Origin of the sequence: Pseudomonas laurylsulfatiphila, assembly GCF_002934665.1 — a bacterium.
Taxonomy (GTDB): Bacteria; Pseudomonadota; Gammaproteobacteria; order Pseudomonadales; family Pseudomonadaceae; genus Aquipseudomonas; species Aquipseudomonas laurylsulfatiphila.
The window spans coordinates 1-55,857 of record NZ_NIRS01000002.1; the positions used below are offsets into that span (position 1 = coordinate 1).

The 55,857-nt window shown below is 57.3% G+C and carries 55 protein-coding genes and 2 pseudogenes (1 of these 57 only partly in view); 31 read left to right on the forward strand and 26 right to left on the reverse strand.

The annotated features are described in order from the left end of the window. Nucleotides 1-236: 236 nt before the first annotated feature. Nucleotides 237-1,454, reverse strand: coding sequence for a DUF3422 domain-containing protein (locus CD175_RS05855; protein WP_104448084.1), 1,218 nt, complete (start codon nt 1,452-1,454; stop codon nt 237-239). 156 nt (nt 1,455-1,610) lie between these two features. Continuing rightward, nucleotides 1,611-2,219: a TetR/AcrR family transcriptional regulator gene (locus CD175_RS05860; protein ID WP_104448085.1), complete on the reverse strand. Its 609-nt coding sequence runs from the start codon at nt 2,217-2,219 to the stop codon at nt 1,611-1,613. A 166-nt stretch (nt 2,220-2,385) separates the two neighbouring features. Between CD175_RS05860 and CD175_RS05865 the strand changes: the two genes are divergently transcribed. The 4 genes from CD175_RS05865 (at nt 2,386) to CD175_RS05880 (ending at nt 6,375) form a co-directional block, all read left to right on the forward strand. Further along, entirely contained in the window at nt 2,386-3,486 is a 1,101-nt protein-coding gene (locus tag CD175_RS05865; RefSeq protein WP_104448086.1) for an alkene reductase, read from the forward strand. A gap of 52 nt (nt 3,487-3,538) precedes the next feature. Further along, nucleotides 3,539-4,327, forward strand: coding sequence for an SDR family NAD(P)-dependent oxidoreductase (locus CD175_RS05870; protein ID WP_104448087.1), 789 nt, complete (start codon nt 3,539-3,541; stop codon nt 4,325-4,327). A gap of 103 nt (nt 4,328-4,430) precedes the next feature. After that, nucleotides 4,431-5,300 (forward strand): alpha/beta fold hydrolase, encoded by an 870-nt coding sequence (locus tag CD175_RS05875; RefSeq protein WP_104448088.1) that lies wholly within the window; start codon nt 4,431-4,433, stop codon nt 5,298-5,300. Between the two features lie 76 nt (nt 5,301-5,376). Further along, nucleotides 5,377-6,375 (forward strand): NADP-dependent oxidoreductase, encoded by a 999-nt coding sequence (locus tag CD175_RS05880; RefSeq protein ID WP_104448089.1) that lies wholly within the window; start codon nt 5,377-5,379, stop codon nt 6,373-6,375. Nucleotides 6,376-6,590: 215 nt separating this feature from the next. Here CD175_RS05880 and CD175_RS32045 read toward each other — a convergent pair. From CD175_RS32045 to CD175_RS05895, 3 genes and pseudogenes are all read right to left on the reverse strand, one after another. Then, nucleotides 6,591-6,842 (reverse strand): annotated as a pseudogene (locus CD175_RS32045) (ParA family protein); the annotation flags it as partial. After that, nucleotides 6,835-7,743, reverse strand: coding sequence for a carbohydrate kinase family protein (locus CD175_RS05890; RefSeq protein WP_104448091.1), 909 nt, complete (start codon nt 7,741-7,743; stop codon nt 6,835-6,837). The pseudogene CD175_RS32045 and the gene CD175_RS05890, both read right to left, overlap by 8 nt. A 153-nt stretch (nt 7,744-7,896) precedes the next feature. Then, entirely contained in the window at nt 7,897-9,462 is a 1,566-nt protein-coding gene (locus CD175_RS05895) for a carbohydrate porin (protein ID WP_104448092.1), read from the reverse strand. A 167-nt stretch (nt 9,463-9,629) separates the two neighbouring features. Between CD175_RS05895 and CD175_RS05900 the strand changes: the two genes are divergently transcribed. The 6 genes from CD175_RS05900 to CD175_RS05925 all read left to right on the forward strand — a co-directional run bounded on the left by CD175_RS05900 (nt 9,630) and on the right by CD175_RS05925 (nt 16,483). Then, nucleotides 9,630-10,904, forward strand: a complete 1,275-nt coding sequence (locus tag CD175_RS05900) for an ABC transporter substrate-binding protein (RefSeq protein WP_104448093.1) — start codon at nt 9,630-9,632, stop codon at nt 10,902-10,904. 21 nt (nt 10,905-10,925) lie between these two features. After that, nucleotides 10,926-11,888: a carbohydrate ABC transporter permease gene (locus CD175_RS05905; protein WP_104448094.1), complete on the forward strand. Its 963-nt coding sequence runs from the start codon at nt 10,926-10,928 to the stop codon at nt 11,886-11,888. Continuing rightward, complete coding sequence (locus CD175_RS05910; protein ID WP_104448095.1) at nt 11,885-12,727, forward strand: carbohydrate ABC transporter permease; 843 nt, start codon at nt 11,885-11,887, stop codon at nt 12,725-12,727. The genes CD175_RS05905 and CD175_RS05910 overlap by 4 nt, the downstream gene beginning before the upstream one ends. Before the next feature lie 27 nt (nt 12,728-12,754). After that, nucleotides 12,755-13,900, forward strand: coding sequence for an ABC transporter ATP-binding protein (locus tag CD175_RS05915; RefSeq protein ID WP_104448096.1), 1,146 nt, complete (start codon nt 12,755-12,757; stop codon nt 13,898-13,900). Then, nucleotides 13,897-15,399, forward strand: a complete 1,503-nt coding sequence (locus CD175_RS05920; protein WP_104448097.1) for a glycoside hydrolase family 32 protein — start codon at nt 13,897-13,899, stop codon at nt 15,397-15,399. Before CD175_RS05915 ends, CD175_RS05920 begins: the two co-directional genes overlap by 4 nt. Before the next feature lie 91 nt (nt 15,400-15,490). Continuing rightward, nucleotides 15,491-16,483, forward strand: coding sequence for a LacI family DNA-binding transcriptional regulator (locus CD175_RS05925; protein WP_104448098.1), 993 nt, complete (start codon nt 15,491-15,493; stop codon nt 16,481-16,483). A 233-nt stretch (nt 16,484-16,716) separates the two neighbouring features. Here the strand turns inward: CD175_RS05925 and CD175_RS31590 are convergent. From CD175_RS31590 to CD175_RS05945, 4 genes and pseudogenes are all read right to left on the reverse strand, one after another. After that, a pseudogene (locus CD175_RS31590) lies at nt 16,717-16,884 on the reverse strand (hypothetical protein); the annotation flags it as partial. 3 nt (nt 16,885-16,887) lie between these two features. Then, nucleotides 16,888-17,268: a nuclear transport factor 2 family protein gene (locus CD175_RS05935; RefSeq protein WP_104448099.1), complete on the reverse strand. Its 381-nt coding sequence runs from the start codon at nt 17,266-17,268 to the stop codon at nt 16,888-16,890. Nucleotides 17,269-17,368: 100 nt separating this feature from the next. Then, nucleotides 17,369-18,628, reverse strand: coding sequence for a cation:dicarboxylate symporter family transporter (locus tag CD175_RS05940; protein WP_104448100.1), 1,260 nt, complete (start codon nt 18,626-18,628; stop codon nt 17,369-17,371). 113 nt (nt 18,629-18,741) lie between these two features. Further along, nucleotides 18,742-19,167, reverse strand: coding sequence for a VOC family protein (locus tag CD175_RS05945; RefSeq protein ID WP_104448101.1), 426 nt, complete (start codon nt 19,165-19,167; stop codon nt 18,742-18,744). A gap of 207 nt (nt 19,168-19,374) precedes the next feature. On the opposite strand from CD175_RS05945, the gene CD175_RS05950 reads away from it, so the two are divergent. Further along, nucleotides 19,375-20,253, forward strand: a complete 879-nt coding sequence (locus tag CD175_RS05950; RefSeq protein ID WP_104448102.1) for a LysR family transcriptional regulator — start codon at nt 19,375-19,377, stop codon at nt 20,251-20,253. A 64-nt stretch (nt 20,254-20,317) separates the two neighbouring features. On the opposite strand, the gene CD175_RS05955 is transcribed toward CD175_RS05950, so the two are convergent. The 8 genes from CD175_RS05955 to CD175_RS05990 form a co-directional block, all read right to left on the reverse strand. Beyond that, on the reverse strand, nt 20,318-21,736 hold the full coding sequence (locus CD175_RS05955; protein WP_104448103.1) for an aldehyde dehydrogenase family protein: 1,419 nt from the start codon (nt 21,734-21,736) through the stop codon (nt 20,318-20,320). A gap of 12 nt (nt 21,737-21,748) precedes the next feature. Beyond that, the gene (locus tag CD175_RS05960; protein ID WP_104448104.1) at nt 21,749-22,789 is read right to left on the reverse strand and encodes a homoserine dehydrogenase; all 1,041 of its coding nucleotides are present in this window, start codon (nt 22,787-22,789) and stop codon (nt 21,749-21,751) included. A gap of 115 nt (nt 22,790-22,904) precedes the next feature. Continuing rightward, nucleotides 22,905-23,342 (reverse strand): Lrp/AsnC family transcriptional regulator, encoded by a 438-nt coding sequence (locus CD175_RS05965; protein ID WP_104448105.1) that lies wholly within the window; start codon nt 23,340-23,342, stop codon nt 22,905-22,907. Beyond that, complete coding sequence (gene thrC, locus CD175_RS05970) at nt 23,339-24,727, reverse strand: threonine synthase (protein WP_104448106.1); 1,389 nt, start codon at nt 24,725-24,727, stop codon at nt 23,339-23,341. Before thrC ends, CD175_RS05965 begins: the two co-directional genes overlap by 4 nt. 18 nt (nt 24,728-24,745) lie before the next feature. Further along, on the reverse strand, nt 24,746-25,636 hold the full coding sequence (locus tag CD175_RS05975) for a LysR substrate-binding domain-containing protein (protein ID WP_104448107.1): 891 nt from the start codon (nt 25,634-25,636) through the stop codon (nt 24,746-24,748). Nucleotides 25,637-25,687: 51 nt separating this feature from the next. Continuing rightward, on the reverse strand, nt 25,688-27,124 hold the full coding sequence (locus tag CD175_RS05980; RefSeq protein ID WP_104448108.1) for an amino acid permease: 1,437 nt from the start codon (nt 27,122-27,124) through the stop codon (nt 25,688-25,690). Between the two features lie 136 nt (nt 27,125-27,260). Continuing rightward, on the reverse strand, nt 27,261-28,529 hold the full coding sequence (locus CD175_RS05985; protein ID WP_104448820.1) for a cystathionine gamma-synthase family protein: 1,269 nt from the start codon (nt 28,527-28,529) through the stop codon (nt 27,261-27,263). A 293-nt stretch (nt 28,530-28,822) separates the two neighbouring features. Then, a complete protein-coding gene (locus CD175_RS05990) occupies nt 28,823-29,323 on the reverse strand; it encodes an Lrp/AsnC family transcriptional regulator (protein ID WP_007974741.1) in 501 nt (166 codons plus the stop codon). A gap of 119 nt (nt 29,324-29,442) precedes the next feature. On the opposite strand from CD175_RS05990, the gene CD175_RS05995 reads away from it, so the two are divergent. From CD175_RS05995 to CD175_RS06005, 3 genes are all read left to right on the forward strand, one after another. Further along, nucleotides 29,443-30,477 carry a histone deacetylase family protein gene (locus CD175_RS05995; RefSeq protein ID WP_104448109.1) on the forward strand — a complete coding sequence of 345 codons (1,035 nt, stop codon included), beginning with the start codon at nt 29,443-29,445 and terminating at the stop codon, nt 30,475-30,477. 50 nt (nt 30,478-30,527) lie between these two features. Beyond that, nucleotides 30,528-31,583, forward strand: a complete 1,056-nt coding sequence (locus tag CD175_RS06000) for an ornithine cyclodeaminase (RefSeq protein ID WP_104448110.1) — start codon at nt 30,528-30,530, stop codon at nt 31,581-31,583. Nucleotides 31,584-31,747: 164 nt separating this feature from the next. Then, nucleotides 31,748-33,163 carry an amino acid permease gene (locus CD175_RS06005; protein ID WP_104448111.1) on the forward strand — a complete coding sequence of 472 codons (1,416 nt, stop codon included), beginning with the start codon at nt 31,748-31,750 and terminating at the stop codon, nt 33,161-33,163. Nucleotides 33,164-33,390: 227 nt separating this feature from the next. Here CD175_RS06005 and CD175_RS06010 read toward each other — a convergent pair whose 3' ends face one another. Next, nucleotides 33,391-33,990: a carboxymuconolactone decarboxylase family protein gene (locus tag CD175_RS06010; RefSeq protein WP_104448112.1), complete on the reverse strand. Its 600-nt coding sequence runs from the start codon at nt 33,988-33,990 to the stop codon at nt 33,391-33,393. Nucleotides 33,991-34,002: 12 nt separating this feature from the next. Then, a complete protein-coding gene (locus tag CD175_RS06015) occupies nt 34,003-35,331 on the reverse strand; it encodes an aspartate aminotransferase family protein (protein WP_104448113.1) in 1,329 nt (442 codons plus the stop codon). A gap of 359 nt (nt 35,332-35,690) precedes the next feature. Between CD175_RS06015 and glnH the strand changes: the two genes are divergently transcribed. The 10 genes from glnH to CD175_RS06065 all read left to right on the forward strand — a co-directional run bounded on the left by glnH (nt 35,691) and on the right by CD175_RS06065 (nt 42,774). Further along, on the forward strand, nt 35,691-36,434 hold the full coding sequence (gene glnH / locus CD175_RS06020) for a glutamine ABC transporter substrate-binding protein GlnH (protein ID WP_097085901.1): 744 nt from the start codon (nt 35,691-35,693) through the stop codon (nt 36,432-36,434). A gap of 34 nt (nt 36,435-36,468) precedes the next feature. Beyond that, on the forward strand, nt 36,469-37,125 hold the full coding sequence (glnP, locus tag CD175_RS06025) for a glutamine ABC transporter permease GlnP (RefSeq protein ID WP_104448114.1): 657 nt from the start codon (nt 36,469-36,471) through the stop codon (nt 37,123-37,125). Next, a complete protein-coding gene (glnQ, locus tag CD175_RS06030) occupies nt 37,122-37,841 on the forward strand; it encodes a glutamine ABC transporter ATP-binding protein GlnQ (protein WP_104448115.1) in 720 nt (239 codons plus the stop codon). Before glnP ends, glnQ begins: the two co-directional genes overlap by 4 nt. A 9-nt stretch (nt 37,842-37,850) precedes the next feature. Continuing rightward, on the forward strand, nt 37,851-38,900 hold the full coding sequence (locus tag CD175_RS06035) for a C45 family autoproteolytic acyltransferase/hydrolase (protein ID WP_104448116.1): 1,050 nt from the start codon (nt 37,851-37,853) through the stop codon (nt 38,898-38,900). Between the two features lie 187 nt (nt 38,901-39,087). Then, nucleotides 39,088-39,993 carry a MurR/RpiR family transcriptional regulator gene (locus CD175_RS06040; RefSeq protein ID WP_104448117.1) on the forward strand — a complete coding sequence of 302 codons (906 nt, stop codon included), beginning with the start codon at nt 39,088-39,090 and terminating at the stop codon, nt 39,991-39,993. Nucleotides 39,994-40,220: 227 nt separating this feature from the next. Next, nucleotides 40,221-40,697 carry a PA2171 family ribosome-binding persister protein gene (locus tag CD175_RS06045; RefSeq protein ID WP_102700420.1) on the forward strand — a complete coding sequence of 159 codons (477 nt, stop codon included), beginning with the start codon at nt 40,221-40,223 and terminating at the stop codon, nt 40,695-40,697. A gap of 241 nt (nt 40,698-40,938) precedes the next feature. After that, nucleotides 40,939-41,214: a metal/formaldehyde-sensitive transcriptional repressor gene (locus tag CD175_RS06050; RefSeq protein WP_007974809.1), complete on the forward strand. Its 276-nt coding sequence runs from the start codon at nt 40,939-40,941 to the stop codon at nt 41,212-41,214. A 19-nt stretch (nt 41,215-41,233) separates the two neighbouring features. Next, nucleotides 41,234-42,175: a CDF family Co(II)/Ni(II) efflux transporter DmeF gene (gene dmeF, locus CD175_RS06055; RefSeq protein ID WP_104448118.1), complete on the forward strand. Its 942-nt coding sequence runs from the start codon at nt 41,234-41,236 to the stop codon at nt 42,173-42,175. 42 nt (nt 42,176-42,217) lie between these two features. Further along, entirely contained in the window at nt 42,218-42,589 is a 372-nt protein-coding gene (locus tag CD175_RS06060; RefSeq protein WP_104448119.1) for a hypothetical protein, read from the forward strand. Between the two features lie 2 nt (nt 42,590-42,591). Beyond that, entirely contained in the window at nt 42,592-42,774 is a 183-nt protein-coding gene (locus CD175_RS06065) for a DUF1289 domain-containing protein (protein WP_007974813.1), read from the forward strand. 8 nt (nt 42,775-42,782) lie between these two features. Here CD175_RS06065 and CD175_RS06070 read toward each other — a convergent pair whose 3' ends face one another. Together CD175_RS06070 and CD175_RS06075 are read right to left on the reverse strand one after the other, a co-directional pair. Further along, on the reverse strand, nt 42,783-44,126 hold the full coding sequence (locus CD175_RS06070; protein WP_104448120.1) for a sensor histidine kinase: 1,344 nt from the start codon (nt 44,124-44,126) through the stop codon (nt 42,783-42,785). Then, complete coding sequence (locus CD175_RS06075) at nt 44,123-44,782, reverse strand: response regulator transcription factor (RefSeq protein ID WP_007974816.1); 660 nt, start codon at nt 44,780-44,782, stop codon at nt 44,123-44,125. The genes CD175_RS06070 and CD175_RS06075 overlap by 4 nt, the downstream gene beginning before the upstream one ends. A 132-nt stretch (nt 44,783-44,914) precedes the next feature. On the opposite strand from CD175_RS06075, the gene CD175_RS06080 reads away from it, so the two are divergent. The 5 genes from CD175_RS06080 to CD175_RS06100 all read left to right on the forward strand — a co-directional run bounded on the left by CD175_RS06080 (nt 44,915) and on the right by CD175_RS06100 (nt 49,733). Beyond that, nucleotides 44,915-45,238, forward strand: a complete 324-nt coding sequence (locus CD175_RS06080; RefSeq protein ID WP_104448121.1) for a PepSY domain-containing protein — start codon at nt 44,915-44,917, stop codon at nt 45,236-45,238. 92 nt (nt 45,239-45,330) lie between these two features. Then, nucleotides 45,331-45,801, forward strand: coding sequence for a DUF2271 domain-containing protein (locus CD175_RS06085; RefSeq protein ID WP_104448122.1), 471 nt, complete (start codon nt 45,331-45,333; stop codon nt 45,799-45,801). Nucleotides 45,802-45,826: 25 nt separating this feature from the next. Then, nucleotides 45,827-48,007 (forward strand): PepSY domain-containing protein, encoded by a 2,181-nt coding sequence (locus CD175_RS06090; protein ID WP_104448123.1) that lies wholly within the window; start codon nt 45,827-45,829, stop codon nt 48,005-48,007. Further along, nucleotides 47,991-48,962 carry an FAD:protein FMN transferase gene (locus tag CD175_RS06095; protein ID WP_240628922.1) on the forward strand — a complete coding sequence of 324 codons (972 nt, stop codon included), beginning with the start codon at nt 47,991-47,993 and terminating at the stop codon, nt 48,960-48,962. The genes CD175_RS06090 and CD175_RS06095 overlap by 17 nt, the downstream gene beginning before the upstream one ends. A 69-nt stretch (nt 48,963-49,031) precedes the next feature. Continuing rightward, nucleotides 49,032-49,733: a VIT1/CCC1 transporter family protein gene (locus tag CD175_RS06100; RefSeq protein ID WP_007974824.1), complete on the forward strand. Its 702-nt coding sequence runs from the start codon at nt 49,032-49,034 to the stop codon at nt 49,731-49,733. A gap of 56 nt (nt 49,734-49,789) precedes the next feature. Here the strand turns inward: CD175_RS06100 and CD175_RS06105 are convergent, their stop codons facing one another. Further along, the gene (locus tag CD175_RS06105) at nt 49,790-50,671 is read right to left on the reverse strand and encodes an MliC family protein (protein WP_240628924.1); all 882 of its coding nucleotides are present in this window, start codon (nt 50,669-50,671) and stop codon (nt 49,790-49,792) included. A gap of 185 nt (nt 50,672-50,856) precedes the next feature. On the opposite strand from CD175_RS06105, the gene CD175_RS06110 reads away from it, so the two are divergent. Further along, the gene (locus CD175_RS06110) at nt 50,857-51,630 is read left to right on the forward strand and encodes a substrate-binding periplasmic protein (RefSeq protein ID WP_104448124.1); all 774 of its coding nucleotides are present in this window, start codon (nt 50,857-50,859) and stop codon (nt 51,628-51,630) included. 369 nt (nt 51,631-51,999) lie between these two features. Here CD175_RS06110 and CD175_RS06115 read toward each other — a convergent pair whose 3' ends face one another. Genes CD175_RS06115 through CD175_RS31595 form a run of 4 tightly spaced genes read right to left on the reverse strand, consistent with a single transcriptional unit; the run spans nt 52,000 to nt 55,144 of the window. Beyond that, nucleotides 52,000-53,382 carry an LLM class flavin-dependent oxidoreductase gene (locus tag CD175_RS06115; protein ID WP_104448125.1) on the reverse strand — a complete coding sequence of 461 codons (1,383 nt, stop codon included), beginning with the start codon at nt 53,380-53,382 and terminating at the stop codon, nt 52,000-52,002. 37 nt (nt 53,383-53,419) lie between these two features. After that, nucleotides 53,420-54,265: an amino acid ABC transporter permease gene (locus CD175_RS06120; RefSeq protein ID WP_104448126.1), complete on the reverse strand. Its 846-nt coding sequence runs from the start codon at nt 54,263-54,265 to the stop codon at nt 53,420-53,422. After that, nucleotides 54,262-54,966, reverse strand: coding sequence for a transporter substrate-binding domain-containing protein (locus CD175_RS06125; protein ID WP_240628926.1), 705 nt, complete (start codon nt 54,964-54,966; stop codon nt 54,262-54,264). Before CD175_RS06125 ends, CD175_RS06120 begins: the two co-directional genes overlap by 4 nt. Continuing rightward, a complete protein-coding gene (locus CD175_RS31595) occupies nt 54,932-55,144 on the reverse strand; it encodes a hypothetical protein (RefSeq protein ID WP_240628928.1) in 213 nt (70 codons plus the stop codon). Before CD175_RS31595 ends, CD175_RS06125 begins: the two co-directional genes overlap by 35 nt. A 159-nt stretch (nt 55,145-55,303) precedes the next feature. On the opposite strand from CD175_RS31595, the gene CD175_RS06130 reads away from it, so the two are divergent. Further along, on the forward strand, nt 55,304-55,857 hold the 5' portion of the coding sequence (locus CD175_RS06130) for an acetyltransferase domain-containing protein (protein ID WP_104448128.1). Its footprint extends 619 nt past the window's final position; only the first 554 of its 1,173 coding nucleotides appear in the window; its start codon is at nt 55,304-55,306; its stop codon lies off the right edge, out of view.

The following is a 55,857-nucleotide window of genomic DNA, read 5'->3' on the forward strand; positions in this document are numbered from 1 at the left end:
GCCCGATGCGTCTTCAACCAGGACACTGCTGCTAAGCTTATCCACAATTGCTGGGGCAAAAATCAGCAATCCGCCCTGGGTCAATTTTCAATCGGCAGGGTGGGTCAGTTTTCAATCAGCGCCAACATGCGCGGCAATGTAGGCCATCAAGATATTGGCCGCACAGAGGCACCGATCGCCTCAGATTTGCTGGCAACGAGAAGCCCAACGCTTCATGGACATTGCAGGCCACCACCTCAATGCTCTTTGACTTTCCTGATACGCAGCACGATCAACGCAAGAATACCGATCGCGAGCGGCGCCATGACCAGCATGGCCTCTCGCGGGGCCACCTCAACGCCAAGCAGGTGCACCCCTGAGTAACCCAGCTTGAGCAAACTGAGCAGGTAGTAGGTAATGGCAATAATCGACAACCCCTCCACTGCGCGCTGGATCTTGATCTGGGCATCGGCGCGAGCATTCAGGCTTTTCAGGATTTCCGAGTTCTGTTCCTCCATCTCTACCTGAACCCGTGCTTGTAACAGATCGCCCAGGTTGGCCACGCTTTCGGCCAGGTGCTCCAGGCGCTGTTCGGTGGCGGTGCAGTATCTGACGGTAGGCTTGAAGCGGCGCTCGATAAATACGCCCAGGCGCTGGCAATCACCTACGTGACTTTCGCGCAGCTCACCCAAGCGTTCGAACACCAATTGCGCATAGGCTTGCGTGGCACTGAAGCGGTGCCGGGTTTTCGCAGCGCTGCTCACCACTTGCGCAGAGAGGTTGGAAATATCCGCAAGCAGCGCTTTCGCATTGCTGCCGTGCGGGTCGGCGTTGCGTTCGGACAGGGTGACCAGGGTCTTGTCGAAAACATCGAGCTGCGCGCTCAAGTCCTTGGCCATGGTCAAGGATAACGAGGCCATCATCCTGTAGGTCTCGATTTCCAGCAGGCGGCGTATCATCCGGCCCTGGCGGTAGGCATTCAGGCGCCGGTTGACGAACAACATGTGGTTGTTGCCCTCCTCGCTCAGGCGAAAATCGCTCCAGACCATGGCATCGCCACCGCCCACGCACGAACCGCTCGGATCCTTGAAGCCGTACCGGGACAGATCCAGGCCGGTTTCACCACGCACGACAATCTGCACCGAGTTGATCAGGGCCGGCAAATGCACTTCGACCTTTGACGCCAGCACCTCGGGCAGCGTTGTCCAGGACAAGTCGTCAGAGGATGAAGTGACCACCAGTGTCAGGGTGAAAAACTCGGCATGGCGCTCCCATTTCAGTGCATGGCCATCGAGTTGGGTAATGCCTTGGGCGGCATTCAGGTCGAGGGTGCCAAGGCAGCATTGTTCAAGGAATGCATTGCACGCCTGATCGCTGCCGAGGAAAGCCAGATGAAACACATGGGCCGGCTCATCGAAATACAGTGACGGGCGCGCGTGTAGTTCGTTGTGCAGGCTTTGTCGTAACGGGTGCATGTTGTATGGCCATGTTGGAGTTGTTTTTGCCGCTTGCGATGAATGCCCACCCGAGCCAGGTGCCGAATCTTTCCGGGCATTATCGACCGCTGTTGTTGGTGGGACAGTTTGGCGAACTCATGAGTCACGGCCAGGTGACAAACCAATACCCTTGAATCAGCCCTCGAATCCGCGATCAGCGCCCTGGCTGACTGGCGACAACGGCAATGACGCAATTATTTCAGCGTGGCAAACCTTCAGTATTTCATCAGCCAGAGAAGAATCATCCGGGCAGGCGCGCGACAACATAACCGCACCGATTGCATGCGCCAGCATGTCGATCATTTTTGCCCGCACCCCATCCTGCGGTGCGTCTTGCCTCGCTTTGTACTTTTCTTCGAGCGCTGCCAGCGTGCTTTCTACCCCGCTGGCAAAGGTGGCTTTCAACTCATCTGATTGACGCGCAGCGTCTCCACAAAGGGCCGCCATGGTGCAACCGCTGCCCCTGCCGTCTCGGTGATCCCTCGACACATACAAATCGATGAACTCAGCAACTTCGAGACCTTCGGAACTGGTCAGCGAATGCGAAAGACTGTTCGCTGCCGCTTCAGCCATCAAATCAGCCTTGGAGCCGAAGTGCTTGTAGAAACCGCCTTGCGTAAACCCGGCTGCGGCCATGAGTTCAGCCACCCCCACGCCATCGTAGCCACGCTCGCGAAACAGCTCTGAAGCCGTCTCAACGATGTGAGCTCTATTGGCGAGTGATTGTGCCTTGGTGATCTTCATTTCCTGCGCCTCTGCATCTCAAAGCAATGCCCCATCATACTCTGATGTCGATCATAATCAAAAGCGTTGACAGTATTGAGTACGATCGACATCATAAAAGCGCCAACGCGAATATTCCCTGGCACGGCGCATGTCGCCTCCACTAATCAACGAGTATGGAAACGAAATGAACGATAAGACGTTGTTTGAGCCGTACACGCTCGGTTCGCTGACACTTTCCAACAGAATCGTGATGGCTCCGCTGACGCGTAACCGTGCCGGAGAAGGCCTCGTCCCGAGCGAATTCGCTGCAACCTATTACAGCCAGAGAGCCTCTACAGGCCTGTTGATCTCCGAAGCCTCGCAGATCTCGCAGCAGGGACAGGGCTATCAGGATACGCCCGGTATTTACACGCAGGCGCAGATCGATGGCTGGCGCAAGGTCACCGATGCAGTCCACGCAAAAGGCGGACGAATTTTCCTGCAGTTGTGGCATGTCGGACGCGTATCGCACGTTGACCTTCAGGAGAACGGTGCCGCTCCGGTAGCACCTTCCGCCCTCCGTCCCGCGACCAAGGTGTTCGTCAATAATAGCTTCGTGGACGTTTCAGAGCCGCGAGCGCTTGATCTCAGCGAGATTCCCGGGATCGTCAATGATTTTCGCCAAGCGGCGAAAAACGCCATCGCTGCGGGGTTCGATGGCGTAGAGATCCACGGCGCAAACGGCTATTTGCTGGATCAGTTCCTCAAGGACGGCTCCAACATTCGCACTGATGCCTATGGTGGCTCGATTGAAAATCGTGCTCGCTTGCTGCTCGAAGTCAGTGCTGCAGTGGTGGACGAGATCGGTGCTGATCGAACGGGCGTTCGTATTTCCCCAGTGTCACCTGCCAACGGCGTTTCAAGCAGTGATCCGCAGCAGCAATTTGACTACGTGGTCGATCAGCTCGATGTCTTGGGCCTGGTTTACCTGCATGTGGTTGAAGGTGCCACGGGTGGGCCGCGCGACGTCGCCCCTTTCGATTTTGGCTCCCTGCGCCGACGCTTCAAAAACACCTACATCGCCAACAATGGCTACGACCTGAATCTGGCTACCTCGGCACTGAAAGAAGACAAAGCCGATCTCATTGCTTTCGGGCGTCCGTTTGTTGGCAACCCTGATTTGGCAGAGCGACTCATGGCTGATGCGCCTTTATCCGCATTTGATCCAACGACGCTGTATGGCGGCGGTGCAGCGGGCTACATCGACTATCCGACGCTTGCCGAGTCCAGCTCCGCGCAGGGCTGAACAGTCGTAAAAACTCAATCGCATATCGACAACCATTCAAGAGCATCCAATTATGAGCCTCCCTGAAACCGTACTCATCACCGGCGCCTCGACGGGCATTGGCGCCACTTACGCCGAGCGCTTCGCCCAACGCGGGCACAACCTGGTGTTGGTTGCCCGCGACAAAAGCCGGTTGGACGCACTTTCCTCCCGGCTGCGTGATAAATATGACGTCTCCATTGACGTCATCCAGGCTGACCTGACTCAAACCAGTGATTTGACGACTGTCGAAGCCCGCCTGCGTGATGACGCCAATATCGGCATCCTTGTGAATAATGCCGGAGCCGCCCAATCCGGCAACTTCGTAGAGCAATCCACAGACAGCGTTGCCAACCTGGTCGCGCTCAACACCACCGCACTGGTGCGACTCGCCAGCGCAATCGCTCCACGCCTGGCACAAGCCGGTAATGGCGCGATTATCAACATTGGCTCGGTCGTGGGACTGGCACCGGAGTTCGGGATGAGCGTATACGGCGCGACCAAGGCGTTTGTCCTGTTTCTATCGCAGGGTCTGAGCCTTGAGCTCTCGCCAAAAGGCGTCTACGTGCAAGCTGTTCTCCCAGCGGCCACCCGCACGGAAATCTGGGAACGTGCGGGCATCGATATCAATACCCTGAGCGAAGTGATGGGCGTGGACGAGCTGGTCGATGCTGCACTGGTCGGTTTTGATCGTCGCGAGCCGGTGACCATTCCGCCGTTACAAGACGCTGCCCGTTGGGATGCTCTGCAGGCTGCCCGCCAAGGTTTGCTTTCAGAGATTCGCCAGTCTGTAGTAGCCGAGCGTTATCAAGCGCAGGCGTGATTGTCACGCTGCAAGCGCTGATACGCATTCCTGGATGTAAAGGCGCTTGCTGCAGATTTTCTTGCACTCACTCATCCACCCCTCATCAGGGCACGGTGTGCACATGATCGTTGAAGCCATAAATCGTGACCTTGGATTGCCAGCGCAGTTCGTCTGCGCCGCGAACCAGCGCGTAACTGTCGAAGGAACAGTATTTGCCTACCGGGACTTGGGGCCGAGAGACGGGTTGCCGCTCGTTCTGTTGAATCATTGGGGCGCAGTCCTGGATAACTTCGACCCACGCATCGTCGATGGACTTGCCCGCACCCGGCGAATCATTGCCACTGACTATCGGGGAATCGGCGCCTCTGGTGGAAACGCCCCTTTGACCGTCAGCGAGATGGCGAACGATACCATCGCCATGATCCGCGCCCTGGGATTCGAAAAAGTCGACCTGCTGGGTTTTTCATTGGGTGGGTTCGTCGCACAGGACATTGCGTTGCGAGCCCCAGAGCTGGTGCGCAAACTCATTCTGACCGGCACCGGGCCGGCGGGCGGCCAAGGTATCGACAAGGTGTGGTCAGTATCGTGGCCGTTGATGCTCAAGGGGCTCCTGACATTGCGCGACCCAAAGTTTTACCTGTTCTTCACCGCTACGGCCAATGGGCGAAAAGCTGCCAGGGATTTTTTAGTTCGCCTGAAGGAGCGTGATAAAGACCGAGACAAAAAACCAGCGCCTGGCGCCTTCATGCGGCAACTGAAGGCGATTCACGCCTGGGGCCGGCAACCGCCACAGGATCTCGGCCGTATCCAGATACCCACGCTGGTCGTAAACGGTGATAACGACATCATGGTTCCCACTGTGAACTCTGCGGCGTTGGCAAACCGTATTCCAAATTCACAACTGATCATTTACCAGGATGCGGGTCATGGCGGGATCTTCCAATATCACGCTGATTTCGTGACGAGAGCGACGGCATTCTTGAATGGCTGAGCACCTTCGACTCACCTTAAAGCAGCACGCTGGGTTGCGCATGCTGCCATCCCATTGAAACCATGAGAACTGAATCATGAAAGCTTTCTTGATCGACCGTTACGGCAAGCGTCATGGACGTATTGGCGAGGTAGCGGAACCTGAACCTGGAATCAACGACGTCCTGGTTAAAGTGCATGCCAGTAGCGTCAATGTCCTGGATTCGAAGATTGCCAAAGGTGAATTCAAGCTGATCCTGCCGTACTCATTCCCGTTGATTATGGGTAATGACCTGGCTGGCGTTGTGGTTCGCGTGGGGTCGGGCGTACACCACTTCAAGCCGGGTGACGAAGTCTATGCACGCCCACCTGAATCGCGCATTGGCACCTTCGCCGAGCTGATTGCGGTGGAGCAAAGTGCCCTCGCGCTCAAACCCAAAAATCTCACTATGGAGCAAGCTGCTTCTCTTCCCTTGGTTGCGTTGACCGCCTGGCAGGTGCTGGTTGAAACAGCCCGGTTGAAACAGGGGCAAAAAGTCTTTATTCACGCGGGTTCAGGTGGTGTCGGCACAATTGCCATCCAGCTTGCAAAGCATCTGGGGGCGTTCGTTGCCACGACGACCAGCACAAGTAACGTGGATTGGGTCAAGGCGTTAGGAGCCGACGTCGTCATCGACTACAAACAGCAAAATTTCGAAAACGTCTTGCGCGACTACGATGCCGTGTTGAACAGCCTCGGCCCTGTAGAGCTGGAAAAATCACTCAGCATTCTCAAGCCTGGTGGCCAGCTTATCTCCATCTCTGGGCCACCAACGGCAGAGTTCGCAAAAGAACAAAAGCTGTTCTGGGGACTGGGTTGGGTAATGCGTCTGTTAAGCAGCGGCATACGCAGAAAAGCCCGCAAAAAGGACGTCAGATATGCGTTCGTGTTCATGCGTGCGAGCGGTGCTCAATTGGAGAAAATCGCTGCGCTTGTCGAGTCCGGAGTTATCACGCCTGTGATCGACCGAGCTTTCCCTTTCGAGTCAACGGCTGAGGCATTGAGCCATGTCGAACGGGGCAGAGCCAAAGGCAAGGTGGTCATCAAGCTCATATGACTACAACTGACACTCGATAACTGGAACTCGGGACGTGAATCGCCCCTGATTTCGTAGACACGTGATCGGCTATATTGGGTCGATTGCTGTCTATCCGCAAAGAGACGAAGCACCGGCAGCCCTTCCGCGATAAGCTCCTCGACCAGTTTTTGGTGGAAGCCAGTGACGCTCGAATAGTGATTGATGACAATCCCTTCGTCGACTAGCGACTTGTTCTGGTAGGTCTTGAGATCTGCCACTTGTGTCCGCACCTGGTTAAGAGCATGGCGAGCCAAGATATCGCAATCGAATAGAATCAAAACCGCATCCGCCGCGATCATTGCACTGAACGCATAGAAATTCATTGCCGCAGGCGTATCGATGCACCACCGGTCGGAGTCTGGTGCCACTTCGTCGAGCAGCCGGCGCAGTTTATTTATCTTGAATTTGGCTCCCGGCTTGCAGCGCCGGCAACCACGGTCAGGTATGTATTAGCTGCTTCAGTAAACCTTCTACATCAGCTAGCGCAGGAGCATGGGCTCCGGCATGGCGGCACGATATGGATGCGCAAGCTGCTGAAAATCGCAGGCGTTCTCTCAAGTCTGCGATCCCCAGCAAATCCGCAGCCAGCCAACCAGCCATACAAGCGTCTCCTGCTCCAACCGTGTCTTCCACCTTCACGGCAATAGCCGGCTGATCGAGTTGGCTATTCGGGGTGTGTAGGATCATCCCGTGTTCCCCTCGGGTAAAAAGGATCTGCGCCTGAGGATTAAGAGCGCGAAGCTCATCCATTGCCTGGCGCTCTGTCAGCCCTGGATAAATTTGCCGAAGGTCTTCGTCGGAAAGCTTGATCATGTCAGCAAGGGTGGTCATCGTAGGGAAGGTCTGCTCCCGATAATGGCTATCCATTAAATTGCGCCAGTTCGGATCATAGCTAATCCGTTTACCGGCTTCTTTGGCCTGCTGAGCAATTTTAACCAGCCTGTCTGCGAGTGGCTGTCGAGCCAAACTGATGCAGCTGAAATGACACAGCTCTGCTTGATTGATCCATCCTTCGGGCATCAGATCCGGATCAAAAAACAGATCGGCATCTCCAGCAAAAAAGTATCTTGGAGGACGGCTCGATGGAACGATGGCGACCAAAGGATCTCGGTCTACCCGTTGGATAAACCTCATATCCAATGCTGCCGCTTGCGACTGCGAAACTATCTCGTCACCCAGTGAATCCATGCTCACCGACCCAGCAAAAGCGCTGCTGACACCCAAGCGACTTAGCGCTCGTGCAACGTTCCAGGGAGCACCACCCGGGTAGCCCTTCCACTGTCCAGGAGTCCCTTGGACAAGGTCGGTCAGGGCTTCGCCAAATACTACTGCGCGAGGCAATACCATCGTCATTTCCTCAATTTTTTGTCGTAGGGATAACTGCTGGTTGATCAGATTCGACCGGTAATCACTTACTCAATGCGCTTTGATGAAAGGCAGGGTCTGTTGAAGTTCTCATAGCCAACCTCAAAGCAGATGTTGGCCGCACGCGTTCAAACATTAAAACCAGGTTTCCATTTGTATACCGTATTGCCATACACCTCCGGCTTTGAAGTCCGTCATGCCAAAGGAGTCTGTGGTACTGAATCTGTCCAGATCCGAAGACCAGTTCATGAAGCTTGCGAACACTCGCAATTCGGGACGTGTAAGAAGATCTCCAACCTCAGGTTTGAATGTCGGGGCGACAGTGAATTTCCAGAAGTTACCGTCGACCGCATTACGTTGTAGATAGTCCTTCGGGTCGAGGTTCATGGTTTGCCAGCTTATTTCGTAGGCCATCTCGAAATTGCTGTTGATTTTATTGGCCAAGCGCACGTTCAGGGTCAGCCAGCGGTAGTCGTCACCCTTGACGTATCTATCCTTGCTCTGTTCGGCCAGCAAGCTGGGGCCGATACGCCAGTCAGACGCAAGGGGTGTCTCACCGTAAAGTGCCAGACGCAGAGCGCGGGCATCATCAATCAGTTCGCCATCTGAGCCGATGTTCTTGACCTCAGCGCCCAGACCTTGCCCATAGAGCAGCGCCGTTTTGAAGAAGCCTTCCCTGCCGAAAAAGTTTTTCTGGTGATTGGCCAGCATGCTGTGCAAGCCGGAATCCGCAGGCGTCAAACCCGCTGCATTGGTGCGGGTAGCGAAATCGTTTTTCTTTGCGCCGATGGCATTGAACATCCACTGCCACTGACCATCCTCGAAGAACTGGTTGGAGGTCAGGATGTAGCTTTCCACATCGGCACTAAGATCGCCTTGACTGAAATCCCCGTAGTTACGCCCGATCAAAGAGTAGTTCGAACGCCAATTCTTGTTCATCTGCATATCGTAGATTCCACCCCCGGTGCCGGCCAGATAGACAACGTCCGAGTCCAGCCAGTGGATATCGAAATTATCTCTATCGAATCGCTTGCCTGCCCACAGGGTGGCGTTCTCGAACACTGAATTGCCCTTGAACGCAGCGACATGGTCAAGCGCTGTGAATACCTGGCGCACGTTCAGTTTGCTTTCGTCAGCCGTCCAGTCATTGGAACTTTCCACACCATCGGCGATGGAGACCGTGAATTTGGAGCGGGTGCCGTTTTGCGCATAGATTTCTTTCGACAGGTCTATACGCATGTAGGTGTCGTCTTCGTTACCGAGTCGCCCGACTGCACCACCGACTGAACCGGCAGGAGTTTCATAAGGGCCGCCACGACCACCACCCAGCCGATCGTTGATCAGCAATCCGGAGCGGGCGTAGCCGTTGAAGCTGAACCCATCAGTGAGGTGTCCGGTACTGGCCTCTTTCTCCAGGCTTTGCTGACGGGCCTCGAGTTTTGCCAGTCGGGTATCCAAAGCGGGCGCTGAAATTACTGCCGCAGTAGACGCGGCGGGCTGCAAGGGAGCAGTGGCGAGTTTGATCTGCTGCAACTCCCTGGCAAGTGCTTGGGTTTGCTGTTCGGCTGCGGCCGCACGCCTTTCCGCTGCGCTGGTACGGGCTTCAAACGCGGCCATGCGTTCTTCCAGAGTAGCGGCCTGAGAGGTTGCCGCCGATGTGCCGAGCACGCCTGCGAGTAGCCAGCCTGGTGCTTTCTGCATGTGGATTTCCCTGTTTTGTTTTTATTGTTTGTTCCCGCGACCGGCCATTTTTCGTGAGTTGTGAATTGTCGCAATCGACGAAAAAAAGGATGCCTCATCGCAAATTCGCTGCTACATTTGGCGATGTTAACGTTAACTTTTCTAAAAACAAAAATAAAGAGGGCTTTATGAAACAGCTAAAATCTCTCCTTCCAGCCGCACTACTCACCCTCTGTGCCGGATTTCCATGCCTCTCGAGCGCAGCCGATTTAACGATCTCGTGTGGTGCGGTGGGTGCGGAGTTGCAGCTCTGCAAGGAGGCTGTCGAGGCGTGGTCGAAACAGACCGGCAACAACGTCGAGGTGGTTTCCACGCCTAACTCGGCGACCGAGCGTTTGTCGTTCTACCAACAAATCCTCAGTGCGCAGTCCGCCGACATCGACATTATTCAAATCGATATGGTGTGGCCAGGGATGCTGGCAAAACATCTGATGGATCTGCGCGAGGTGCTTCCCGCCAACGCGACCCAAGGCTACTTCCAGGCACAGGTGGATAACGCCACGGTGAACGGACGGCTGGTGACGATGCCGTGGTTCACCGACTCGGGCCTGCTGTATTACCGCAAGGACTTGCTCGAGAAGTACAACCAGCAGGTTCCCCAGACCTGGGAGGAGATGACTGCTACCGCCAGGAATATTCAACAGGCTGAGCGCAATGCCGGGAACCCCAATGCGTGGGGTTACATCTTTCAGGGGCGCGCCTACGAGGGTCTGACGTGTAATGCGCTGGAATGGATCAGCAGCCAACCGGAAGGCGCAATGATCAACCCACGAGGCGACATCGTGGTCAACAGTCAAGCCTCAAGAACGGCTTTGAGCCTGGCGAAAAGCTGGGTAGGTGACATCTCCCCGCGTGGCGTACTCAACTACACCGAGGAAGAAGGTCGTGGCGTATTCCAGTCGGGAAATGCGCTGTTCATGCGTAACTGGCCTTATGTCTGGGCCTTGGTACAAAGCCAGGACAGTGCCGTAAAAGACAAGGTCGGGGTCGCTCCCCTGCCCCGTGGCGGCAAGACCGGTACCCATGCCTCCACCCTCGGTGGGTGGGGCCTGGCGGTGTCGCGATACAGCGCCCATCCAAAACTTGCCGCAGAACTGGTGAGCTACCTGACCAGTGCCCAACAGCAAAAACATCGTGCTCTGGCTGCCGCCTATAACCCGGTGATCGAGTCGCTGTATCAGGATCCCGAACTGCTCGCGGCAATGCCTTATTACGCTCAGTTGCACAGCATTCTCAACGATGGGGTGATGCGCCCCGCCTCAATAACCGCCGATCGCTATCCACGCGTCTCCAATGCGTTCTTCGATCGAGTGCATGGCGTGCTGGCGGGCGAGTTGCCTGTCGATCAGGCGCTGGCCGAACTGGAAAGCGAACTCACGCGCATCAAACGCCGGAACTGGTAAGCCACAAGGAAGGAAATCACCATGTCTGTCTCTACTACCCATGATCCCTGTGACGAGTTCCTGCTCACCAGGGAAACGCCCGTACAACGTCGCCGGGTACGCGCCGCCTGGCTGTTTCTGACGCCGATGTTGCTGTGTCTGGCCCTGGTGGCGGCCTGGCCGCTGCTGCGCACATTCTGGTTCAGCCTGACCGACGCCAGCCTGTCGGATACCAGTGGCGGATCCTTCGTCGGCTTGAGCAATTATCTGTTCCACAACGGCTCCAGCTGGTCGGGCATCCTGGTCGATCCGCAATGGTGGAACGCGGTGCGCAACACCTTGCATTTCACCGTGGTGTCAGTGGGCCTGGAAGTCGTATTGGGGCTGCTGGTGGCGTTGCTGCTGAACATCAAGTTCACCGGCCGTTCTCTGGTGCGCGCGTTGATTCTGATTCCCTGGGCGATTCCCACCATTGTCTCGGCGAAGATCTGGTCATGGATGCTCAACGACCAGTTCGGCATCATCAATCACATGATGCTGAGTCTCGGCCTGATTGACGCGCCCCTGGCCTGGACGGCAGATGCGGATCTGTCGATGTGGGCGGTGATCATCGTCGACGTCTGGAAGACCGTCCCTTTTGTCACGCTGCTGATGCTGGCGGCTTTGCAGATGTTGCCGAGCGATTGCTACGAAGCCGCCAGGGTCGATGGCATTCATCCGCTGAAGGTGTTCTGGCGTGTCACGCTTCCCCTGCTGATGCCCGCACTACTGGTAGCGGCGATCTTCCGCATCCTCGACTCCCTGCGGGTTTTCGACGTCATCTATGTGCTGACCTCGAACTCTTCGAGCACCATGAGCATGTCGGTCTATGCCCGTCAGCACCTGGTGGAGTTCCAGGACGTTGGCTATGGCAGCGCGGCCTCGACGCTGCTGTTTCTGGTGGTTGCGGTCATCGCCATGCTTTATCTCTACCTCGGACGCCGTCAACTGGAGGTTCGGTCATGAACCAGCGCCTACTGAAAAAAGCGCTGTGGCGCCTCGGATTCTGGTGTCTGATCGGGGTGTTGCTGCTGTATGCGGTCTTCCCTTTCTACTACGCCATCGTGACTTCGCTAAAGCCGTCCAGTGCCTTGTTCGAGGTGAGCTACTGGATCGAAAACCCCGACTTCTCCAATTACGCGGCGGTACTCCACCAAGCCTCATTCCTGCGGGCTATCGGTAACTCGCTGGTGGTTGCGCTTTGCGTGGTGACGCTGGCGCTATTCCTCAGCCTGACCGCCGCCTATGCCTTGGGCAGGGTGAAATTCCGTGGACGTGGCACGGTATTGATGATGGTTCTCGGCGTGTCGATGTTTCCCCAAGTCGCTGTACTGTCGGGGCTGTTCGAAGTGATCCGCGCCCTGGGTCTGTACAACACGTCCTTGGCGTTGATCTTGAGCTACACGATTTTCACCCTGCCCTTCACCGTCTGGGTGCTGACCACGTTTATGGGCCAATTGCCCCATGAACTGGAAGAAGCGGCAATCATGGATGGCGCGTCCCCATGGGTCACGCTGACCCGCGTGTTGTTGCCGCTGCTCTGGCCCGCACTGGTCACCACTGGCTTATTGGCTTTCATCGCCGCCTGGAACGAATTCCTGTTTGCCCTGACCTTCACCCTCACCGACACACAACGCACGGTGCCGGTCGCCATCGCCTTGATTTCCGGCGGCAGCCCACATGAGTTGCCTTGGGGGTTGTTGATGGCCGCATCAGTGCTGGTCACCGTCCCACTGGTGATTCTGGTGCTGATCTTCCAGCGCCGAATCGTTTCCGGTCTCACCGCCGGCGCGTTAAAGGGTTGATGCCCAACAAAGACAAGGAACAGCATCGTGATCAAATTGAAACTGGACAACGTGAACAAACAATTGGGCGGCGCGCGGATTCTTCGCGACGTCAGCCTGGAAATCGCAGCGGGTGAATTCGTGGTGTTCGTCGGCCCTTCGGGCTGCGGAAAGTCGACCCTGCTACGACTGATCGCCGGACTGGATTCGATCTGCGGCGGCGACCTGCTGATCGACGGGCGTCGGGTCAACGACGTGGAGCCGCGCGAGCGTGGCGTCGGCATGGTGTTTCAGTCTTATGCGCTGTACCCGCACATGAGCGTCTACGACAACATCAGTTTTGGCCTCAAACTGGCCAAGACGGAAAAGACCAGCCTGCGTGAGCGCGTGCTGAAAACAGCGCAAATCCTTCAGTTGGACAAACTGCTGCAACGCAAGCCAAAAGAACTGTCTGGAGGGCAGCGCCAGCGTGTGGCAATGGGCAGAGCCATGGCGCGTGAGCCGGACATTTTGTTGTTCGATGAGCCACTCTCCAATCTGGATGCATCCTTGCGGGTGCAGATGCGCAACGAAATCGCCCGGCTGCATGATCGACTAGGCTCGACCATGATCTACGTCACTCACGATCAAGTGGAAGCGATGACCCTGGCCGACAAAATTGTTGTGCTCAATGGCGGTCGCGTAGAGCAGGTCGGCTCACCGCGCGAACTCTATGAGCGCCCAACGAGCCGCTTTGTCGCCGGTTTTCTCGGTTCGCCCAGAATGAACTTTCTGACGGCGCGCCTGCACGCCCCAGCCGAAACCAGCCTGGTCGATACTCCCGTTTTGGGTATGACCTCCCTGCCCTTCGACAGCTCGCACCTGGCGGCGGAGGCCCCGCTGAGCCTGGGGATTCGCCCGGAACACGTGTCTCTCAAAGCGGCGCAGGGAACTGCCGGCGTCGTCGTGACCGGGGTCGAATACCTGGGGAGCGAAACGTATGTGCACCTCGAGACAGGTCAGGACGACCCACTGATCTGTCGCTGTGAGGTCAACGCCGGATGGCGGGTGGGCGATCGGGTCGAACTACAGCTGGACATTGACAACCTGCACCTGTTCGACGCCGAGGGCACGGCCTTGAGGCGCCACCCAAAAGCCATTGAAACCCTTCCGGATGGCGTCTCTCTGCGTTCGGCACGAGCAAGCGCCCTATGACTGTGTATTTGAATCCTATGAACGACCCAATGTCTTCCGCCCTTGACCTTGCGCAGCATGCGCTGAGTGATGGTCTGACTCGCGTCATCCACGACTATCGACCCGGTTATCATATTGCCCCCCCGGCAGGCTGGATGAACGATCCTAACGGGGTAGTGTACTTTCGTGGCGAATATCACGTGTTCTATCAGCATTACCCCTTCGACGCGAAATGGGGCCCGATGTATTGGGGCCACGCCAAGAGTGCCGATCTGGTTCATTGGCAGCACCTGCCCATTGCGCTGGCACCCGGCGATGACTTCGACCGTGACGGATGTTTTTCCGGTAGCGCAGTGGTGTGTGGAGATACCTTGGCACTGATCTACACCGGCCACACCTGGCTGGGGGACGTGGGAGACGAACGCTCGATCCGTCAAGTCCAGTGCCTGGCCACCAGCATCGATGGCATCCGATTCGTCAAGCACGGCGCCGTCATCGAGACCGCGCCGCAAGACGCGATCATGCACTTTCGTGACCCCAAGGTATGGCAGGAGGATGACTATTGGTACCTCATTGCCGGCGCACGTCTGGGCGATCTGCCGCTGCTCCCGCTGTACCGTTCCACGGATCTGCGCGTCTGGGAGTTCCTTAACTATGTATCCGGTGGCAGGGAGGGTGATGGCTATATGTGGGAGTGCCCGGATCTGTTTCGACTGAACGGATGCGATGTGCTGTTGTACTCCCCCCAAGGTATGTCATCCCAAGGTTACGAACGGCTCAACAAGTACCAGACTGGTTACCGAGTGGGCCGACTCGACAACGAGTGGAACTTCACCGGCGGGCCTTTTATCGAGTTGGACAATGGCCACGACTTCTATGCAGCGCAGACGCTATTGGCTGCCGATGGTCGGCGCCTTGTGTGGGCGTGGCTCGACATGTGGGAAAGCCCGATGCCGAGCCAGGCCCATCACTGGTGCGGCATGCTCGGATTGCCACGCGAACTTGAACTGTGCGCAGATCGCCTCCGAGTGTATCCGGCACGAGAGCTCACCGCTCTGCGCATGACTCTATTGCCGAGTACGCCGTGGTGGGAGGAGTCGGGAACCCGGTGGGTGCCGGAAGTGTATGGCGACATGCTCGAAATCCATGTGCATCTGGATGTGCTCGGCTGTACCGACGGCCACTTGGGAATCGCCTTGCGCTGCAGCGTCGATGGCCAGGAAGAAACGCTGCTCTACTACGATGCGTCACTGCAGCGGCTTGTGCTTGACCGCAGCCGCTCGGGTGCGCAAGTCACAGGTCAACGCAGCGTGGCGATAGACCCGACACAAGAGCGACTGAACCTGCGTGTTTTTCTCGATCGCTCGTCCATCGAGGTGTTCGACGAGAACGGGCGCTTCAGCCTCAGCAGTCGCCTCTACCCACAGCCCGGCAGTCTGGGTGTGAAGCTCCTTGCAAGTGGGAGTGGCGGGCGAGTCTCGATTCCCAAGGCATGGCCTCTCGGCTCTGGATGGCTGTGAGGGCGGATGGCTATGAGCAACGTCATTGGAGTCGCGAGAAGCGCAGGCCATGTGTCATGATTCTGCGTCAACCTGACCGGCCTCGCCTCGCATGACTTCAGTGAAAGATGTTGCACAGCTGGCCGGCGTGTCCCTGATGACGGTTTCTCGAGCGCTCAATAATCCGGAAAAACTGAGTCCCGAAACCCTTCTGCGGGTGCGTCGCGCCATTGATGAACTGCAATTCGTACCGAGCCTGTCGGCGCGCAAGATGCGCGGCGACAACCTCCAGAGCCGAACCATCGGTGTGTTCGCGCTGGACACCGCGACCACACCGTTCGCGGTCGAGTTGCTGCTGTCCATCGAACAGACCGCGCAGCAAGCAGGCTGGAATGTATTTATCCTCAACCTGCTAAGCAACCCGCCCACCGACCAGAATATCGACCTGATGCTATCGCACCGTCCCGACGGGTTGATCTTCAGCGCCATGGGGTTTCGCCACGTGAACATTCCCGAGCGCTTGAAGAGCAAACCCCTGGTACTCGCTAATTGCCTGGCAGATGACAGTCGCTTGGTGAGTTATGTGCCAGACGACGAAACGGGGCAGTATCGAGCGGTACATCATGCGTTGAGCCAGGGCTATCGGCGCCCTCTGTGCATCAATCTGCCAAAACAGAGTCTGGCCTGGGGCCTGCGGCAAAAAGGCCTGCAGCGTGCCTGTCAGGCATTCGGACTGGCGCCTGACGCGCTCCTGCAATACAACCTTTCCGATCATGATGCCTATGGTGAAACCGCAGGCATCCTCGACCGGCATATCATTGATGGTCGTCCCCAGTTCGACATTCTGATCTGTGGCAACGACCGCATTGCGTTTTGTGCCTATCAGCTGTTGTTGGGCCGAGGTCTGAAAATCCCCGACGATGTCGCCGTGCTCGGCTACGACAATATGATCGGTATCGCTGAGCTGTTCATCCCGCCGTTGACGACGGTGCAACTGCCGTACTACGAGATCGGTCGTAAGGCTGCCCAGCACCTGATCGAGACCATTGAGGTATCGGGAACCCAGCCAGTTGATTGTCCATTGGTGGTCAGGGCATCACTATAAGGATTGGTTAATTTGGTGATAGCTCACCCACTGGCTTTCGTTTGCCACTCGCCTGTCACCGACCACTTATGGCCCAAAGCGTGCTGCATTCCCGCACTCCAAGCCTACCCTTGCGCTTTTACTCTGACTTTCGACGCACTACGTACAGTTCTATGTGCACTCGCGGAATCGAACTAATCAAGGCGCAGCTAAGAGCCAGTCTTGATATCTGTGATATGGGGTCGACGGTTTCCTCATATGCTAACTCGGTTAAGCGAGCGATGAGCGTGCTCGGAGCCGTGTTCTGCTTTCCATTCCTTCAGCGCTTTGTGATTGCCGCCTTTGGTTTCGACGACTTCGCCGGAGTAAGGACTTTGGCAGCCCTTTACCGACCAAGCCCTGGGTGAGCGCTTTCGGGTTCCCGATCACGTATTTCGGTGTGAGTAATAAATCTTGCTCACAATCGTCCACTCCCCTTCGACCTTGAGCAGGTGGAAAAAATCAGTGAAGCGGAAACCCGAGAGATTGTCGGTGTCAACTCTGGCGCTGGCTGTCGTGCCGACAATGTCGATGCTGACGACAGCCGATCGGGCGTCGGGAGATGGCTTAAATTGGGTATCGATCGCTTCAAAAAGCCCCTCAATGCCTCCGCCTACCAGTTTTCCACTATCTACAGCGAACATCGTCGCTTTATCACTGAAGGCTGGCTTCATGATTTCGCTTTTCGCCTTCACTCCTCCTTCAGAGTATTTGTTCAGCACCTCAACAACAGCGTTGTACTCTTGGACGTATGTGATACCACTCATGCTTAAACTCCGTGATTGATTCATTAGGTCAAACGCATCTGATTCACTGGCAAAGGAGAGGAGCCATTGCCTTTTGAGGGCTGATGGCTCCTGTTGGTTTCTATGCTTTCTGCGAAACTCGCTCGACTTTTGAAGGCTCAAGGGCAGCCTTTTCCCACTTGGCGATAACCAACGGTGCGATGGCATTGCCCAGTACGTTAAGCGTGGTTGTGCCGCTATCGATAATCCTGAAAATCCCCGCGATCAGTGCCACCCCTTCCAACGGTAGGCCTGCGGATGCCAATGTCGCGGAGAGAATGATGATGGCAAACCCAGGCACACCAGCAGCGCCTTTAGAGGTCAGTACCATGGTGACGACGAGGAGAATCTGTTGGGACAGTGACAGTTCGATCCCATAGAGTTGAGCGACAAAAATAGTCGCAACGCCCAGGAAAATCGACGCACCATCCAGATTGAATGCGTAACCCACCGGCACCACAAAACTGACGATTCGGCGCGGAACGCCATAGCTTTCCAGCTTGCTCATCAACTGCGGCATAACCGCAGCCGATGCGGCACTCGAGAACGCAAGGATCAGCTCATTTCGGAAATACTTGATCAGCTTGAAAATGTTCTCGCCGATCAGATAGCAAATACCGCCGAGTACCACCAACGCAAAGATAATCAGTGCCAGGTAGACCACACCAATCAGTTTGAGCAAGGGCAATAGCGAGGCAAAGCCAAAGGTGGCTACGGTAGCGCCGATCATCCCAAATACGCCTATTGGCGCGTAAGCCATGACGATTGAGACGACTTTGAACATTGCATCAGAAATACCCTGAACCACCGCAACTACGGGCGCGCTTTTTTCTCTGGGGAGCGAGTTCAATGCCATGCCAAACAACACGGCGAAGAACAACACCGAAAGCAGCTTCGCTTCCGACATTGCCACGAATACGTTATCTGGGACGATGTTCTGCACAATCACCAGGGCGCCCTTCGAGGGCTCCATTGTGATGGACGCAGAACTATGTGTAATGCCTGAAATATCGGTGCCAGTGCCAGGCTCGAGGATGTTTGCGAAACATAGTCCCATCACAATCGCCAAGCCCGTGATCGCAAAGAAATAGCCCAGCGACTTTACACCCATACGACCAAATGACTTGTTATCTCCGCCTCCTGCGATGCCCAGGATCATGCAACAAAACACGATCGGCACAACCACCATCTTCATCATCTTGATGAAAATATCGCCAAGCGGTTTCAGAATCTCTGCGCTAACCCACGATTGATACTGCGGATGGGTATTGAAATACCAACCGACGAGCACGCCAAGCAACAGCCCGGCAACGATTTGCCACACCAAGGGAATACGTTTCATGTCTAGCCTTCTTGTTGGAATGAAAGGTCTGCGTTTATTGGCAGTTGCTAGAGTCACGAGCTTCCAGCTCACTTGAGATCAAATGGCACAACGCTGTTGTGCCATTACTTTCGTTACTTGGCGAAGAGCTGGCCCATATCCTTGAAGGCTTTGAATTCGAGGGCGTTCCCGCATGGATCAAACAGGAACATGGTCGCTTGCTCGCCGACTTGCCCTTTGAAACGAATGTAGGGTTCTATTACAAACTCAGTGCCAAACGACTTCAGGCGCTCAGCCAACGCCTCCCATTCTTCCCAGCCCAAAATGATGCCGAAGTGCGGAACGGGAACGTCGTGCCCGTCGACCGGGTTGCTGTGAACACTCTCTTGGGAATCGGTTTTTGGATGCTCGTGAATCACCAGTTGGTGGCCATAAAAGTTGAAGTCGACCCACTGGGTGCTGGAACGCCCCTCTTCCAGGCCAAAGACCTCACCGTAAAAGGTGCGTGCCGAAGCCAGGTTGTAAACGGGGATTGCGAGGTGGAAAGGCGAAAGGCTCATCAGAACTCCAAAAATAATTTTTGTTGGTGAACAACTGAGCAGCGCATGAGTACTGATGCTGGCAGTGCACGATGCTTCAAGCTCAGACGTCCCACCGACATCGACCTGCCGGGTTCAGCCGTTGCCGGGGGATGGAAACATCGTAGGGCGGAAAACAAACCAGAAAAATCAATATATATTTCTTAGAAACACAATTAATATTTGTTAATGATCAAAGAACTCAAGACTCTCATTGCCGTAGCACGGGAAGGCACCTTTGCCGCTGCCGGGAACAAAATCGGTCTCACCCAGGCAGCGGTCAGTGCTCAGATTCAGCGTCTGGAGGCCGAGCTCGGCTTCGAGATTTTCGACAGAAAAGGCCGCTCCGCCCATCTCAATAGAATGGGCCACCAGATACTCCTGCAAGCGCAAGAGCTGCTTAGGCTCTACGACAGTCTGGGCTCCACCACAGTCGGACTTCCTGCCAGCATCCTGGTGAATATCGGCGCTATCGCTTCCGTACAGCGCTCTTATTTGCCAGACGCGTTAGCCAAGTTTCACCAACAATGCCCGCAATGCCGGACACGAGTAATCCCAGGTCTGTCCATGGAACTGGTCAACCTCGTGGATGCCGGCGAGATCGACATGGCAGCAATAATTCGCCCGCCCTTCTCCCTTCAGAGTGATCTGCGTTGGACGACATTGGCGCTTGAGCCCTATCGCCTGATCGTTCCTCGCGACGTACCTGGAGAAGACTGGTCGAAACTACTTTCCAGCCATCCTTTCATTCGGTACGACAGATCATCCTTCGGGGGCAGGCAGGTAGATCGTTTCCTGCGGCAGATGCATTTCACTTTGCGTGAGGTGTGCGAGCTGGATGAACTGGAGGCCATCATCAAGCTGGTCGGAAATGGTGTAGGTGTTGCGTTGGTGCCGCAGACAGCACCACGCGAGGAATGGCCAGCGGGGGTGCGAGCGCTCGACCTCGGACAGCACACCTTCCACCGTGATATCGGACTCGTACATAGATCTGCGCAGACATTTACCGAACCCGTGCGGATACTTGCCCAGCTTATAAGCGAACAAGTCAAGATCGGCTCCGAATGAAATCCGGGCAACAAAAAGGGCCCTCTCAGGCCCTTATCAGTCGATGACAATGTACTTCGCAGGTCTAATCCAATTCGCTGATGCACACCACTTTAGGCTGCGTCATGTCTTCATACGCAAATCGAACACCTTCGCGACCCAGACTTCCGTACTTGAAACCACCGAAAGGCATGGCATCGAAACGATAATCGGAAGAGTCGTTGATCATCACGCCACCCGCTTCAATCTGACGCGCCAGTTTCAAAGCCTTGGAAAGGTCACGTGTGAAAAGACCTGCGTGCAAGCTGTACTCTGTTGCGTTGGCCAGAGCAATGGCGTCTTCCAAATGGTCAAAAGGCTCCAGGATAACCACCGGCGCGAAGACTTCCTGCTGCCAAATCGTACTGCCATGGCTCACGTGCTCAAGTACGGTCGGCGCATAGCTTCCCACCTGGCGATGGTGCCCACACAGCAGAACCGCCCCCTCGGCCAGCGCTTCATTTACCAATTGCTCGGTACGACGCGCCGCTTGCTCGGTAATCATCGGGCCTACATCCGTTGCTCGCTGGTGAGGATCACCCACGACCAAGGCGCGCGTTTGGCTGACAAAACGCTCACGGAAGTCCGCATAAATAGAGCTATGAATAAGGATGCGTTGAGTGCCGATGCAATTCTGCCCTGCTGCCCAAAAGGCACCAGACACACAGGACTCCACGGTCGGTTCGATATCACAATCTTCAAGCACGAGAACCGGCGCATTTCCTCCGAGATCCATTGCCAGCTTCTTCAACCCGGCACTACGAGCGATGGCCTCTCCTGTTGCAAAACCACCCGTGAAGGAAATCATCCGAACTTCGCGAATCTCCACCAATGCTTTACCCAAGTCGACGCCACCCGTAGCCGGGGTAATCACAGAGGGTGGAAGACCCGCTTTCACCAAACACTCGACGAGCTTGAGAGCAGACAGCGGCGCGAGCTCCGAGGGTTTCAAAATCACGGCATTGCCACCGGCGATTGCCGGGCCGAGTTTATGGGCGACCAGATTCAGCGGATCGTTATAGGGCGTGATTGCGACGATAAGTCCCAAGGGTTCCCGCGTGAACCAACCTTGACGCGATTCCGATCCTTCATAAGCCCCGAATGGAATCACTTCCCCGGCGTTACGACGCGCCTCCTCCGCCGATAACTTCAACGTGTTCACGCAACGCTTCACTTCCTTCTCTGCCTGTCGCAGCGTTTTTCCCGCCTCTGCAACGATCAACCTGGCGAATGCATCAGACTCAAGCTCCACACACCGGGCGGCATCCTCAAGAATGCGTGCACGCAGGTGACGAGGCATTGCCGCACTTTCGCGAACGCCGATTCGCGCGCGTTCCAGCAAGCCAGGAACGGCGGCTGCATCAAGGCAAGGGACACTCCCTACCAAGCGACCATCGAATGGACTGAACACATCAATCTGTTTGGCTTCAACAAGCTGGATACTGGCCATGCTGGATACGCTCATGACTATCTCCTGTTATTTGCCGTGGGCGGTGTGGATGGCGACGATGTCCGACAGCAATGCGAAGGCCGTCTCGATACGCCCTGCTCCAGGCCCGGACACCGTGACAGCTCCCAGCAACTCGGTATTGAACGACACTGCATTCGTGGCGCCGGCAATACCCGCCAGGGGATGCGAATTCGGCAGCAGCCGGGCCTCAACACTCGCTCGAACCGAACCATCGGCTTCACGATCGGCTGAGCCAATCAGTTTCCAGCTCTCCCCATTGGCACTTGCCTGAGCGATATCTTGCGCGCTGATATTGCTGATGCCTGAACAGGCTACATCACTGACATTCAGTCGTGCATTGAGAAGTTCGTTGGCCAGGATGACCACCTTGAGGCGTACGTCAAACCCTTCCACATCGGCGGTTGGATCTGCCTCGGCGTAACCGAGTTGTTGCGCTTGTACGACGGCATCGTTGAACGCCAGGCCGTCTTTCATTTGGCTGAGCACATAGTTGGAAGTGCCGTTCAGGATGCCTTCGAAGCCTTGTACGTTGGCACCCGCCAAGGCCTGCTTGGCCAGACGAATCACGGGCGTGCCACTCATCACCGCCCCCTCATACTCGAAAGCGACCTGGTTGCGACGAGCCAACGCCTTGAGTTCGGCACCGTGCAGCGCAATTGGGCCCTTATTGGTGGTCACTACATGAATGCCACTTTCCAGGGCCCAGCGGCAAAAGGTCGTGGCGGGCTCGCCATCCACCGGATTGGTGAAGGTGGCCTCAGCGATGATGTCGGCACCGGAATGCTTGATCACGGCTTCGTTGAAGGCCTCGGCATTGCCGCCGGGCAGTTGAGCGAGAGCGCCTTTCTCGATCGGTAGCGCGACCAACTGCTTTGCATCCAGACCGTCTTTGGCAACGATGGAGCCGAGGAATAGATCGGTGACACCGACAATTTTAATAGTGAAGCCCAGGGACTCTTTCCACTGGGCATTACGATCGGCGACCAACTGGGCGAAGCCACGGTTCACGCCACCAAACCCTACCAAGGCAATTTTGTACTCAGTCATGAAAGCTGTTCCTTTATTGATGTTGTTCGACAGGAACATCCTAAGAGCCGGGCTTTGGCAGTTGAATATGGCAGTCTGCTCTATTAATTGGGCATTTTGCCCAAACTCATTTTCTTTAAAACACTGCAGAAAGGACGAACGAGGTCACGGTGTTTTCCACCCCTGGCATGGCCGCGATTTCTTTCCACACAAGATGGACACGTTCAGGTGTGGCGGCATTCACGCGCAGCATTAAATCGAACTCACCACTGAGTACTTCACATTGCACGACTTCGGGAATGGAGCGCAGCGCAGCCAATACGGCTTCGCCACGCATGCGGTCGTAGCGGTAGACGAAGATCACCGCACTGATAAGCGACGCAGGCCGCCGCGACTCACCGAGAAGTACCGTATAGCCCTGGATCGCACCGTCGCGTTCAAGACGCTCGATGCGCTGGCGCACCGCATTGCGCGACAAGTTGATCTTGGCACCCAGTTCGATATGGGCTATTCGCGCATTGGCGGTCAGTTCGGCCAGTATGCGTTCATCCAACGGATCCAGAATGCGCTTCATACAAGCCTCTGCTGCGCCAGACAAAGCGCCTGGCACAGCCCGTCCAGATCGCCCTTGGCCAGGTACGGTGGTTGCGCGAGCACCTCGACGGTAGTCGGAACGCTTGCTTGCCAGACGCCCAGCTCGGCCAACAGCGCCGCCGACTTGGCCGGCGCAATTTGCCCGAAGGTGACCATCGGCGCGCCCAGGCTGCGTCGATGAAGCCTGCCAGCCAGTACACCGACAGCGGTGTGAGGATCGATGGCAGAGCCCGTCTCGCGGAACAGTTCGACGACCTCATCACGCACCTGGGATTCGTCTACCGCATAGGAATCGAAGAGTACGCGAGCACGCAGCCATTGCTGGTTGCCGATGCTCATTTCTCCGCAACGTTCAAAATGCTCCATCAGCGCTTTTGTCGAGCCGCCATCGTGCTCGTAAATCTCCCAGATAAACCGCTCCAGGTTGGAAAACAACGAGAAGTCCATCGCCGGCGATACTGTTCGATCAGTCATCCGGGTGGAGTAGCGATTGCAATGAAAAAACTGGTGCAGGGCATCATTGCTGTTGGTCGAAATGATCACCTGATTGATGGGTAATCCCATTTTCTGCGCAATGTAGCCGGCGTAGATCTCGGCCGAGCTGGCCGCTGGAACGCTAAAGCCAACGGGACGCGAGCCACCGCCCAGTTGCAAGGCCGCGTGGAAGTAAAAAACGATCTGGGCCAGGACGCCGATCCAATTGGTCGAGTTGAAACAGATCGGCATCACGGCGTCCAACGGCCACTCACGCAAGAGTCGGGAGACCAGCAGCTGGCAATCATCGAAATTACCGTCAACCGCAAAGAGCTGGACTCGCTGCGGGTCGGCTGCTTGCAAGGCACTGAGTTGCTCAGGCGCAAGACCATCGCGCGGATACAGTATCGCCATGCGGGCGAACGGGCAGTCAGTAAAGGCTTCAAGCGCAGCAAGGCCCGTATCACCGTTAGTTGCCCCCACCACCAACGCTTCTTTACCGACCTCCTTAAGAAAATACTCGACCAGGCGCGACTGCAATTGCGCGGCGAAATCCTTGGAGGAACGGGTCGGGCCATGAAACAGCTGGAGTATCCACTCGTTATGCCCTATCTGCTCAAGCGGCGTAATGGCGCGGTGCTTGAATTGTCGATAGCTGTCACTGAGCAAGCCACGCAGGGTACTTTCGTCTATGGAAGAGCCAACAAAAGGCGAAATCACTCGCCAAACCAACTCATCGAACGGCAGCCACGACCAGCTGGCAATCTGTTTCTCAGTGAATACCGGCAAACTGGCTGGGACATAGAGACCACCGTTTTCGGCGAGCCCCGACAGAACCACACTGCGAAAATCCGCCCGCATGTCACCGCCGCGTGTGCTTACATAATCCATGACCACTCCCAATCGGTATTACAAAAGGCGATGGGCTTGAGCCACCAGCCAGGTAGAAAAATTTGCGGCATCAGGCGATAGCGCTTCGCTCTGCTCGTGCACCAGATAAAAAGATTCGCTGGCCTCGATTCGGTGGTTGAATGGCGCAACCAGTTGCCCATTCTTGAGCAAATCCTCAACCACCGAAGACCGTGCCAGCGCAACGCCCTGCCCCAGTTCGGCCATGCGGATCGTGGAAATCAGCGTGTCAAACTGAAGGCCACGGGAATAATCGACGTCGTCTGCTCCCACTCGCTTCAACCAGTAACCCCAACCTTCTTCGTAACCCAATACGTGAAGCAGGGAATGGTTCATCAAGTCGCGTGGCTCATGTATGGGTGAGCTGGCCATGAGCTGTGGGGAGCAAACAGGCTGGAGGATGTCCCAGGTCAATCGCTGAGCGTGCAAGCCCGACCACTCACCGCATCCCCAGCGAATCTCCAGGTCATCCTCGCCGTCCGGTTCTTTCACCCAGATATTGCTGATATATCGAATATCAATCTGGGGATACTCCCGACAAAAATCTGCGAGTCTTGGCGCCAACCAATAGTGAAGAAAGGAAAGGCTGCCACGCACCTTCAAATGTCTTCGATTGTGCTGGCCGAAAATCTCGTTGGTACCGACGGCAAGGCGACTGATCGCGTCCTGGACGACAGGCAGGTACGACTGCCCTTCCTCGGTCAAGCCAAGCCCTCGGGGCAAGCGCTTGAACAGCGCCACCCCGAGGTGACTTTCCAGCTGACGGATCTGCTGACTCACAGCCCCTTGCGTCAAATGGAGCTCTTGCGCGGCGTGGGTAAAGTTCAGATAACGCGCCGATACTTCGAACGCCCTCAACCAGTTCAAGGGTGGTAGTGACTTTTGACTCATCGGCGCAACCTCATCAGGGCTTTATCTATGCTCAATCATTGCCTGAGAAATTCACGCGGTGCCAGAGGATTGAGCAGCTGCGGCCAAAGCCAACCGCTCGGCCCTCTTGTTTCGGGTGATCCAGTACACGAAATAACACCACGCGATAAAGGGCAGACCGAAGTAAAGCGCCACACGCTGCTCAGGATCAAAAGCGATACCCACACAGGCCAGCAGACAACACAACAGCGCACCGATCGGCACCCATGGATAGCCGCGCACACGGAAATGCAGGTCTTCAACTCGTCCGCCATTAGCGACGTATTGGCGACGGAACGCGATCTGGCTTGCAGCAATGCTCATCCACACGACGACGACCGCCAGACCGGAAATGGACACCAGGGCCAAGTAAACCGTGTCAGGGGCAAACACACTGCTGAGCAGAGAAGCCGCTGCACCCGCCATGCTAAGCACGATGGCGTTCACCGGTGTGCCACGACTGGAAAGCCTGGCGTAGCGCTTGGGCATATGTCCTTGATCGCTCAATGTCCACAGCATGCGCGAGGCTGCATACAACCCCGAGTTAGCGGCGGAAATCAGTGCCGTGAGAATGACGAAGTTCATGATGTCGGCAGAGTAAGGAATGCCAATCAGCTCAAACACCATGACGAATGGACTTTCTACGAGCCCCGCTTGCTCCCGTGGCAGTAACGTCGCAAGGACGAAAATTGTCCCCACGAAGAACAGCGCCAAACGTACCACTGTCGTGCGGATAGCCTTGGGCACGCTGGTTTGTGGATCTTGTGCTTCACCTGCCGCAATCCCGATCAGCTCGGTTCCGGAAAATGCGAAGGAGACCGCCAGGAGGGTCATGGCAATGGGCAGGAACCCGGTGGGGAACAGCCCTTCACGTGTGAAGTTGGAAAGTCCCGCCCCCTGCAAACTCTGGACTTGCAAAAGGCCGAAAATGGCCGCTCCGCCGATCGCAATGAAGGTGATAACGGTCAGAACCTTAATCAGCGAAAGCCAAAACTCAGTCTCCGCAAACAACCGCACAGAGACGACATTGCTGAAGAAGACTGCAAGGGCAAACAGCGCACTCCAGATCCAGACCGGTGTGTCAGGAAACCACCGAACCATCAGTATGCCCGCAGCGGTAAATTCCGAACCGATCGCTACTGCCCATGTGAGCCAGTAAAGCCAGGCCACTGTATAGCCTGTGCCTGGGCCCAGGTATCGCGTTGCGTAGCTACTGAACGATCCGGTTTCCGGCATTTGCACAGCCAACTCACCGAGACAGACCATGACCAGATACACCATCACCGCGCCGATGATGTAAGCGATCACCGCACCAAGCGGCCCTGCCTGATTAACCGTGTAACCGGAGGTCAGGAATAATCCCGTACCAATCACACCGCCCAGTGCCAACATCACGATGTGGCGTGTTTGCATTTCCTTTTTGAAACGCGAGTTTGGATCGGGCTGATTATCTTCGATATGCGTGGACATAGTTTTATTCTCATGAAATGTTCGGACAAACACCTTGTAACCGGCTGTTGGGCAGTACAATTTTGTCGTCGCTGGATTTTATTATTTTCATTCTTCATGAAGGGCTTAAGATGAATATCGAAAGTCCTGCCCGTATTCAGGCTTCTACTTCAATGAAACGTTGGGCACTGTCAGCGTGAAGGTTTGCATCACCTTGTTTACTTCGCACTAAAGCGAAGGCTTGTTTCAGATCAGCCAGTAAATCTGCCGAATCTTCAATACCTACGGACACTCGAACCAAACCTTCGGAAATGCCAAGTGCCTGACGCTCTTCCAGGGTATTTTCCACGTGACTGGTCGTCCGTGCTGGCCCATAAATGGTCTCGACAGCGCCCAGATTGCCCGCCCGATGCGCATATCTGAGCAGCGGCAGCAAACGAGTCACGGTGTCCATGCCTCCTTTGAGTACGAAGCTGACGATGGCGCCGAACCCGTTCATTTGCGAACAAGCGATGTCATGACCTGGATGTTGAGGCAACCCCGGATAATTCACCGACTCCACCAGCGGTTCGGTGCAGAGGTACTCGGCCAAAAGTTGTGCGCTCGCCTGTTGCTGGCGAAGACGCAGGGCCAGAGTCTTGATGCCCCGGATAATCAGATACGCCGAAAAAGGATCCAGCGAGGCCCCATTGATTTCGCGGTAATGGCGAACCTGAGACATCAAATGTTCGGCGCCGCACACCACGCCACCGAGTACATCACCATGACCGGACAGGAATTTGGTCGCGCTGTGCACAACCACATCAACCCCTAAAGCGAGCGGATTCTGATTCAGAGGCGTCGCGAATGTATTGTCCGCAACCACCAAAGCACCCACTTGCTTCGCCGCGGCCACAAGGCGCCGAACATCAACGATTTTCAGCGTTGGGTTCGTGGGTGTTTCCAGGTACAGGACGTTGCAGCCTTTCGCGATCTCCTGCTCAAGAACCACAGTGTCGAGCGTATCGCAAAGGGTAACTTCCACGCCCATGCGTGGAAGAAACTCCTCAAAAATCTTGTTCGTGCCACCGTAGCTGTCACGTGTAGATATCACGCGCTGCCCATAGGACAGGAAGGTGTGTAGCACACCGCTGATTGCGGCCATTCCGGTACTGAAAGCGACAGCGGACTCCGCGCTTTCGAGCTCGCAGAGTTTATCTTCCAGGACAGAGACAGTGGGATTGCTCATCCGGCTGTAAATGAAGCCAGGCTCCTTTCCCAAGGCCACGTCATACCACTTATCGATATCGTCATAGCCATAGGCGGCACTGACCACGATGGGGGTCTGGGTCGCATTGTAGGGATGTTGAACTTGCTCTCCTCCCCATACCACTCGAGTCCCCATCCCAACCTCTGAAGCCTGGACGGCGCGTTTCTTGTTTTCCATTAAATTGTCTCGCATCAAGGGAAACACGACCGTGTTCCAAGTGGGCTTGGGAGGACTATAAGGAAGGCTCAAGCTTGTGAAAAATCATGATATCTGGGAGTAAGGGGTGCTTTTTTTAATGGCTGGATGCGAGTTGCAGAGTGTCAAACCATTACTGGCTGAGACGTCCTCGCCAACATGCAGCGGCGAGGTATCACGAGCCTGGAGGTGCCGTACCAAAGCCAGGAGACGACCTACAAGGTCTTGCAGGCCCCCTACCCAGGCAACAAGAAGTACAATTTCCCCCGTCCCTTTCAGTCCTTGCTCAACTTGGGAATCGCAATTCGACTACTGGTCTTGACCTCGCGCAAAGCCAGGCTGGACTGAATCGACGCAATACCCACCTGACGCCTCAGCACCTGTTCGATAAAGTCACTGTAGCTATCAAGATCCTCTGCCAGCACTTGCAGCACGTAATCGGAATCACCGGTGATCTTGTGACAGGACAGCACTTCGGGCAGTTGCGCGATCACGGCTTCGAAGGCGTCCGGAGCGTGATCGGCGTGGGTGGAAAAACGGATGTGCACGAACGCCATGATGTCCAGTCCCAGCATGCGTCGATCGAGGTTGGCCTGATAGCCCTTGATGACACCCGCTTCCTCCATTCTTTTACGCCGTCGCCAGCAAGGCGTCAGGCTTAACGACAAGCGCTCGCTGAGCTCGGCGTTGGAAATGCTCGCATCTTCCTGCAACAACGTGAGTATCGCCAGGTCGGTCTCGTCGAGACTGATGCGTTTGGATGATTTTTTCTGCATTACGCCATTCCTGAGTAAAAACGCCCGAACAATCTGCACAACCGCGAAAACAAAGCAAAGAAATCGCATCCCGGCCAGAACAGAATGTTTGCACTGGTTCACAATAACGGATGCGCAGAATGTTTACAGTTTTCAGTGACTCTCACCGCTTGCACCATGGCACCGAATTGAAAGATGGCGTGCTCAAGCCGTCCTTCGAACAGCCCAGCCGAGCCGACACCGTCCATAGTCGAGTCAAGCAGGTCGGCCTTGGCCAGATCGTCGAACCGCGTGTGTTTGGCCGCTCGTGTTACGTCAACGCACACAGCGAGCGCTATGTCAGCTTCCTGGAAAACGCCTGGACAGAATGGTGTGCAACCGGACGTACCCATGATGCCCTGCCACTGGTATGGCCGGTGCGGGATCTGGCCAGCGAACAAGTGCCGACGTTCATCGACGGCAAGCTCGGTTTCTATGCCATGGACGCCGGCTCGCCCATTACCGCCACTACCTGGCAAGCGGTAAAAACCAGTGCCGATATCGCCCTCACCGGCCTCGCGCTGATCGATGAAGGCCACGACAGTGCCTTCGCCCTGTGCCGCCCGCCCGGCCATCACGCTGCGCGTGAATACATGGGCGGCTACTGCTATCTGAACAACGCCGCCATTGCCGCACAGCAGGCCATTACCCAAGGCGCCCGGCGTGTTGCGGTACTGGACGTCGATTTTCATCACGGCAACGGCACGCAGAACATTTTCTACGGGCGCAGCGACGTCATGTTTGTCTCGCTGCACGGCGAACCTGCGGTGTCCTATCCGTACTACTCGGGCTACAGCCACGAAGTCGGCGCAGGGCACGGCGAAGGTTACAACCTGAACTATCCGCTGCCGAAGAACACCACCTGGGAAAGCTACCGCAACGCCCTGCTCCACGCCTGCAAAAAACTTCAGCAGTTCGCCCCTGAAGTGCTGGTCATTTCACTCGGCGTCGACACGTTCAAGGACGACCCCATCAGCCATTTCCTGCTGGAAAGCGAAGACTTCATCGGCATCGGCGAGCTGATAGCGGGTGTGGGCTGCCCGACCCTGTTCGTGATGGAGGGCGGCTACATGGTCGATGAAATCGGGATCAATGCGGTCAACGTGCTGCATGGTTACGAGAGCAAGCGCGCCTGAGTCATCCCCTGCCCCACAACGTTGCCATTACTGAACCGGAGAATAACAACATGACTCTTTTTATAGACGTCGACCATGCCGCACGCTTGTTCGCCAGCGTGGGAATCCGTCGGGCAATCCGCGAGATGGCCGTTTACATCGAAGCTGACTATTCACGCTGGGCGCAGTTTGACAAGTCGCCGCGCACCGCCAATCACTCGGCCGACGGTGTGATCGAGTTGATGCCGACCGATGATGGTCAACAGTACTCGTTCAAATACGTCAATGGTCACCCGGACAACGGTCAAAGCAACTTGCTGACGGTCATGGCCTTCGGTGTCCTGGCCGATGTCCACAGTGGCTATCCAACCCTGCTCAGTGAACTGACGCTGACCACCGCAGTGCGCACCGCTGCTACCTCTGCCCTGGTCGCGAAGTCCCTGGCGCGCCCGGATGCAAGCATCATGGCAATCATCGGTAATGGCGCCCAGAGCGAATTTCAGGCACTTGCCTTCCATGAAATGCTGTCCATCAAGGAACTGCGCATATTCGATATCGACCGTGACGCCTCGCTCAAGTTGAAACACAACCTGTCCGCATTCCCGGATATCGAGGTGATCCTGGCCAGTTCGGTGCAGGAAGCGGTCAAGGGCGCGCATATCGTCACCACCGTCACCGCAGACAAAGCCTACGCAACGATCCTGACGCCCGAGATGATCGAGCCCGGCATGCATATCAATGCCGTCGGCGGTGACTGCCCGGGGAAAACCGAACTGCACGCCGACATCCTGCGCAATGCCCGAGTCATCGTTGAGTTTGAACCTCAGACCCGGATTGAAGGCGATATTCAACAACTGGAAGCCGACTTTCCCGTCGTCGAGTTCTTCCGGATTGTTCAGGGCGAAGTCCCGGGCCGCGAGAACGACGCACAGGTCACCGTTTTCGATTCGGTGGGTTTTGCCCTGGAAGACTTTTCGTCACTGCGCTACGTGCACGACCTGGCGCGGGAGCATGCCATCGGCGAGCGCATCCACCTCGTGCCGACTCCGGCCAACATAAAAAATCTCTACCAATTGCTTGATCAGTCGCCGGCCATCGCGCCTTCGCGGTTGCGCACAGTCCTCTGATAACCCAAAGGGGGTGCCCCTGTGCAAGTAGCCCGGAGGTTCGCCCCCTGCCCACCCTGCCACCCGCAAATCAGCACCCTCACTAGCCGTTGCATCCCAAACAAGAACCCTCGACACCCACTTTTCTGCCAAAACTCAAAAACATAAAATCAAGAGGTTTTGTAATGAAATCGATTCCGTCCGGGCTGCCTGAACAGCCCGCGCTGCAGCGCACCCTCAGCAATCGTCACATTCAGTTAATGGCCATGGGAGGCGCCATCGGGACAGGCCTGTTCATGGGCTCCGGGAAGATCATCGCCCTCTCCGGCACGTCGATCATCCTCATCTACATGATCATCGGCCTGTTCGTTTACTTCGTCATGCGCGCCATGGGCGAACTGTTGCTCTCCAACTTGAACTTCAAAAGCTTCGCGGACTTTGCCGGTGCCTACCTCGGCCCGCGAGCGGCGTTCTTCCTCGGCTGGTCATACTGGCTGAGCTGGAGCGTCGCGGTGGTGGGCGACGCGGTCGTGGTCGGCGGATTCTTTCAGTACTGGTTCCCCGATGTACCCGCCTGGATACCGGCCATCGGCATGCTACTGACGCTGTTCGCCTTGAACGTACTGACCGTCAGGCTTTTCGGTGAAGTGGAGTTCTGGTTCGCGATCATCAAGATCATTGCTGTCGTCACTCTGATCGGCGTCAGCATGGTGATGATTGCCAGTTCCTTTGTCTCACCCAATGGCGTCACTGCATCCCTGAACCACCTGCTGGATAAACAGGCAGCCTTCCCCAACGGCCTGCTAGGTTTCTTCGCCGGATTCCAGATGGCAATCTTCTCATTTGCCGGTACCGAGCTGATCGGCACTGCCGCCGCTGAAACCCGTTCCCCCGAGAAGACCCTGCCTAAAGCCATCAACTCGATTCCGCTGAGAATCATCCTGTTTTATGTACTGGCACTGGCCTGCATCATTGCAGTGACTTCCTGGCAACAGGTTTCGCCCAGCAAGAGCCCCTTCGTCGAACTGTTTCTGGTTGCAGGGTTTCCCGCGGCAGCCGGTATCGTCAACTTTGTGGTGCTGACGTCAGCGGCCTCATCGGCCAACAGTGGCGTGTTTTCATCCAGCCGCATGCTGTTCGGACTGGCCAGTCACGACAATGCGCCAGGGATTTTTCGACGGTTGTCGGGCAATAGCGTGCCGCTGGCGAGCTTGGCGTTCACCACACTGTTGATGCTGGTGGGTGTGCTGTTGCTGTTCATCGTTCCGCAAGTCATGACCGCGTTCACGATCGTCTCTACCGTGTCGGCAATCCTGGTGATTTTCACCTGGTCAACCATCCTCGCGTCGTACATTGCCTATCGCAAAAGCCGACCCGACTTGCATGCGCAATCGGCCTACAAGATGCCTGGCGGTGTACCGATGGCTTGGTTCTCCCTGGCGTTCCTGGGCTTTGTTCTTTGCCTGCTGGCACTCAGACCTGACACCCGTATCGCTTTAATGGTCATGCCGGGGTGGTTCATCTGGTTGGCAATTGCCTACCGTTTGACCCATTCCAGGAAGCGCAAACTGTCTGCTGGTTCGGCAAGTCAATACAGTTGATGTTCAGCTGCACAATGCAGGCGCAGGCCGTCAAGTAACACTGACGGCCTGCTCTGCCAGACGCTTGAATTAGCGGAGTCATTGCCATGAACACTTCAGAAAAAATCTTCGTTATTGGCGTGCAAGCCAAGTGATGGTTCCTGAAGCGCCGCTCTCGCCACGGCCTTCATTGCGTAACCATCGGGTTGCGCAATGATCAACTCCTCTTCGGTCAGTCGTTGAAGGACTCATCGCGATGTTTTTTGCTCTGCACTTCTGCCCTCTGCAGGCTCATCGAATGGAAGCGGTGCATCGCTATCGCGGCGAACGGCGAAGACGTTCAGGGTCATCGCCACCAGTGCGTAGTAACCGAAGACCCCAATGAGCTCGACGACAGCCGGCTCGCCGAACGCTTTGACAGCGTCGGCGTAAAGCAGGTCGTCGACACGCCGTGCCTCGTACAGCGACTTGCCCACTCGATAAACCAGCAGTTCATCTGCTCGGGTGAAGGGTGGGAAGCTTTGCTGACGCAATGCTTCGATGATCGGATCGGTCAGGCCGGCAGAACGTGCGATGGGTTCATGGATCTGCCACTCGGCCTGGGATTGCCACCATGCCGCGGTGTAGAGGATCGCCAGCTCGGTCAAACGCAGTTCCAGGCGAGTCCCATAACGGCAGAATGCGCCCAGTCGCTGTGCGTGGTTGGCCAGTTCGGGACTGTGAATCCAGGCCAGAAAAGGCCCGTCGAGGTTGCCGCGCGGGCCGTTGAGGATTTCGTTGAGAACGGCGCGCTGGGCCTCGTTCATCTGTGCTTCGTCAAGGGGTGTCAGGCGCGATTGAATAGCCATGGCGATGATTCCTTAGAGACCTTTGAGCGTAATGTTCAGGGCACGCAGGAGCTTGTCCGCGACCTCGTCCAGATGATGGTCTTCCAGGATGAACGGCGGGGCCAGGAGGATGTGATCACCGTACTGACCGTCGACGGTTCCACCCATCGGGTAACACATCAGTCCTTCTGCCATGGCGGCTTTCTTGAGCCTGGCGTGTAACCTGAGCGCTGGATCGAACGGCGCCTTGCTGTCGCGATCAGCTACCAGCTCGATGCCCTGGAACAGGCCACGCCCGCGAATGTCACCCACATGGGGATGGTTACCCAACTGGTCGAGCAGCCGCGTGCGCAGTCCCTCGCCCAGTTGATTGACGCGAGCCAGCAAGTTGCGCGACTCGATGGCCTGCTGCACCGCCAGCGCGGCGGCGCATGCCGTGGCATGGCCAATGTAGGTATGGCCGTGTTGAAAGAACCCCGAGCCATGGGCGATGGCATCGCGGATTTTCTTGCTCACCAGCGTCGCGCCGATCGGCTGGTAACCTGCGCCCAATCCTTTGGCAATGGTGATCAGGTCCGCGGTGATCCCTTCCTGTTCGGCCGCGAACAAAGTCCCGGTCCGGCCCATGCCGCACATGACCTCATCAAGGATCAACAACACGCCGTGGCGGTCGCACACCTCACGAACCCGCTTGAAATAACCAGGCACGGCGGCGACAGCGCCCAAGGTCGCGCCAACCACGGGCTCGGCGACGAATGCCATGACGTTTTCGGCACCCAGGCGCAGAATTTCATCTTCAAGTTCAGCGGCCAGGCGCATGCCCATTGCCTCGGCCGTTTCTCCGGTCTTCTGTTCGCGGTAGGCGTAGCAAGGGCTGACATGGCTGACGTTGATCAGCAGCGGTTCGAACTGCTTGCGCCGCCATGCGTTACCCCCCGTGGCCAGCGCACCGAGCGTATTGCCGTGATAGCTCTGACGGCGTGCGATCAAGTGCTTGCGCTGCGGCTGACCGATCTCGATGAAATACTGGCGGGCCAGTTTCAATGCCGCTTCCACGGCTTCGGAACCACCCGAGACGAAGTACACCGACTCAATCCCTTCAGGTGCCCGCGCTACCAGGAAATCCGCCAGATCCTCCATCACCTGCGTGGTGAAGAATGACGTGTGCGCATAGGCCAATTGACCGACCTGGTTGCGAATGGCGGCAATCACTTCGGGATCGCTATGGCCAAGGCACGACACAGCAGCACCGCCGCTGGCATCGAGGTAGCGACGACCATCGCTGTCGATCAAGTAGGGGCCATCGCCTTGAACGGCCGTTGGATAGCTTTGTGTAAGGCTGCGATGAAAGACGTGGCTCATGATCCCCTCCGGATGATTTTCGCAAATAATATGTGCATAAAATTCAATTGCAATATTTTTTTGCTCTGGAGAATCCGGTCGATCGCTGCAAAAATAGCCACAAAGACCAATAAAATCTGGTTATGCCCTGTAATTGCAGGTGCCAAATCATCCGCAAAATTTATTTGCAGTTATAATATTTGCACGTATATTTTGCATCAAAGCATACGTTTCGTGCGCCTCCTCTCCAGGTGGCTAGCCGGGCCTACAACAAAAACAGTGGAGTGAATCGCCTTGGATCACTCGAAAAACAGACTGCCGCTACCCCAACCGCCCCGGGATTGCCCTGGGGTTTGTACTCACCTGAAGAGAAAACACGCATGAGAAACCTTCTGAAGGCATCACTGGCTGTAATGGCACTGGTCGGCGCATCGGGCTGCTTTGCCGCTGGCAAGGAACTGCTCGTGGCAACGGACACGGCGTTCGTACCTTTCGAGTTCAAACAGGGCAACGAATACGTCGGTTTCGACATCGACCTGTGGGCAGCGATCGCCAAGGAAATGGGCGTCACTTACAAGCTCAAACCGATGGACTTCAACGGCATCATTCCCGCCCTGCAGACCCACAACGTCGATGTTGCGCTGGCCGGCATCACCATCAAGGAAGAACGCAAACAGGCCATCGATTTCAGCGACGGCTACTACGACAGCGGCTTCCTGTTGATGGTCAAAAGCGACAATGACGCGATCAAGGGAGAAGCGGATATCGCCGGCAAGACCCTGGCGGTGAAGAGCGGTACCTCGGCAGCCGACTATGCCAAGGCCAACCTGAAGGCCAGCGATCTGCGACAGTTCCCCAATATCGACAATGCCTATCTGGAACTGCGCACCGGTCGCGTCGACGCCGCCATGCACGACACGCCAAACGTTTTGTACTACATCAAGACGGCGGGTGAAGGCCAGGTCAAAGCCGTCGGCCAACAGATGATGGCCCAGCAATATGGCATTGCGTTTCCCAAGGGCAGCGAGTTGCGCGAACAGGTCAATGCGGCACTGAAGAAGGTCCGTGACAACGGCACCTATGCGCAGATCTACCGCAAGTGGTTCGGCACCGATCCGCAGTAACTCCCCTGCCCTTCATTAAAAAAGAGAATTCAGCATGCATTTCCAATGGAGCGCCATCTGGGATGCGCTGCCGGTACTGCTCGAGGGCGCCAAGCTGACCTTGTGGATCTCGATCCTGGGTCTGATCGGTGGCGCCATCATCTGCGTAGTCGCGGGCTTTGCCCGCGCCTACGGCGGTTTTCTCAGCAGCCGTGTTGCGCTCGTTTTCATCGAACTGATTCGTGGCACTCCGATCATGGTGCAGGTCATGTTCATCTACTTCGCCCTGCCAATGATGGTGCCGGTGCGCATCGATCCGTTCAGCGCGGCGGTGGTGACCATCATGCTCAACTCCGGCGCCTACATTGCCGAAATCACCCGCGGTGCGGTGCTGTCGATCAACCGTGGATTTCGCGAGGCCGGACTGGCGCTGGGATTATCCGGCAGAGACACGCTGCGCTACGTCATTGCGCCGCTGGCCTTCCGGCGGATGATCCCGGCGCTGGGCAACCAGTGGATCGTCAGCATCAAGGACACTTCACTGTTCATTGTCATTGGTGTCGCTGAACTGACCCGCCAGGGGCAGGAAGTCATTGCCGGTAATTTCCGCGCGATGGAAATCTGGTCGGCGGTGGCCATCATCTATCTGATCATCACCCTGGTATTGAGTTACGTGCTGCGGCGCATGGAATCGAGGTTGAAAATCCTATGATCGAGTTCAAAGGTGTCTCCAAGCACTTTGGCAGTACTCAAGTGCTGCATGACAACCTGAAGATTTCCAGCGGCGAAGTGGTCGTGATCATTGGCCCGTCTGGATCAGGCAAGTCGACGCTGTTGCGCTGCATCAACAAGCTCGAAGAGATTAGCGCGGGCCAGTTGATCGTCGATGGACTGGAGGTCAACAACCCCAAGGTCGATGAGCGGCTGATTCGCCAGGAAGCCGGAATGGTTTTCCAGCAGTTTCACCTGTTCCCGCAGATGACCGCACTGCAGAACGTGGCCTTCGGCCCGGTGCGGGTGCGTGGCGCCAGCCGTGCGGAAGCCGAGGCAATCGCCGCCGGGCTTCTGGCAAAAGTCGGCCTCGCCGAGCGGGCCAATCACTACCCGTCCGAATTGTCCGGTGGTCAGCAACAGCGAGTGGCCATTGCCCGTGCGCTGGCGGTCAAGCCCAAGCTGATGCTGTTCGACGAGCCGACTTCGGCACTGGACCCGGAGTTGCGTCATGAAGTGCTCACCGTCATGAAGTCGCTGGCCGAGGAAGGCATGACCATGGTGATCGTCACCCATGAAGTGGACTTTGCCCGCAAGGTCGCCACTCGACTGATCTTTATCGACAAGGGCCGAATCGCCGAGGACGGGCCACCCGCCACGCTGATCGCCAACCCTCCCAGCCCGCGCCTGCGGGAATTTCTACAGCACGTATCCTGAGGAGACGTCATGACGTTGTCCCAAATTCATCTTGAAGGCGACGCGCACGCGATAGGTCATGGCCTCGGTGTCTTCGGGCGTGATGCCGTGCATCGGCACTTGCGTCCACTGGCACTCTGGCAATACCTGGCTTCGCTGGCGCAAACGCCAGCCGCCGCGCAGATGCGTCAAGCCGTGCAAACAGCGTTTCCTCGTTACTGGCAGGAAATCGAAGGACTGGCCGCTGGCTTGCAACTGCCGTTCAATGAAGTGTTCATGTGGAACTGCCGGGGTGACTTCGTTCACCCGCAAAGCGTGGATGGCTGCACCACGGTGTTCGGTCCTGCTGGGGGCGGCACGCTGATCGCTCACAATGAGGACGGCTTGCCACAACTCAGGGGAAGCTGCGCATTCGCCCATGTCAAACCCGAGTCAGGCCTGGCGTTCAGCAGCTTTGTCTATCCGGGTTCTTTGCCTGGACATACACTGGCCGTCAACGAGCGCGGACTGGTGGCGACCGTCAACAACATTCGCCCAGCGAGCATTCCAGCCGGCATCCCTCGACAGATCCTGGGCCGCGCAACGCTTGACGCCCACACCCTCCAGGAAGCGATTGCGATAGTGACCCGAACCGACCGCGCCGGTGCGTTTCACCATACGTTCGGCCAGGCCGGGAGCCATCGGGTCGTCAGTGTCGAGGCCAGCGCCGAAGGCAGTGCCATCAGGGAGGTGCGCAGGCCGGGCGGGCATTCGAACCACCTGATCGCACCGTCGCTGAACCGGGTCCCTCAACGCATCACCGCCAGCTCGGGCGCCCGGCAACGATGCGTAGACCAACAGTTGCAGCAGGTACCTGGCGATCTGGATGCGGATTTGTCTTTGGGTATACTGCGCGACACTTCGGGTGGGCACCTGCCTGTGTACCGCACCGCCGCCGATGATCCGGACGATGAAAACACCTTGGCCACCGGGGTTTTCCTGATCAGCGCCAGCGCTGTAAAGTGGCGGATTCATACAAAGCCAGACACCGGCCGACCCGATATCGAGGGCGTAGTACTCAACCCTCTCGGCCAAAGTTAGCGCTATGAGAAAAACAGGATGCCCCGGAGAAAAGCTGTCCCGGGCACTCTGGTGAAAACCACGCCAGGGGTAGTCTTCGCGATGACCCCTGGCGCGGTAGAATGACCAGTTTTCACGCGTCGCAGCACCGATTTCCCAAGCACTCAAGGTCGAGTGGCGACCGCCCAACAGCTTATGGATGCCCCTGATGACTATTGCCCCGGCAGAATTACCTGACACTTTGAATGGCCTCAAGCAATTGCTCGAAGCCATCGAACGGCGCGAGGTGGATATCGCCTTGGGCAGCAGCTCCAGGCGCGTATTGATGGCGCTGATCGAGTCGCCGCAACGCACCGCTGTATCTTCGATCAGTGAGCTGGCGGAGCAACTGGACGTCAACGCCTCGACGCTGTCCCGGCTGGCACAACGCCTGGGCTATGGCGGCTTCAGCAAATTGCAGGACGTCTTTCGCCGGGAGATCACCGAAGGCAAGCATTTCTACAGTGACCAGGCCTCGCAACTGGTGGTCAATGCGGGTGACAAGGACATCCTCAATCAGTTGACTCGCCTGGGTCGTCAGGAAAGCGCAAACATCGCCAGCATGATCGAGCAGGTTGATCCCGACGTGTTTGTCCAGACCGTCGAGTTGCTGGCCAGTGCCCACCGGGTACGGATCCACGGTATGCGCCAATTCAATTCGCTCGCGCTCTTCATGTCCTACGGCCTGGGCATGTTGCGCCCGGATGTGGCGGCGCTTGATTCCAGTCGCCAGGGTGTGGCGGATGCCCTTGCGCAACTGGATGTGGGCGATGTACTGGTGGTGTCCAGCTGCTTTCCCTACACCCCCAGCGTGCTCGCCACTGCCGAAGTGGCTGCCCGCCACGGGATCAGGGTCATTGCGCTGACCGACTCATCCAGCTCGCCGCTGGCCAAGGTTGCATTGCACAGCTTCTATGTACCCAACCACAGTCTGTTCTTCAGCAACAGCATGTGCGCCTTCATGTTGCTGGCGCAGGCGTTGTTGAGTGCCGTTGCCAGCAAGCTGGGCGAGGCGTCCGTTTCAGCGTTGAAACATCGTGAAAGCCTGATCGACGAACTCAACGCTTCGCTGTAAGGCCGGGTCTGGAGGTTCGAGTACTGAATCACCTCTGCTATCTGCAATGCTCAAATCGCACTTTCTTGCAGACTGCACGCCCCAGTGGATGAACACGGATCGCAAGTCCTTGTTTACCGGCGTATTGGCTGGCCGATGCCTTTGGCACAGGAAATGCGATAGCTACCGGGACGCCTCAATGCCACACCCCGTTGAGGCTCAATTCCACGCTAGCTGAGGCAGCCAACATGAACGCGATTGACCTTCTGAAAGCCGATCATCAAACCGTGAAAGCCATTCTTGCTCAATTGAGCGAATCGACTGATAAAGCGATCAAGAAACGCACTGACCTCCTGGATAAGCTGGAGATGGAGATTTCCATCCATACAAAACTGGAAGAAGAAATCCTCTACCCAGCCTTCAAGGCGGCCGGGACCAAGGAGCAGGACGTCTTGTACTTCGAAGCGAAGGAAGAACATCGCACCGTCGACTCGCTGGTATTACCGGATCTGAAGCAGACTGATCCGGGCACGCCGGAATTTGCCGGGCGGGTGAAGGTCGTCAAAGAGCTGCTGGAGCACCACATTGAAGAGGAGGAAACCGAAATGTTTCCTCAGGCGAAAAAACTATTGGGAAAATCCAGGCTCGACGACCTCGGCGAGCAAATGGAAGCGATGAAAGCCAGTTGCAAGAAGGAATGGGCCGCAACCCATATGGCAGCCTGACGCCTGCCCGGTCGCGAAGTCCTGTCTACAGCCGTAATACTTAAGGACGAACACTGTAACTGTGGCGAGGGAGCTTGTCGGATCGCCGCACCGTCCCGCTGGACTGTGCAGCAGTCCCATTAGGGCCGCTACGCGCCCCAGCGGGAGCAAGCTCCCTCGCCACAGGTTGCTTATTTTTTTGCATAGGTATAGGGGGTATGCCTATCATGCGCAAAGCATAGGTAGGGGGGGTATCCATCCAATGGGCCATATCGCAGCAAACAAAGACGATCTTCTCAAGCGTGTAAAACGTATTGCCGGACAAATCCAGGCCGTTGAACGCGCATTGGAATCGGATCTCGATTGCGCCAGGACACTGCACCTTGTGGCCGCCACTCGCGGCGCCATCAACGGCTTGATGGAAGAAATCATCGAGGACCACGCGCGTGAACATGTCGCGAACCCTGCCCTGAGCGAAGCAGAGCGCAACAAGGGCGTCGAGGAGTTGCTTGAAGCCATTCGCCGTTACTCCAAGTGAACATATCCAGGTAGACATCATGAGCAGCCCCCACATCAACTACAGGCACGACCACGTGTTCCTTGGCCCGGCGCACGACGAAAATGCCAGGCGCACGCTTTGGGTTGTGGCATTGACCCTTGTGATGATGGTTGGCGAGATCACCGCCGGGTACATCACGGGCTCGATGGCGCTACTGGCCGATGGTTTTCACATGGCAACCCATGCCGGTGCATTGGGCATCGCGGCGGCCGCTTACGGATACGCAAAGCGCCATGCCTACAGCCAGCGCTACAGTTTCGGTACCGGAAAGGTTGGAGACTTGGGCGGGTTCGCCTCGGCGCTGATCCTCGGCATGGTCGCCCTGGGCATCGGCGTTGAGTCTGTCATGCGCCTCTTGCAACCAACGCAAGTTCAGTTCGGCACCGCGACGCTCATCGTGATTGCCGGTCTGATCGTCAACGTCATCAGTGCCCTGCTGCTGGGCTACGATCATAGTCATGGGCACAGTCATGGGCACGATCATGATGATCACGGCTATGCCCATGCCCATGCCCATCACGGCAACGACAACAACCTGAAATCCGCCTACGTCCATGTCATCGCAGACGCGCTGACTTCGGTGCTGGCCATTGTTGCACTGCTCGCCGGCCGGTATCTGGGCTGGGTATGGCTGGACCCGGTGATGGGCATCGTCGGCGCCATCGTTATCGCGCGTTGGGCCTGGACCTTGATGGGGACCACCGCAGGTGTGCTGCTCGATCAGACCGATGCGCACGTTGCCGAGGAAATCCGCGAACGGGTCGAGAAACCGGGGGATGCCACCATCACGGACTTGCACGTCTGGCGAATCGGGCCGCAAGCCCATGCGGCCATCGTCAGCGTCCTTGGCGAAGCCACGGCGAGCGCCGACAGCATTCGTGAACGTCTTAAACCTGTGCACGAAGTCAGCCACCTGACGGTCGAGTTTCGACCGGCCTGATCCCGCATCTCCCCACTCTTGTCTCCAAAGGAACCCCTAATAATGCCACCAGGGAAACGTGAACTGGCGCGGATCGAACGCCGGTTGATCACCACGCTCACCGAAGCGTGCGAAACAGCCAAAGGTGAAATCAAAGGCTTTACCTGGCTCACCCACACCGCTGACTTGAATGCGTTGACTGAAACCCTGAAGGTCATCTGGGTGTTCGAAACTCTGGCTGACAGGCAGCTCGCCCAGGTTGACGCGAAGGCGCGCATCCTTGAGTTGACGGCCATCGCGTTGAATGAGGCCAACATCGACCTGACCCCTTCAGACCGCACTGTCCGCTTCGACTCTGAGCAAGAGTGCCAACGCACTCACGGCGGCGACTGGAAAAGTCGCCTGGCTCAATCACGGATGGCCAAAGGTGACTGAAAATGGCTAAGGAAATCGAAAACCCGTGCATTGCCGTTTGCCAACTCAGTGGTGATCTGTGTGTCAGTTGCGGGCGAAGCAAGGAAGACATCAGAAAGTGGAAACGCATGAAGCGGCCTGAAAAAATGGCCGCTGTGCAACGGGCGAATGTGCGCTTGAAAGGGCTCAGGAAAGCACAGGGTTAATCACTTCCTCAGCATTCAACAGTCGATGCAAGCGGTAACCAGACGCACACTTCGAATCCGTCCCGTCGACCTGTTGCAGGGGAGATCAATTTCATTCTCGCGTTGACCCCCTGCACTATGGTTTTGGCAATCGCCAACCCCAGCCCTGAACCGCTGATTTCACTGTTTCCCCGCACAAAGCGCTCGGTGAGCCTCTGCAATACCGGCTCAGGCACCGGCGGGCCACCATTGACTACCCGCAGCAGCGCCTGGTCGGTGAGGCTGACTTCGACCGGTTGATCCGCGGTGCCATACTTGAGCGCATTCTCGATCAGGTTGCGCAACAGGATTGCAAAAGCGTCCGGATCAATCGTCGAGTACACGCTCGTCCGGGTTGGCAGGTGCAACTCGATTCGGTGCCCACCGCTGTGGTTCCACTCATCAACCACATGCGCCAACAACGGAATGAGGTCCTGGGGCGCTTCGGACAACAGCCCACCCCCCTCGGCCTTGGCCAGTTGCATGAGTTTTTCCGAGAGCCGCGTCAGTTCGCGCAACGCGCTTTCAATTTTAGCTGCGCGTAACCGCAACGGGCCTTCGGGCGCTTCGTGACGCAAACGCTGGATCTGCGCCAGGGTCGCGGCCAGTGGTGTGCGCAGTTCATGGGCGCTGTTGGCAGTAAAGCTGCGCTCGGTCTCCAAGGCCTTGCGCAAACGCTCCAGCAGGTGGTTGACCGCTTCGGCCAACGGATTGATTTCGGCCGGCAGGCGGGCCACCTGGATCGGCGACAGATCCCCCACGCCCCGAGCCTCCACTGCACGGCGATAGGCCAATACACTGCGCAGGCTGATGCGCACAAACATCCAGGTGCCAAACAGGCTGATGGGAATCAACGCCAATAACGGCAACAACAAGGCAAGCAACGCTTCGCGTGCCGCTTCACGGCGATGCTCAAGCGGTTCGGCAATTTCGATAAACACCGTTTGACGCAGCGCGCTGGCGGCGTACAGGCGGTATTTTTTAGTGGTTGAAAAGCCTTCGGCCGGTTGTTGGTTGAAGATCTTCGGGTTGGCGTCGTGGGACTGCATCAGGATCTGGCCCTTGGCATCGCGCACCAGATACGTCAGGTATTCCTTGTGCATTTTCAGGGTGGCGACATGCTGTGCCTCACGGGGATTTTCCCGGTTGCTGATTTCCAGCACCGCCAGGGGCAGGATGCGCTGCGCGGTCTCCTCCAGCGCACTGTCGAACGCCTCGTTCAATTCATGTTGCACCACCAGCCAGGCACCGACGGTTGCCGCCAGCCACAGTAAGGTCGTGCCCAAGGTCAGCCCCAGGCCGAGACGTTTTTGCAGGCTTGACGACGGCTTCATGCGCACACCAACCGGTAGCCCATGCCCCGCACGGTTTCTATCAGGTCGCGCCCGAGTTTTTTACGCAGACGGCTGATATAGACCTCGATGGTATTGCTCTCGATTTCGGCGCCGAAGGCATATAGCCGCTCTTCCAGCTGCGACTTGGACAGCAGCGCGCTGGGGCGCTGCACAAATGCCTCGAACAGCGCCCACTCGCGCGCCGTGAGGTCCACCGTCGCGCCAGCCCGCTGCACTGTGCGTGCACTCATGTCGACCTGCAGATCACCGAGCTTGATCTGTGGATTGGGGTTGCCGCTGTAACGCCGGGCCACCGCCGCCACACGGGCCGAGAGCTCAAACAGGTCGAACGGTTTGACCAGGTAGTCGTCGGCTCCGGCGTTGAGGCCCGCGATACGATCGGAAATCTGATCCTGGGCAGTCAGGATAATCACCGGCGTCACATCCCCTGCCGAGCGTTGCTGACGCAAAAAATCCAGCCCGCGACCGTCCGGGAGCATCAGATCCAGCAGGATCAGGTCGTAAGGCGTGGTGCGTACGCTGTTGCGCGCATGGTCCAGGCGCTGCACCCAATCGACCGCGTGGCCGTCATCGGCGATCTGCTCGCGCACCGCCTCCCCCAATCCCGGTGCGTCCTCGACCAATAAAACCCGCATCTGGCCCCTCCTGTGATGGTTGTCGTGCAGCACCTTAATCGCCTTACCTGACGTGAATCTGAAGATTCAGCTGGTTGTCAGGAATGCACCTTAGGGTATGCCACAGACGCCGACCTCGACGGGAGACAGATCATGAAATCAGTTTTTATTGCCAATGCCACGCTGGTGAGCCTGCTGCTCAGCGGTTACGCCCTGGCCGATGACGACTGCAGCGACCCGGTGAGCGACTGGCAACCGCGCGAAACCTTGCGTCAGCAGGTAGAGCGACAGTATGGCTGGAGCGTGCAGCGCATCAAGGTCGACGACGGTTGTTATGAGCTCAAGGGGTTGGACCGCAAAGGCAATGCCATCGAAGCCAGCTATTCACCGGCATCACTGCGCCTGCACACACTCGAGATCCATTTCCGGGACGACGGCGATGCCAGGGATTACCTCGGCAGCCCGCTCACCGAATGACACCTCGCCTGTCGATGAGTTTTTCCTGCGCTTCAGGTTGCTGTCAGCAAGCAGGTCCAGGCTCTCGACCTAACGATCAAAAGGACACCGCCATGAAAAAGATCATCACAGCAACTTGCCTCGCAGGGGCCATTGCCCTGCCGGGACTGGCCCAGGCCCGTGAGGTGACCTTGACCACACAGCTCAAGGACTACGGCGGCAATGATGCCTATCTGGCGATCTACGTCACCGACGCCAATGGCCAATACCAGAAAACCCTCTGGGTGGCCGGCAAGAAGGCCAAATATTACAAACACCTGGGCGATTGGGTTCGTGGCAGTGGGATGAACCCGAGCGAGTTTGACGGCGTCAGCGGCGCCAGTGTCGGCAGTGGGCGCACGCTCAAAGTCAGCGTCGAACTGGCAGACACCCTGATTGATGCCGGGTATCAGATCCGTATCGACAGCGCCGTCGAGGACAAACGTGACGCCCGCGCCGATGTCAGCGTGCCCCTGACGTCCAAGGGCGCAGGCAAGCAGGCAACCGGCAGTAGCTACGTCGACTCCTTTACTTACGATCTGTAGCACCCGCCAATTCTGGAGGCTGAACATGCTTCGTCAGTTCCATTCCCTGCCTGGCCTGATCGCCGCCCTGTTGGTCATGCTGTTGGCCATCAGCGGCGCGATCCTGTCTGTCGACCCGGCCCTGGAACGCCTGCACAGCACGCCCTCGCCTGCCGGACAACAAAACGTCGGCCAACTGGCCGGGCGCGTTGCCAGCCACTTTCCGGGCGTGGAGCAGATCCAGCGCACGGCGTCCGGCACGGTGATCGTTTACTACAACCAGAACGGCCAGGCCGGGGCGGAAAAGGTCGACCCACTGACCGGCGAAGGCCTCGTACCTTACGAGCCATCCGCGTTCTCACGTTGGGTGAAAGACCTGCACCGCTCGCTGTTCCTTGGCACGCCGGGCCATGGCGTGTCAGGTGTCGGTGCGCTGTTCATGCTGATGCTGTCGGTGTCCGGTGCGCTATTGCTGGCCCGGCGCCTGGGCGGCTGGCGTAACCTGCTGCAGCCACTGCGGGGCACCTTCAGTCAGCGCTGGCATGCTGAAGTCGGGCGACTGGCACTGCTCGGGCTGCTGCTGTCAGCATTGAGCGGGCTCTACATGTCCGCCACCACTTTTGGTTTTATCGCCGACGGCAGTCAAAGTGAACCTGCCTTCCCCGCCCATGTCAGCGCCGGCCCGGCCTTGCCGGTGGCGAACCTGCAAGCCTTGCAGGCCACCGACCTGAATGACTTGCGCGAACTGGTCTTTCCGAGTCCCGGCAACCCGAGGGACGTGTTTTCCCTGCGCACGGCCCAGGGCGACGGCTACGTGGATCAGGCCAGCGGCGCCTTGCTGTCCTATCAAGCTCACGACTCGATGCACAACCTCTACCAATTGATCTATCAGCTGCACACCGGCGAAGGTCTCTGGTGGCTGGGCCTGCCGCTCGGGCTCTGTGCCCTCTGCGTACCGTTGATGAGCGTGACCGGCATTCTGTTGTGGTGGCGACGCCGCAAGTCTGGCCCGAACATCCGCCACAACAGCCCGGCCCACTGCGCCGACAGCGTGATTCTGGTGGGCAGCGAAAACAACAGCACCTGGGGTTTTGCCAAAACCTTGCACGACGCCTTGCACCAGAGTGGCCACCAGGTGCACAGCGCGGCTATGAATGAATGGAGCGGCGATTGCCGCAATGCCCAACGGGTGTTCATCCTCACCGCAACCCACGGTGACGGCGATGCACCGGCCTCGGCTTCGCGGTTCCTGGCGCGGCTGGCCAAAACCGGCCTCAAGCCGGGCCTGCCCTATGCAGTGCTGGGCATGGGCGACCGCCAGTTTGCGCAGTTCTGCCAGTATGCCCATCAAGTGCAGGACGCGATGTTGCAGGCCGGTGGCTCGCCCTTGCTGGGGCTGGAAACCGTCAACCGCCAGTCACCTCAGGAATTTGCGCGCTGGGGCCACTCGCTGGGCGAAGTGTTGGGGCAGGATCTGGTGCTGGTTCACACCCCGCAGCCGCCGCGCAAGCATCAATTGCAGCTGACAGAGCGGATTGCCTATGGCGAACAGGTGAATGCGCCGACCCACGTACTGCGCTTCAAAGCCTGCGGCGAGCTGCCGGGCTTTCTGGTCGGTGACCTGGTCGGGATTCTGCCCCCGGGCAGCCCGATCCCGCGTTTCTACTCGCTGGCCAGCGGTTCCCAGGACGGCGTGCTGGAGATCTGTGTGCGTAAACACAACGGTGGCATGTGCTCGGAATTCCTTCATGGCCTGACCATCGGCGCGCACATCGAAGCTTTCATCCAGCCCAACCCGCAATTTCGGCCGGCATCGGGCACGCACCCGGTAATCCTGATCGGCGCCGGCACCGGCATTGGTCCTCTGGCCGGGTTTATTCGCAACAACAAAGCCCGACACCCAATGCACCTGTATTGGGGCGGGCGCAACCCGGCCTCGGACTTTCTCTATGAACCGGAGCTCAACCAATACTTGTCGGACCGACGCCTGACGGCACTGCGCGCGGCCTTCTCTCAGGTTCAGGACCGTTGCTACGTGCAAGACCGACTGATCGGCGATGCCCTGGCCTTGCGCCGGTTGATTGAAAAAGGTGCCCAGGTGCTGGTTTGTGGCAGTCGCGAAATGGCCAAGGGCGTGATGCAGGCCCTCGATGAAGTGATGGCGCCTCTGAACCTGAGTGTGCTGACCCTCAAGGCACAAGGACGCTACCGTGAAGACGTCTACTGAGTTGCAACGCTACAGCCTGAACGGCGAAACCATGGGCACCCGCTACACCGCCCTGTTTTATGCCGAAGCCGGGATCGATACCGACGAAATTGGCCATCGCCTGGCGCGTGCCGTAACCCGGGTGGACCAGCAAATGTCCACTTGGAAACCCGACTCGGACCTCAACCGCCTCAATGCCGCCCCCGAGCAGGAATGGGTGCCCGTGCCCAAGGAACTGGCCACGGTACTGTCAGCAGCACTGCGCGTCAGTCAGCAATCCGGCGGCGCCTTCGACATTGCTGTCGGCGACCTGGTTAACGCCTGGGGGTTCGGCCCCGGGGAGCAAAGGGTCACGGAGCAGGCGATGGGCTCGATTGCGCCGCGCCCCCGACTGTCAGCCAGCGCCGCGTTGGTGGTTGAGCCCCAACGCAATCAGGCGCGCAAGCGCGCGCCGTTGAACCTTGACTTGAGTGGCATCGCCAAAGGTTTTGGCGTGGATGAACTGGCCCGCTGCCTGGAAGGTTTGGGCATCGACCGCTATCTGGTCGGCATCGATGGCGAGATGCGCGCCCGGGGCGTCAAACCTGACGGCCAGTGCTGGGCCGTGGCCCTGGAAAAGCCCAATCGGGGCGTGCGAGAAGTCATGGGCGTGATGGAGCTTAGCGATGCCGCAATCGCCACCTCCGGGGACTATCGACACTGGATCGATGTGGCCGGTCAGTCCTATGCTCATACCATGAACCCGGCCACCGGCACGCCGCTGTGCAACCCGCTCGCCGCCGTCACCGTGGTGGCAGCCTCGTGCATGCTCGCCGATGCCTGGGCCACGGCGTTAATGGTGCTGGGCGAAACCGAGGGCCCACGTCTGGCTCAAGAACGCGGGATGGACGCGCTGTTCGTGCTGCGCGAGGGTGCACAGTTCAAAGAAGTATCCATTGTCGGCGGCCGTTTGCAGGCGCAGATTGAAACCCGCTGACGCCGAGTGCCGGCCCGCTCCGAACCCGTCCGATGTGAACCGCCTAACGACAGTGAGTCCCGTTAAACAATGAAATTCATGCACAGGCACACCGAGGCACACCGAAGCGATCGTATCGGCTGGCTGCGCGCTGCCGTCCTTGGGGCCAACGACGGGATTGTCTCTACCGCCAGCCTGTTGATCGGCGTCGCGGCCGCCAACGCCAGCCACGCCACGTTGCTGGTTACCGGTATGGCAGGGCTGATGGCCGGTGCCATGTCCATGGCCGCTGGCGAGTACATTTCCGTGCACTCCCAGGCCGATACCGAGCGGGCCGATCTGTCCCGGGAACGGGCAGAACTGGCGAGCGACCCGAAAGCCGAGCACATCGAGCTTGCCAACATCTACATGCATCGCGGCGTATCACCCGAACTGGCGCATCAAGTGGCCGATCAATTGATGGCCCATGACGCACTGGGCTCTCATGCCCGGGACGAGTTGGGCATCAGCGCCACCCTCACCGCCAAACCCTTGCAGGCCGCCCTGGCCTCCGCCGCCAGTTTCGTGGTGGGCGCCGCGTTGCCCCTGGCCGTGACTTTTTTCGCCCCGGCGCACAGCGTCGGGCCCTGGATATCGGCCATGTCATTAGTGTTTCTCGGGACATTGGGCGCCATTGCCGCCAAGGCTGGCGGGGCCAACGTCATGACCGGCGCCTGGCGGGTAACATTCTGGGGGGCTCTGGCCATGGGGATTACGGCACTGGTGGGGCACGTGTTTGGCGCAGTGGTCTAGCGGGCGACTGCGTTGACCTCAGAGTTTGATTGCGCGCTTTGATCAAGCGCGCAGGTTCAAGGTTTTCTTTTGCAGTGCGACTCGGGCGCACCGTATCCCCACGTGATTGTCGTCTCGGCCTGATGCTCCCAAAGGGTCTCATTGCGCCCAAGGTATTTAATGCCACTGCCGCCTGGCTGCTGGTACATCAGCGATACGCTATCGCCACGCTCGGCGATCAATGTCGGCGGATCGGTGTTGAAGAACATGGCCGTAACCTCGTTAGCCGGGTTGCCGTCGCACTCGTAGTAAACAGGCCCTGTGTCCGCTACCAGTCGGTACCGTGCCTGCAACTCGGCGATGCGGCGCTGGTATTCCAGGCGTAAGCAGGCACCCGCGTCATCGCTCTTCCAGCAGTCATCGCGCCCCTTGATCCAACCACGTTGCTCTGCTTTCAGCGTGGGAGGATGCTCGTTGCCGGCCTTGATACTCGCACTGGCATAAACTTGCGACAGCTTGCGATCGAGTGCGGACAAGTCCTTGTCTTCACAGATCATAGCCTCGATACCCCCGGGCTCCACCTTGGCGCAATCGTAAGAAGGGCCAGGAGTCACATTGACCGTCAGGGGTTTTCCGGCGTCGCTCCCGGTCGCCTGCATCGCCTTGGTCTGCTGGTCAATGTACATGCACCACTCTTCGGAGCTTCGTTCAGGGACGTCTGCCCCACCACGAACCCCTGCTTTGAATTCGATCACCGATTTCCATTCGTCGGAGCCAATATCAGGCCCGTGCCCTTGCGCATCGGCGGTTTGCAGTCTCTTGTCGATCGCTTGGTACCAAGCGTCAGAGCATAGGGATTGCGCCTGGGCAAATCCCGTGGTGGCAACAACAAAAAGCAAGGCAAGATACTGGGTCATGTGCAGTCCTTTTTGATCCGGGCAGTCGTCAAACAACGGCATAGGCCGGATACTCCGTCAACGAGCAGATCTTTGCGAGTTTCGCAGATCATCCGTCGGGTCGACCACAACGGGCTTGTTATAATCAGCAAGAACGAACAGAAACACGACAATTGAATACCTGACCGCCAGCGCTGGAATGAAGCACTCAATGAAGCGTCCAGGGTTAAAAAAGGACTTATCGCAGAATGTGGCCACATCTTGCTCCGACCCTTCTGACGTGCATCCTCCAACTGCTGGCATCGAGCGCCAACGCCGCACAGCAGACGCATGAAACGCTGACGATCATGGTAGAAGATGCTGCCGCGCCCTGGTCAAACAGCGACGGTACAGGTTACGCCAACGACGTGGTCCTCGCCGCCTTCAAAGAGATGGCCGTGGAAGCCAGGTTAAAAGTAGTGCCCTATTCACGCTGTAAGTACATGGTGCTCAACGGCCAGGTCGCTGCTTGCTTCAACATGAGCTGGCAACCCGAATTCCAGGGCAAGGTCAAACTGGCGGCGCGACCGATATTCAACGTCAGTAACGATGTTTTTGAATCCATCAAGACCCCCTTGCCGAAGCCCCCGGACGGTCAATGTAATTTGCCGCCCGGCACCGTCGTCGGCATCACCAGAGATTACGAATACTCAGCCCAGGTCATGGCACTCCAGGCTTCAGGGGTCGAGTTCGAAAATTCCCTTTCAGACTTGACGAGCCTCCAAAAACTCGCTGCTCGACGCTTTCAGGCAGCCGTGATCATGAGCAACGACCTCGAGGTCAGAAACCGAAAGGCTCAGCAGTCCGGGACAGAAGATACCGTGCGCTTCGCCTTCAATTGCGGCCTGGTGGACTCGACGATAGGTTTTAGCCTGTCCCATCCAGACGGATTGCGCGCACTGGAAATGTATGACGAGGGCTATCGACGCATCGAGGCCAACGGTGTGCTTGAGAGGCTTCACCAGCGCTGGTTTCCTGAGTAGTGAATTGCCCAGGGTTTCATGGAATGAGGTTCTTCACGCATCCCCGGGAAACTGTAGGAGCCAGCCTGCCGGCGATGGACTCAAGTGCGCCGCGTTCATCCAGCTCACCCGCGTAATCGTTAACGACCATCGCTGGCAAGCCAGCTCCTACAAGTGACCGCGTCCTGTAGGAGCCAGCTTGCTGGCGATGGACTCCAGTGCGCCGCGTTTATCCAGTTCAAACGCGTTATCGTTAACGACCATCGCTGCGATGCGGCGACCCGACAAGCCAGCTCCTACAAAGGACCGCGTTTACCCGGTTCAAACGCGTTATCGTTAACGCCCGTCGCGGGCAAGCCAGCTCCCACAAGTGACCTCCAGGCCTGGGCACTACAAACCTTCATTGAAACGGAACGAAGCGCCATAAGCCGACGCTGGCAAATGGTTCGAACCGTCACCCCGTAATCGCGAGCGAAAGGTGCCGCTTTGCGGTTGGGTGCGGTAGAGCCCGCGTTTCTGCAATTCAGGGATCACCAGTTCTACGAAATCCTCAAGACTGCCCGGGCTGATCAGCGGGTTAATCATGTAACCGCTGGTACCGGATATCCTTGCGTGTTCCTCAATGCGTTCGGCCACCTGTTGAGGGGTGCCCACGAGAATAAGATCACTGCCTCGGGTGACGTTGGCAAAACGCTGTTTGACGTCACCTGCCGTCAACGGTTTACCACTGCCGTCGGGATGCATCACATAGGAGGTCATGCCCTCGGTGTGGGTGGAAAGCGCCTCACTGTCGGCATAGCGGCCGATATCAATGCCGGTGTCGCCCGCGTAACTGACCAGTTGCGCCTGCAAGTGATAGTTGCTTTGCAGTTCGTCGTATTTGCGTTGAGCCTCAATCTCGGTTTTCGCGGTGACGATACGCAGTACTGTCAGGGACTTCACATCATCACGCTGACGGCCACGTGCTTGAGCCTTGGCCCAGATTTCCTCCAGCCCCAGGCGAATTTCCTGCGGGTTGGACTTGGCAATGAAGATCAATTCGGCGTGCTTGGCGGCGAACTCACGACCGCGCCCCGACCAGCCCGCCTGAATCAACAAAGGCGTCCGCTGCGGCGATGGGGACGTCAAATGCGGCCCGGCCACCCGGTAATGCTCACCCACATGATTGATCGGCCGCACGCGCTCTCCCCGAGCGTAGAGTTGGCGCGCCTTGTCCGCGACCACGGCGTCGTCGGCCCAACTGCCCTCCCAGAGTTTGTAGACCACATCAAGAAACTCTTCGGCACGTTCATAGCGGTCATCGTGCTTGATCATCTGCTCCAGGCCGAAGTTGCGGGCGGCGCTGGACAGGTAGGAGGTGACGATGTTCCAGCCGACCCGGCCGTTGGTGAGGTGATCCAGCGTGCTGAAGCGTCGGGCATGGGTAAAGGGATGTTCGTAGCTGGTGGTCACGGTAACGCCAAAGGCCAGGTTTTCCGTAGCGGCGGCCAATGCCGGAATGATCATCAACGGATCGTTCGCCGGGGCTTCCACGGCCCACTTCATCGCCGCATCGGCGTTGCCACCAAATACATCGTAGAAGCCCAGCACATCACCAAAAAACAGCATGTCGAGGTGAGCCTGATCGGCAATGCGTGCCAGGTTCGACCAATAGCCCAGAGAATTGATCGCCAGTCGTTCGTCAGCGGGATGGGTCCAAAGGCTTGGCGCGCCGCCACAGCCCACACTGGCTTGCTCATAGAGCGCAAACAAAAGAGGTTTTGGATCGGACATCGTGGTTCCTGTAGATAAAGTCATTAAACGGGGCGGTTCACCGCTGATTCTTGAAACCTTTGCCGTAGTGGCGCTCAAGGCGGTGCTGTATCAATTCCAGCCCGATGGACAGCAACCAATAGATGACCGCTGCGGTGGTGAGCATTTCGATGTAGCGATAGGAAGAGCGCCCATAGGACTGCGCCAGGAACATGACCTCCCACACACCCATCACCGAAATCAGCGATGAGTCCTTGAGCATTGAAATGAACTGGCTGGTTGTCGGCGGAATGATCGTGCGCATGGCTTGCGGCAAGATGATGTGCACAAAGGTCGCCCTCGGCCCAAGACCCAGCGCCTTCGCCGCTTCGCGCTGCCCGGGTGCTACAGCCAGGATGCCGGCACGAAAGATCTCGCTCAGATAGGCACCATAATTAAGCGAAAGCGCAATGATCCCCGCGCTGATTGCACCGGGTACAACGCCCAACTGCGGCAAGCCCAAATAGATCAGCAGGATCTGGATCAGCAGCGGTGTACCGCGAAAAAAAGACGCATAGAAACTGGCAATACCGAATGCCACTGCGCTGCGTGACAGTCGCGCCAGCGCCGTCACAAAGCCAAGGAGCAATGAAAGCCAGATCGAACACAAGCATAGGAACAACGTCAGCGCGGCGCCTTGCAGGAAACCGTTTGGCCCAAGGTGCAGGCCGACCAGATTGGGCCATTTCTCCAGGATGATCGAAAACTTCAAATCGAAGCTCATGAAGAACAGGACGCACAATCCAGACAACGCCGCCCACGTCAAATACAGGCGAGTGCGAAATCCAAACAATTGGCTAAGGCGGCGCGTCTCGATTGCAGGGGCGGCAGTCGCCTTGGCCGGGTGTGGGTTGAGGGCTGTCATTGGCTGATGTCGGCACCGATCCACTTCTGCGAAATCTTGCTCAGCGTACCGTCAGTCTTGAGTTGAGTAATGACCTCGGTGACTTTGGCACTCCATTGCGGGTCGCCCTTTTCAATGGCCACGACGTTCGGTTCGGCATACAACGTGTCGCCGGCTATCTTGAAGCGCGGATCCTGGGCAATACGCTCGCGAGCGGTGATGAGGTTGGTGACCATGGCATCAAGGCGCACGCCAGTTCCCAGCGCCAAGTCCTGGAAGGCCACTGTTTCATTGTCATAAGGGGCCACTTGGACGTTATCGAACGGATAGTTCAACGGCTTGTCCTCGGCGCCCTCGATCACCAGATCCTTGTTCAAGTAGGCTTCGTAAGTCGACGCGCTGATCACACCGACTTTTTTGCCGGACAAGTCTTTGCCCGCCGTGATGTCTTTGTCCTTGGCGTTCACCACGATGACTGCCGGCGACTGGTAATACTCGACCGGAAAATCAAACACCTCGGCGCGTGCCTTGCTCGGGGTCATCGAGCAGACGCAGATGTCATAGCGCCCACTCCAGCGGCCAGCAGCAATCACATCCCAGGACGGTGTTTCCAACTTGAGTTTGACCCCGAGGCGTTGCGCAACAGCCTTGGCAACATCCACGTCAAACCCGTCGAGTTGGTTCTGCTCATTGAGAAACGAGAACGGCGGATAACTTTCCATCAGGACGCCGGTCAGCTCCCCTTTTTGTGTCACGCGATCCAGGGTCGCACCCGCGAAAGCCGTTGAGCAGGTAGCGAGCAACGCCAAGCCAAAGGGTAAAAGCGCCATAGTTTTCAAAGACAAATGCTCCAATCAATTCAAAAAGCCTGAATAGATTAAAACGCACTATAAAAATCATTTGTACTTTCTTTATGGAATATAAGGCTCGCTTCAGGCTATATCGAATCAATGGCTGGAACGTTCACGGAGCAGGCATTTATTATGTTATATAGTAACCATACATAATCTGTCGGTGGCTGCTGGCAGAGCTCTCCACCCTCTCTGCCTGCGACTTTCGATGACAAACTTCAATCAGATTCCGCCCACCACAAGCGTAAGCCAACGCCTGCTATCCATCGATGCCCTCAGGGGATTGGTGATCCTATTGATGCTGCTGGATCACGTGCGCGAGACGTTCTTTCTACACCGCCAGGTAGCCGACCCGATGGTCATCGACACCACCGAACCGGCGCTGTTTCTCAGCCGAACCCTCGCCCATTTGTGTGCGCCGGTGTTCGTTCTTCTCACTGGACTGTCCGCTTATCTATACGGCGAAAAGCACCAGGGCAAGAAAGCCGTGTCGATGTTCCTGTTCAAGCGTGGCCTATTCCTGGTTCTGCTGGAGTTCACCCTGGTGAATTTCGCCTGGACTTTTCAGTTGCCGCCCAATGTGATCTACCTGCAGGTGATCTGGGCGATTGGCCTGAGCATGACGGCCCTCGCTGCACTGGTCTGGCTACCTCGGCCGCTCCTGTGTGTGCTGGGCCTGGTCATCGTCGCCGGACACAACCTGCTCGATTCTCTGCACTTCCCGGTCGGATCAGCGATGCACCTGCCCTGGGCAATCTTGCA

What these genes read in the sequence shown, in the direction of transcription:
- CD175_RS06015 (WP_104448113.1), bottom strand. Translation starts at nt 35,331, where the DNA reads ATGAGCCACGTCTTTCATCGCAGCCTTACACAAAGCTATCCAACGGCC.
- CD175_RS06045 (WP_102700420.1), top strand. Translation starts at nt 40,221, where the DNA reads ATGAACGCGATTGACCTTCTGAAAGCCGATCATCAAACCGTGAAAGCC.
- CD175_RS05935 (WP_104448099.1), bottom strand. Translation starts at nt 17,268, where the DNA reads ATGAGTGGTATCACATACGTCCAAGAGTACAACGCTGTTGTTGAGGTG.
- CD175_RS06105 (WP_240628924.1), bottom strand. Translation starts at nt 50,671, where the DNA reads ATGCCGTTGTTTGACGACTGCCCGGATCAAAAAGGACTGCACATGACC.
- CD175_RS06065 (WP_007974813.1), top strand. Translation starts at nt 42,592, where the DNA reads ATGGCTAAGGAAATCGAAAACCCGTGCATTGCCGTTTGCCAACTCAGT.
- CD175_RS06035 (WP_104448116.1), top strand. Translation starts at nt 37,851, where the DNA reads ATGACGTTGTCCCAAATTCATCTTGAAGGCGACGCGCACGCGATAGGT.
- glnP (WP_104448114.1), top strand. Translation starts at nt 36,469, where the DNA reads ATGCATTTCCAATGGAGCGCCATCTGGGATGCGCTGCCGGTACTGCTC.
- CD175_RS05880 (WP_104448089.1), top strand. Translation starts at nt 5,377, where the DNA reads ATGAAAGCTTTCTTGATCGACCGTTACGGCAAGCGTCATGGACGTATT.
- CD175_RS06005 (WP_104448111.1), top strand. Translation starts at nt 31,748, where the DNA reads ATGAAATCGATTCCGTCCGGGCTGCCTGAACAGCCCGCGCTGCAGCGC.
- CD175_RS05940 (WP_104448100.1), bottom strand. Translation starts at nt 18,628, where the DNA reads ATGAAACGTATTCCCTTGGTGTGGCAAATCGTTGCCGGGCTGTTGCTT.
- CD175_RS05860 (WP_104448085.1), bottom strand. Translation starts at nt 2,219, where the DNA reads ATGAAGATCACCAAGGCACAATCACTCGCCAATAGAGCTCACATCGTT.
- CD175_RS05925 (WP_104448098.1), top strand. Translation starts at nt 15,491, where the DNA reads ATGACTTCAGTGAAAGATGTTGCACAGCTGGCCGGCGTGTCCCTGATG.
- CD175_RS06075 (WP_007974816.1), bottom strand. Translation starts at nt 44,782, where the DNA reads ATGCGGGTTTTATTGGTCGAGGACGCACCGGGATTGGGGGAGGCGGTG.
- dmeF (WP_104448118.1), top strand. Translation starts at nt 41,234, where the DNA reads ATGAGCAGCCCCCACATCAACTACAGGCACGACCACGTGTTCCTTGGC.
- CD175_RS05905 (WP_104448094.1), top strand. Translation starts at nt 10,926, where the DNA reads ATGTCTGTCTCTACTACCCATGATCCCTGTGACGAGTTCCTGCTCACC.
- CD175_RS05990 (WP_007974741.1), bottom strand. Translation starts at nt 29,323, where the DNA reads ATGCAGAAAAAATCATCCAAACGCATCAGTCTCGACGAGACCGACCTG.
- CD175_RS06120 (WP_104448126.1), bottom strand. Translation starts at nt 54,265, where the DNA reads ATGACAGCCCTCAACCCACACCCGGCCAAGGCGACTGCCGCCCCTGCA.
- CD175_RS06115 (WP_104448125.1), bottom strand. Translation starts at nt 53,382, where the DNA reads ATGTCCGATCCAAAACCTCTTTTGTTTGCGCTCTATGAGCAAGCCAGT.
- CD175_RS05875 (WP_104448088.1), top strand. Translation starts at nt 4,431, where the DNA reads ATGATCGTTGAAGCCATAAATCGTGACCTTGGATTGCCAGCGCAGTTC.
- CD175_RS05900 (WP_104448093.1), top strand. Translation starts at nt 9,630, where the DNA reads ATGAAACAGCTAAAATCTCTCCTTCCAGCCGCACTACTCACCCTCTGT.
- CD175_RS06090 (WP_104448123.1), top strand. Translation starts at nt 45,827, where the DNA reads ATGCTTCGTCAGTTCCATTCCCTGCCTGGCCTGATCGCCGCCCTGTTG.
- CD175_RS06010 (WP_104448112.1), bottom strand. Translation starts at nt 33,990, where the DNA reads ATGGCTATTCAATCGCGCCTGACACCCCTTGACGAAGCACAGATGAAC.
- CD175_RS06100 (WP_007974824.1), top strand. Translation starts at nt 49,032, where the DNA reads ATGAAATTCATGCACAGGCACACCGAGGCACACCGAAGCGATCGTATC.
- thrC (WP_104448106.1), bottom strand. Translation starts at nt 24,727, where the DNA reads ATGGATTATGTAAGCACACGCGGCGGTGACATGCGGGCGGATTTTCGC.
- CD175_RS05870 (WP_104448087.1), top strand. Translation starts at nt 3,539, where the DNA reads ATGAGCCTCCCTGAAACCGTACTCATCACCGGCGCCTCGACGGGCATT.
- CD175_RS06085 (WP_104448122.1), top strand. Translation starts at nt 45,331, where the DNA reads ATGAAAAAGATCATCACAGCAACTTGCCTCGCAGGGGCCATTGCCCTG.
- CD175_RS06070 (WP_104448120.1), bottom strand. Translation starts at nt 44,126, where the DNA reads ATGAAGCCGTCGTCAAGCCTGCAAAAACGTCTCGGCCTGGGGCTGACC.
- CD175_RS06060 (WP_104448119.1), top strand. Translation starts at nt 42,218, where the DNA reads ATGCCACCAGGGAAACGTGAACTGGCGCGGATCGAACGCCGGTTGATC.
- CD175_RS05975 (WP_104448107.1), bottom strand. Translation starts at nt 25,636, where the DNA reads ATGAGTCAAAAGTCACTACCACCCTTGAACTGGTTGAGGGCGTTCGAA.
- CD175_RS06125 (WP_240628926.1), bottom strand. Translation starts at nt 54,966, where the DNA reads ATGGAAAGTTATCCGCCGTTCTCGTTTCTCAATGAGCAGAACCAACTC.
- glnH (WP_097085901.1), top strand. Translation starts at nt 35,691, where the DNA reads ATGAGAAACCTTCTGAAGGCATCACTGGCTGTAATGGCACTGGTCGGC.
- CD175_RS05955 (WP_104448103.1), bottom strand. Translation starts at nt 21,736, where the DNA reads ATGAGCGTATCCAGCATGGCCAGTATCCAGCTTGTTGAAGCCAAACAG.
- CD175_RS05890 (WP_104448091.1), bottom strand. Translation starts at nt 7,743, where the DNA reads ATGGTATTGCCTCGCGCAGTAGTATTTGGCGAAGCCCTGACCGACCTT.
- CD175_RS06040 (WP_104448117.1), top strand. Translation starts at nt 39,088, where the DNA reads ATGACTATTGCCCCGGCAGAATTACCTGACACTTTGAATGGCCTCAAG.
- CD175_RS05945 (WP_104448101.1), bottom strand. Translation starts at nt 19,167, where the DNA reads ATGAGCCTTTCGCCTTTCCACCTCGCAATCCCCGTTTACAACCTGGCT.
- CD175_RS05985 (WP_104448820.1), bottom strand. Translation starts at nt 28,529, where the DNA reads ATGGAAAACAAGAAACGCGCCGTCCAGGCTTCAGAGGTTGGGATGGGG.
- CD175_RS05960 (WP_104448104.1), bottom strand. Translation starts at nt 22,789, where the DNA reads ATGACTGAGTACAAAATTGCCTTGGTAGGGTTTGGTGGCGTGAACCGT.
- CD175_RS05895 (WP_104448092.1), bottom strand. Translation starts at nt 9,462, where the DNA reads ATGCAGAAAGCACCAGGCTGGCTACTCGCAGGCGTGCTCGGCACATCG.
- CD175_RS06110 (WP_104448124.1), top strand. Translation starts at nt 50,857, where the DNA reads ATGTGGCCACATCTTGCTCCGACCCTTCTGACGTGCATCCTCCAACTG.
- CD175_RS05855 (WP_104448084.1), bottom strand. Translation starts at nt 1,454, where the DNA reads ATGCACCCGTTACGACAAAGCCTGCACAACGAACTACACGCGCGCCCG.
- CD175_RS05980 (WP_104448108.1), bottom strand. Translation starts at nt 27,124, where the DNA reads ATGTCCACGCATATCGAAGATAATCAGCCCGATCCAAACTCGCGTTTC.
- CD175_RS06080 (WP_104448121.1), top strand. Translation starts at nt 44,915, where the DNA reads ATGAAATCAGTTTTTATTGCCAATGCCACGCTGGTGAGCCTGCTGCTC.
- CD175_RS05910 (WP_104448095.1), top strand. Translation starts at nt 11,885, where the DNA reads ATGAACCAGCGCCTACTGAAAAAAGCGCTGTGGCGCCTCGGATTCTGG.
- CD175_RS05995 (WP_104448109.1), top strand. Translation starts at nt 29,443, where the DNA reads ATGTTTACAGTTTTCAGTGACTCTCACCGCTTGCACCATGGCACCGAA.
- CD175_RS05965 (WP_104448105.1), bottom strand. Translation starts at nt 23,342, where the DNA reads ATGAAGCGCATTCTGGATCCGTTGGATGAACGCATACTGGCCGAACTG.
- glnQ (WP_104448115.1), top strand. Translation starts at nt 37,122, where the DNA reads ATGATCGAGTTCAAAGGTGTCTCCAAGCACTTTGGCAGTACTCAAGTG.
- CD175_RS05920 (WP_104448097.1), top strand. Translation starts at nt 13,897, where the DNA reads ATGACTGTGTATTTGAATCCTATGAACGACCCAATGTCTTCCGCCCTT.
- CD175_RS06050 (WP_007974809.1), top strand. Translation starts at nt 40,939, where the DNA reads ATGGGCCATATCGCAGCAAACAAAGACGATCTTCTCAAGCGTGTAAAA.
- CD175_RS31595 (WP_240628928.1), bottom strand. Translation starts at nt 55,144, where the DNA reads ATGATTTTTATAGTGCGTTTTAATCTATTCAGGCTTTTTGAATTGATT.
- CD175_RS06000 (WP_104448110.1), top strand. Translation starts at nt 30,528, where the DNA reads ATGACTCTTTTTATAGACGTCGACCATGCCGCACGCTTGTTCGCCAGC.
- CD175_RS05865 (WP_104448086.1), top strand. Translation starts at nt 2,386, where the DNA reads ATGAACGATAAGACGTTGTTTGAGCCGTACACGCTCGGTTCGCTGACA.
- CD175_RS05950 (WP_104448102.1), top strand. Translation starts at nt 19,375, where the DNA reads ATGATCAAAGAACTCAAGACTCTCATTGCCGTAGCACGGGAAGGCACC.